57 protein-coding genes (2 of these 57 cut by a window edge) are annotated in these 55517 nt (G+C 63.1%); 24 read left to right on the top strand and 33 right to left on the bottom strand.

Features of this window, described 5'->3' with window-relative positions; translation table 11 throughout:
- Positions 1-1161 carry the 5' portion of a murein L,D-transpeptidase gene (locus tag J2X35_RS04680; RefSeq protein WP_310181861.1) on the bottom strand. Its footprint begins 744 nt before the window's first position, so 1161 of the gene's 1905 nt are visible here — the first part of the coding sequence; it begins with the start codon at positions 1159-1161; its stop codon lies beyond the left edge, outside the window.
- 286 nt (positions 1162-1447) lie between these two features.
- On the bottom strand, positions 1448-2350 hold the full coding sequence (locus tag J2X35_RS04675) for an alpha/beta hydrolase (protein WP_310181858.1): 903 nt from the start codon (positions 2348-2350) through the stop codon (positions 1448-1450).
- A 50-nt stretch (positions 2351-2400) separates the two neighbouring features.
- Between J2X35_RS04675 and J2X35_RS04670 the strand changes: the two genes are divergently transcribed.
- On the top strand, positions 2401-2853 hold the full coding sequence (locus tag J2X35_RS04670) for a MarR family transcriptional regulator (protein ID WP_310181857.1): 453 nt from the start codon (positions 2401-2403) through the stop codon (positions 2851-2853).
- Between the two features lie 12 nt (positions 2854-2865).
- Here the strand turns inward: J2X35_RS04670 and J2X35_RS04665 are convergent, their stop codons facing one another.
- Positions 2866-3477 (bottom strand): pyridoxamine 5'-phosphate oxidase family protein, encoded by a 612-nt coding sequence (locus tag J2X35_RS04665; RefSeq protein ID WP_310183733.1) that lies wholly within the window; start codon positions 3475-3477, stop codon positions 2866-2868.
- Positions 3478-3520: 43 nt separating this feature from the next.
- A complete protein-coding gene (locus J2X35_RS04660) occupies positions 3521-3874 on the bottom strand; it encodes a gamma-butyrobetaine hydroxylase-like domain-containing protein (protein WP_056109274.1) in 354 nt (117 codons plus the stop codon).
- Positions 3875-4003: 129 nt separating this feature from the next.
- On the opposite strand from J2X35_RS04660, the gene J2X35_RS04655 reads away from it, so the two are divergent.
- Positions 4004-4417 carry a lysozyme inhibitor LprI family protein gene (locus J2X35_RS04655; RefSeq protein ID WP_056109272.1) on the top strand — a complete coding sequence of 138 codons (414 nt, stop codon included), beginning with the start codon at positions 4004-4006 and terminating at the stop codon, positions 4415-4417.
- A gap of 17 nt (positions 4418-4434) precedes the next feature.
- Here the strand turns inward: J2X35_RS04655 and J2X35_RS04650 are convergent, their stop codons facing one another.
- Complete coding sequence (locus tag J2X35_RS04650; protein WP_056115428.1) at positions 4435-5163, bottom strand: bifunctional 2-polyprenyl-6-hydroxyphenol methylase/3-demethylubiquinol 3-O-methyltransferase UbiG; 729 nt, start codon at positions 5161-5163, stop codon at positions 4435-4437.
- Between the two features lie 164 nt (positions 5164-5327).
- On the opposite strand from J2X35_RS04650, the gene moaA reads away from it, so the two are divergent.
- From moaA to J2X35_RS04605, 9 genes are all read left to right on the top strand, one after another.
- Positions 5328-6323: a GTP 3',8-cyclase MoaA gene (gene moaA, locus J2X35_RS04645; RefSeq protein ID WP_310181853.1), complete on the top strand. Its 996-nt coding sequence runs from the start codon at positions 5328-5330 to the stop codon at positions 6321-6323.
- 53 nt (positions 6324-6376) lie between these two features.
- Positions 6377-6847: a hypothetical protein gene (locus tag J2X35_RS04640; RefSeq protein ID WP_310181852.1), complete on the top strand. Its 471-nt coding sequence runs from the start codon at positions 6377-6379 to the stop codon at positions 6845-6847.
- A 114-nt stretch (positions 6848-6961) separates the two neighbouring features.
- Positions 6962-7882: a DMT family transporter gene (locus J2X35_RS04635; RefSeq protein ID WP_056109266.1), complete on the top strand. Its 921-nt coding sequence runs from the start codon at positions 6962-6964 to the stop codon at positions 7880-7882.
- Between the two features lie 23 nt (positions 7883-7905).
- Positions 7906-8538: a molybdenum cofactor guanylyltransferase MobA gene (gene mobA, locus J2X35_RS04630; RefSeq protein ID WP_310181848.1), complete on the top strand. Its 633-nt coding sequence runs from the start codon at positions 7906-7908 to the stop codon at positions 8536-8538.
- Complete coding sequence (mobB, locus tag J2X35_RS04625) at positions 8535-9056, top strand: molybdopterin-guanine dinucleotide biosynthesis protein B (protein ID WP_310181845.1); 522 nt, start codon at positions 8535-8537, stop codon at positions 9054-9056. The genes mobA and mobB overlap by 4 nt, the downstream gene beginning before the upstream one ends.
- Before the next feature lie 191 nt (positions 9057-9247).
- Positions 9248-10036, top strand: coding sequence for an ABC transporter substrate-binding protein (locus J2X35_RS04620; RefSeq protein ID WP_310181843.1), 789 nt, complete (start codon positions 9248-9250; stop codon positions 10034-10036).
- A gap of 107 nt (positions 10037-10143) precedes the next feature.
- Positions 10144-10857 carry an ABC transporter permease gene (locus tag J2X35_RS04615; RefSeq protein ID WP_310181840.1) on the top strand — a complete coding sequence of 238 codons (714 nt, stop codon included), beginning with the start codon at positions 10144-10146 and terminating at the stop codon, positions 10855-10857.
- A complete protein-coding gene (locus tag J2X35_RS04610; protein WP_310181838.1) occupies positions 10854-11672 on the top strand; it encodes an ABC transporter permease in 819 nt (272 codons plus the stop codon). Before J2X35_RS04615 ends, J2X35_RS04610 begins: the two co-directional genes overlap by 4 nt.
- 90 nt (positions 11673-11762) lie before the next feature.
- Positions 11763-12638, top strand: a complete 876-nt coding sequence (locus J2X35_RS04605) for an NAD(P)-dependent oxidoreductase (RefSeq protein WP_310181837.1) — start codon at positions 11763-11765, stop codon at positions 12636-12638.
- Positions 12639-12677: 39 nt separating this feature from the next.
- Here J2X35_RS04605 and J2X35_RS04600 read toward each other — a convergent pair whose 3' ends face one another.
- The 4 genes from J2X35_RS04600 to J2X35_RS04585 form a co-directional block, all read right to left on the bottom strand.
- Positions 12678-13169: an Lrp/AsnC family transcriptional regulator gene (locus J2X35_RS04600; RefSeq protein ID WP_310181834.1), complete on the bottom strand. Its 492-nt coding sequence runs from the start codon at positions 13167-13169 to the stop codon at positions 12678-12680.
- Positions 13170-13279: 110 nt separating this feature from the next.
- Positions 13280-13897 carry a uracil-DNA glycosylase family protein gene (locus J2X35_RS04595; RefSeq protein ID WP_310181832.1) on the bottom strand — a complete coding sequence of 206 codons (618 nt, stop codon included), beginning with the start codon at positions 13895-13897 and terminating at the stop codon, positions 13280-13282.
- A gap of 2 nt (positions 13898-13899) precedes the next feature.
- Positions 13900-14511 (bottom strand): glutathione S-transferase, encoded by a 612-nt coding sequence (locus J2X35_RS04590; protein ID WP_310181831.1) that lies wholly within the window; start codon positions 14509-14511, stop codon positions 13900-13902.
- A 49-nt stretch (positions 14512-14560) separates the two neighbouring features.
- The gene (locus tag J2X35_RS04585; RefSeq protein ID WP_310181830.1) at positions 14561-15181 is read right to left on the bottom strand and encodes a thermonuclease family protein; all 621 of its coding nucleotides are present in this window, start codon (positions 15179-15181) and stop codon (positions 14561-14563) included.
- An 87-nt stretch (positions 15182-15268) separates the two neighbouring features.
- Here J2X35_RS04585 and J2X35_RS04580 point away from each other — a divergent pair, with 87 nt between their 5' ends.
- Entirely contained in the window at positions 15269-16792 is a 1524-nt protein-coding gene (locus tag J2X35_RS04580) for a HAMP domain-containing sensor histidine kinase (RefSeq protein ID WP_056109250.1), read from the top strand.
- A gap of 8 nt (positions 16793-16800) precedes the next feature.
- Here the strand turns inward: J2X35_RS04580 and J2X35_RS04575 are convergent, their stop codons facing one another.
- Entirely contained in the window at positions 16801-17808 is a 1008-nt protein-coding gene (locus J2X35_RS04575; protein ID WP_310181829.1) for a nicotinate-nucleotide--dimethylbenzimidazole phosphoribosyltransferase, read from the bottom strand.
- 157 nt (positions 17809-17965) lie between these two features.
- On the opposite strand from J2X35_RS04575, the gene J2X35_RS04570 reads away from it, so the two are divergent.
- Together J2X35_RS04570 and J2X35_RS04565 are read left to right on the top strand one after the other, a co-directional pair.
- Positions 17966-18199 carry a DUF1289 domain-containing protein gene (locus J2X35_RS04570; RefSeq protein WP_310181828.1) on the top strand — a complete coding sequence of 78 codons (234 nt, stop codon included), beginning with the start codon at positions 17966-17968 and terminating at the stop codon, positions 18197-18199.
- A gap of 6 nt (positions 18200-18205) precedes the next feature.
- Complete coding sequence (locus tag J2X35_RS04565) at positions 18206-18910, top strand: TIGR02281 family clan AA aspartic protease (RefSeq protein WP_310181827.1); 705 nt, start codon at positions 18206-18208, stop codon at positions 18908-18910.
- 13 nt (positions 18911-18923) lie between these two features.
- On the opposite strand, the gene dusA is transcribed toward J2X35_RS04565, so the two are convergent.
- From dusA to J2X35_RS04540, 5 genes are all read right to left on the bottom strand, one after another.
- Positions 18924-19922, bottom strand: coding sequence for a tRNA dihydrouridine(20/20a) synthase DusA (gene dusA, locus J2X35_RS04560; protein ID WP_310181825.1), 999 nt, complete (start codon positions 19920-19922; stop codon positions 18924-18926).
- 215 nt (positions 19923-20137) lie between these two features.
- Positions 20138-22822 (bottom strand): sensor histidine kinase, encoded by a 2685-nt coding sequence (locus J2X35_RS04555; protein WP_310181823.1) that lies wholly within the window; start codon positions 22820-22822, stop codon positions 20138-20140.
- Positions 22822-23094 carry a hypothetical protein gene (locus J2X35_RS04550; RefSeq protein WP_310181820.1) on the bottom strand — a complete coding sequence of 91 codons (273 nt, stop codon included), beginning with the start codon at positions 23092-23094 and terminating at the stop codon, positions 22822-22824. Before J2X35_RS04550 ends, J2X35_RS04555 begins: the two co-directional genes overlap by 1 nt.
- The gene (locus tag J2X35_RS04545) at positions 23091-23471 is read right to left on the bottom strand and encodes a response regulator (protein WP_310181818.1); all 381 of its coding nucleotides are present in this window, start codon (positions 23469-23471) and stop codon (positions 23091-23093) included. The genes J2X35_RS04550 and J2X35_RS04545 overlap by 4 nt, the downstream gene beginning before the upstream one ends.
- A gap of 82 nt (positions 23472-23553) precedes the next feature.
- Positions 23554-25011, bottom strand: a complete 1458-nt coding sequence (locus J2X35_RS04540; RefSeq protein ID WP_310181815.1) for a short-chain fatty acyl-CoA regulator family protein — start codon at positions 25009-25011, stop codon at positions 23554-23556.
- Between the two features lie 190 nt (positions 25012-25201).
- Between J2X35_RS04540 and J2X35_RS04535 the strand changes: the two genes are divergently transcribed.
- The 5 genes from J2X35_RS04535 (at position 25202) to J2X35_RS04515 (ending at position 30328) form a co-directional block, all read left to right on the top strand.
- Positions 25202-26548 carry a substrate-binding protein gene (locus J2X35_RS04535; RefSeq protein ID WP_056109226.1) on the top strand — a complete coding sequence of 449 codons (1347 nt, stop codon included), beginning with the start codon at positions 25202-25204 and terminating at the stop codon, positions 26546-26548.
- An 80-nt stretch (positions 26549-26628) separates the two neighbouring features.
- Positions 26629-27654: a branched-chain amino acid ABC transporter permease gene (locus J2X35_RS04530; RefSeq protein WP_310181812.1), complete on the top strand. Its 1026-nt coding sequence runs from the start codon at positions 26629-26631 to the stop codon at positions 27652-27654.
- A gap of 4 nt (positions 27655-27658) precedes the next feature.
- The gene (locus J2X35_RS04525) at positions 27659-28810 is read left to right on the top strand and encodes a branched-chain amino acid ABC transporter permease (RefSeq protein WP_310181810.1); all 1152 of its coding nucleotides are present in this window, start codon (positions 27659-27661) and stop codon (positions 28808-28810) included.
- 4 nt (positions 28811-28814) lie between these two features.
- Entirely contained in the window at positions 28815-29579 is a 765-nt protein-coding gene (locus J2X35_RS04520; protein ID WP_056109219.1) for an ABC transporter ATP-binding protein, read from the top strand.
- The gene (locus J2X35_RS04515) at positions 29579-30328 is read left to right on the top strand and encodes an ABC transporter ATP-binding protein (protein ID WP_056109215.1); all 750 of its coding nucleotides are present in this window, start codon (positions 29579-29581) and stop codon (positions 30326-30328) included. Before J2X35_RS04520 ends, J2X35_RS04515 begins: the two co-directional genes overlap by 1 nt.
- A gap of 49 nt (positions 30329-30377) precedes the next feature.
- On the opposite strand, the gene J2X35_RS04510 is transcribed toward J2X35_RS04515, so the two are convergent.
- From J2X35_RS04510 to J2X35_RS04495, 4 genes are all read right to left on the bottom strand, one after another.
- The gene (locus tag J2X35_RS04510) at positions 30378-31835 is read right to left on the bottom strand and encodes a hypothetical protein (protein ID WP_310181808.1); all 1458 of its coding nucleotides are present in this window, start codon (positions 31833-31835) and stop codon (positions 30378-30380) included.
- Positions 31832-33436: an AMP-binding protein gene (locus J2X35_RS04505; protein ID WP_310181804.1), complete on the bottom strand. Its 1605-nt coding sequence runs from the start codon at positions 33434-33436 to the stop codon at positions 31832-31834. The genes J2X35_RS04510 and J2X35_RS04505 overlap by 4 nt, the downstream gene beginning before the upstream one ends.
- Positions 33437-33445: 9 nt before the next feature.
- Positions 33446-34414: an amidohydrolase family protein gene (locus J2X35_RS04500; RefSeq protein ID WP_310181801.1), complete on the bottom strand. Its 969-nt coding sequence runs from the start codon at positions 34412-34414 to the stop codon at positions 33446-33448.
- A 144-nt stretch (positions 34415-34558) separates the two neighbouring features.
- A complete protein-coding gene (locus J2X35_RS04495) occupies positions 34559-35494 on the bottom strand; it encodes a LysR substrate-binding domain-containing protein (RefSeq protein WP_310181799.1) in 936 nt (311 codons plus the stop codon).
- Positions 35495-35645: 151 nt separating this feature from the next.
- Between J2X35_RS04495 and J2X35_RS04490 the strand changes: the two genes are divergently transcribed.
- Together J2X35_RS04490 and J2X35_RS04485 are read left to right on the top strand one after the other, a co-directional pair.
- Entirely contained in the window at positions 35646-36827 is a 1182-nt protein-coding gene (locus J2X35_RS04490) for an acyl-CoA dehydrogenase family protein (RefSeq protein WP_056109202.1), read from the top strand.
- A 38-nt stretch (positions 36828-36865) separates the two neighbouring features.
- The gene (locus J2X35_RS04485) at positions 36866-37855 is read left to right on the top strand and encodes an Ldh family oxidoreductase (protein WP_310181793.1); all 990 of its coding nucleotides are present in this window, start codon (positions 36866-36868) and stop codon (positions 37853-37855) included.
- Between the two features lie 137 nt (positions 37856-37992).
- Here J2X35_RS04485 and J2X35_RS04480 read toward each other — a convergent pair whose 3' ends face one another.
- Genes J2X35_RS04480 through J2X35_RS04465 form a run of 4 tightly spaced genes read right to left on the bottom strand, consistent with a single transcriptional unit; the run spans position 37993 to position 42692 of the window.
- Entirely contained in the window at positions 37993-39207 is a 1215-nt protein-coding gene (locus J2X35_RS04480) for an ABC transporter substrate-binding protein (RefSeq protein ID WP_310181790.1), read from the bottom strand.
- Between the two features lie 56 nt (positions 39208-39263).
- On the bottom strand, positions 39264-39971 hold the full coding sequence (locus J2X35_RS04475; RefSeq protein WP_056109193.1) for an ABC transporter ATP-binding protein: 708 nt from the start codon (positions 39969-39971) through the stop codon (positions 39264-39266).
- Complete coding sequence (locus J2X35_RS04470) at positions 39964-41730, bottom strand: ABC transporter permease subunit (protein WP_056109190.1); 1767 nt, start codon at positions 41728-41730, stop codon at positions 39964-39966. The genes J2X35_RS04475 and J2X35_RS04470 overlap by 8 nt, the downstream gene beginning before the upstream one ends.
- Positions 41730-42692: a branched-chain amino acid ABC transporter permease gene (locus J2X35_RS04465; RefSeq protein WP_056109187.1), complete on the bottom strand. Its 963-nt coding sequence runs from the start codon at positions 42690-42692 to the stop codon at positions 41730-41732. The genes J2X35_RS04470 and J2X35_RS04465 overlap by 1 nt, the downstream gene beginning before the upstream one ends.
- A gap of 268 nt (positions 42693-42960) precedes the next feature.
- Here J2X35_RS04465 and J2X35_RS04460 point away from each other — a divergent pair, with 268 nt between their 5' ends.
- Positions 42961-43845, top strand: a complete 885-nt coding sequence (locus tag J2X35_RS04460; protein ID WP_310181787.1) for an SMP-30/gluconolactonase/LRE family protein — start codon at positions 42961-42963, stop codon at positions 43843-43845.
- Between the two features lie 63 nt (positions 43846-43908).
- Here J2X35_RS04460 and J2X35_RS04455 read toward each other — a convergent pair whose 3' ends face one another.
- From J2X35_RS04455 to J2X35_RS04435, 5 genes are read right to left on the bottom strand one after another with little or no spacing between them, the layout of a single operon-like run.
- The gene (locus J2X35_RS04455; RefSeq protein WP_056109183.1) at positions 43909-44328 is read right to left on the bottom strand and encodes a Zn-ribbon domain-containing OB-fold protein; all 420 of its coding nucleotides are present in this window, start codon (positions 44326-44328) and stop codon (positions 43909-43911) included.
- A 12-nt stretch (positions 44329-44340) separates the two neighbouring features.
- Entirely contained in the window at positions 44341-45507 is a 1167-nt protein-coding gene (locus J2X35_RS04450) for a thiolase C-terminal domain-containing protein (protein WP_310181784.1), read from the bottom strand.
- Between the two features lie 10 nt (positions 45508-45517).
- Positions 45518-46561: an alcohol dehydrogenase catalytic domain-containing protein gene (locus tag J2X35_RS04445; protein WP_056109182.1), complete on the bottom strand. Its 1044-nt coding sequence runs from the start codon at positions 46559-46561 to the stop codon at positions 45518-45520.
- Complete coding sequence (locus J2X35_RS04440) at positions 46558-46995, bottom strand: Zn-ribbon domain-containing OB-fold protein (protein ID WP_056109175.1); 438 nt, start codon at positions 46993-46995, stop codon at positions 46558-46560. Before J2X35_RS04440 ends, J2X35_RS04445 begins: the two co-directional genes overlap by 4 nt.
- Positions 46992-48125, bottom strand: a complete 1134-nt coding sequence (locus J2X35_RS04435; protein WP_310181779.1) for a thiolase family protein — start codon at positions 48123-48125, stop codon at positions 46992-46994. Before J2X35_RS04435 ends, J2X35_RS04440 begins: the two co-directional genes overlap by 4 nt.
- 269 nt (positions 48126-48394) lie before the next feature.
- On the opposite strand from J2X35_RS04435, the gene J2X35_RS04430 reads away from it, so the two are divergent.
- On the top strand, positions 48395-49240 hold the full coding sequence (locus J2X35_RS04430; protein ID WP_310181776.1) for a MaoC family dehydratase N-terminal domain-containing protein: 846 nt from the start codon (positions 48395-48397) through the stop codon (positions 49238-49240).
- 9 nt (positions 49241-49249) lie between these two features.
- Here J2X35_RS04430 and J2X35_RS04425 read toward each other — a convergent pair whose 3' ends face one another.
- From J2X35_RS04425 to J2X35_RS04405, 5 genes are read right to left on the bottom strand one after another with little or no spacing between them, the layout of a single operon-like run.
- Entirely contained in the window at positions 49250-50467 is a 1218-nt protein-coding gene (locus J2X35_RS04425; protein WP_310181774.1) for a CaiB/BaiF CoA-transferase family protein, read from the bottom strand.
- Positions 50464-51843 carry an MmgE/PrpD family protein gene (locus J2X35_RS04420; RefSeq protein WP_310181773.1) on the bottom strand — a complete coding sequence of 460 codons (1380 nt, stop codon included), beginning with the start codon at positions 51841-51843 and terminating at the stop codon, positions 50464-50466. The genes J2X35_RS04425 and J2X35_RS04420 overlap by 4 nt, the downstream gene beginning before the upstream one ends.
- A complete protein-coding gene (locus tag J2X35_RS04415; RefSeq protein ID WP_310181770.1) occupies positions 51819-53111 on the bottom strand; it encodes a TRAP transporter large permease subunit in 1293 nt (430 codons plus the stop codon). Before J2X35_RS04415 ends, J2X35_RS04420 begins: the two co-directional genes overlap by 25 nt.
- Positions 53108-53623, bottom strand: a complete 516-nt coding sequence (locus J2X35_RS04410) for a TRAP transporter small permease (protein ID WP_310181768.1) — start codon at positions 53621-53623, stop codon at positions 53108-53110. The genes J2X35_RS04415 and J2X35_RS04410 overlap by 4 nt, the downstream gene beginning before the upstream one ends.
- 59 nt (positions 53624-53682) lie before the next feature.
- Positions 53683-54765, bottom strand: a complete 1083-nt coding sequence (locus J2X35_RS04405; protein ID WP_310181766.1) for a TRAP transporter substrate-binding protein DctP — start codon at positions 54763-54765, stop codon at positions 53683-53685.
- Between the two features lie 266 nt (positions 54766-55031).
- Between J2X35_RS04405 and J2X35_RS04400 the strand changes: the two genes are divergently transcribed.
- Positions 55032-55517, top strand: partial view of a CoA transferase gene (locus J2X35_RS04400; RefSeq protein ID WP_310181764.1) — the start only. 750 nt of this gene lie beyond the right edge of the window; only the first 486 of its 1236 coding nucleotides appear in the window; the start codon lies at positions 55032-55034; the stop codon falls past the right edge of the window.

Genomic DNA, 55517 nt, shown 5'->3' with positions numbered 1-55517 from the left:
GGCATACTGGACTTTGTCGAGTCGGTCGGCCTTGGACGTGCCAGCAAGCGCGGCAACGGTGCGCGGGCCGACGACGCCGTCGCCCTTCTCGCCGGCTTTCTTCTGCGCCGCCTCGATCACCGGGACCAGTTCGGGCACGTATGTCTCGCTGGAGGCCAGCCGCACAAGCGTTTCGCCATATTCGCCGCCCATCTCGTCATCGAGATCGCGGGCGATCAGCGCCAGCAGCTTCGGCAGTTCCGGGCTGGTCTGGCCAGGCTTGAGCATAAGCTTCGGATCGACGACAATTTCGTTTTCGGTCGTCGCCTCGAGTGCCTCCAGTTCGGCGCGCAGGGCCTTGTACTCGGCGTTCTGCGGATGCCAGGATTCGAGATAGGCTTGCGGCGCCGGCGTATGGGCCAGCGTATCGAGCACACTGACCATATCGAGCGGCTTGGCCGGGAAGTCGTAATAGCCCGAAATCCGGTTGGGATCGATGCGGCCGCTGCGGGCGTCGTGAACGTAGCGCAGAACGCGCGCCGACAGAGCCATCTCGAAACGGATCAATTCCTGGAGGCGCGCTCCGGCATCCTCCGCAGGATTTCCTGCCGCTGGAATCTGCACCGCATAGTCGGCCGGAACCAGCCCATGGCTTGCGGCCTCGCTTAGTACCCGGACGGCCTCCCTGGCGCGCTCGTTGGCGCTGGAGCCTGACACCCAGATGAATTCGGGATTGGCGGAATAGTAAGCAAGCAGCGCCTTGCCGATGTCGCGCTCGGCCAACAGATCATAGCCGTTCAGGCCGGACAACGCTTCGCGGAATGCCACGTCGGCGGTCGAGGGATCAAACGCGGCTTTCTGAACCGTTGCCCCGGTGGTTACGGGTTCGCCGCCGATCAGCGACGAGAAGTCGACTCGCGCCAGCGAATCCGCCTTGTAGGTGTAATAGCTGGGGCTGCTGATCCTGGCGGCCCCGCCGCCGCTTGTGGAGGTTCTGGCGGCAGTATTCTTTCTCGGTTTGGGTGCTGGCGGAAATTCTCCGGCCGGCTGGCGCGAATGCCGCACGCCACCGCCGAAAAGTGACTCGAAGAACCCCTGCGCTCCGGCTTGTGGCGCACCGAAAACCAATGTCGCGGCGACCGCCAAAGGCAGCACGACTGTTCTTCTGTCCAAGCATTTCATGGATCACCCGCTTCCGGCCAGTGCCGGATCCCTCTTCCGCAATGCCCGAGCCTCGCCGGCGGCGTGGCGGATGTATGACACGACTATACCGATTCATACCGATTTCGTTAAGCTTCCATAAATTTCCGCAGGGTTGTTGCAGAAGCGTTTCACAAAACGGTGAGCCGCCGGGCGCCAAGCAGAGCCGGCCGGCCGGCCGGCCATGCAGCAAACCCTTGCACGCCATGACACCGGCCCGACAGAGAAGCCCGTTCGGAAGATATTTTGTCGAAGAAGGCCCTCGGCCTCAGTGAACGACCAGATGACGTTTGCGGACGAAATCGACGGCGCGCGTGACGACGGCGCGGTCGGCCAGGATCCGGCGGTGGCCGAGACCGTCGGCCCAGTGAAGCCGGACATGGGGACCGGCATCGGCATAGCGCTGCGCGTGCCAGGCCGGCACTTCCTTGTCGTCAGGAGCGTGGACAACCAGCGTTGGCACGGGAGTTTCGGCAAGCTGCCTTTCACCCATAAATTCGTCGAGCGGACGGCCGGAAATGCGTTTCACCCTGCCCGCCATGGCCTTCTGTGACCGGGGGCCGACATTGAGCATCCGGCTGAAGTCGGCGAACACCGCCGGCATCGAGCTGGGCGCGGCGACCAAAACAAGGCATTCGGTGGCAAGCGGCGGAATTCCCGGGACCGATCCCGCGGCGGCATTTGCGGCCACGGCGCCGCCAAAGGAGTGGCCGACGACGGCCGCGAAAGGACCAAACCATTGGCCCACCTGCGCCGCCGCCTCCACCGCGCTGACAAGGTTGAGCCGGCGTCCCGGCGATTGGCCATGGCCGGGCAGATCCAGCGATACGACCTTGTAACCGGCGTTGCGGTAGCCTTCGATCAGGCTGCGCATATATTCGGTGCGCGACCGCCAACCATGCATGACGAGGACAGTGCCCGCGGCCGCCCTGCCCTGCGGCCGGAACTCATGCGCGACGATGCAGCCGCTTCTGGTTTTCAGCCGATGGTGGCGCGCCTCGCTCATGAATGACGACGCCCGCGTCACAGCACGGCGCTCGCCCTCGGTCATCTTCTTCGGGCTTGGCGTGCGGCAGAAAAGCTCGAAGGCGGCCCTGCCCGTGAGTGCGGGAGCGACACGCTCGCCGAAGCCGAACGCACCGCGGATGACCTTCAAACCAAATGGTGCCATATTCCGAATCCAAAAGCCGATCGTTCAACCATGAACATGTTAGTTCAACCATGAACAATAAACAAGACCTGCCCTGGGACAATCCGCGCTTCCGCAACTGGGTTGCGGTCGCCCGCGCCTGCCATGTCCTGGAACGGACGCTGACGGCCAAGCTGGCGCCGCTGGACCTGAAACCGGCGCAACTCGACGTGCTGATGAACCTTTACCGCCACCCCGGCATGTCGCAGCACGACCTTGCGCGCAAGCTGCTGGTCGGACGATCCAACATCACCATGCTTCTGCCGCAGCTTGAAAAGCGCGGCCTGCTTCGCCGTGAAAGCGACGGCAAGGACAAACGCATCCTGCGCCTGGAACTGACCGAGGCTGGAATAACCCTTCTGATGAAAGCGCTGAAAGTGCATACGGCGCTGATCGAGACCGCCATGGGTCAATCGACGCTGGAACAATGCGACCTGATCGGCGAACAAATGCGCAAGATCACCGAGGCGCTCGATAGCGCCTGACAGCCCGGTCGCTCACCACATCGATTTTCGGGCACGCTCCGGCCATTCAATGTCGTAGGCATCGCCGTCGATCGCCTTGCGGCTGGCGACTTCCAGTATCTGGCCGGGCGTCGGCAGCGATTTCGGATCGACGTGCTTTTCGGGGTTCCACAAATCCGAGCGATGAATGGCGCGGGCGCATTGGAAATAGACCGAATCGATCTTGACGATTGTGACAGACCGCGCCGCTTTTCCTTCGACGGTGAAAGAGGAACACAGGTCCGGGTCCGCGGTGATGTGCGCGTTTCCGTTGACCCGCAGCGTGGTGCCGGAGCCCGGCACGAGGAACAGCAGGGCAACACGCGGATCGCGGATGATGTTGCGCAACGAGTCGGCGCGGTTGTTGCCGCGGCGATCGGGCATCATCAGCGTCTTCTCGTCATGAATGCGGATGAAGCCGGCAAGATCGCCACGCGGCGAGCAATCCAGTCCCTCCGGTCCGCTCGTCGCCAATGCGACGAAGGGCGACGCCTCGATGAGGGCGGCATATTCAGGAATGACGTGGTCCAGTTCCTTCACCAGCGACGTTTGACCGGGCACACCATAAAGGGTTTCGAGCTGCTCGATGGATTCTATCCTGGACATTGGCCTGGACATTGGGCACTCCGGAAAAGCGTCGCGCGTTGTTCTAGCGATCGCGGCTCAAGCCTTTTGCTTCAAGCTCGGCAAGATAGTCGTTCCACCGGGTTACATGCTCGTGACCGAGCGTGTGGAGATAGTCCCAGGTGAAAATACCGGTGTCGTGCATGTCGTCGAAGGTTATGCGCACGGCATAATTCCCGACCGGCTCGATCTTGAAAATAGCAACCTCGCGCTTGCCCGGCACCGTTACCCGCTGCTCCGGCGAATGTCCCTGCACTTCGGCGGACGGCGAAAGCACGCGCAGCAGTTCCGCCGGCAACTGGAACGGCTGATGGCCGGGGAAGCTCACGGTCAGCAGTCTGCGGTCCTTCGAGACCCTCAATTCGGTGGGCGCAGTCATGCACGTCTCTCCCTCCGCTTCCGGTTACGCCGGATTTGCTCCGAGTTAAAGCCGCAAACAATTGCATCGACTGCGCAAGCTGGTCATTGTGGGCTCAGGCTCCGATTCATGCCCTGTGAGGAAGATACGATGCGCACACTGCTTTTCGCTTTGCCCGCCCTGGCTCTCATGGCCCTCTCCTCGACAGCAGCCCGGGCTGAGGACTGCACGGAGGCGCCGGACCAGATGTCGGCGAACGAATGCGCCGACAAGGCCTATCAGGCATCGGACGCCGAACTGAACAAGCTCTACAAACAGATCGAAGGCCGGCTCAAGGACGATGCGGATACGCGCAAGCTGCTCGTCACGGCGCAAAAGGCGTGGATCGGGTTCCGCGACGCCGAATGCGACTTCTCGAGTTCCGGCGTGGCTGAGGGAAGCGCCTATCCGGCAACCGTATCGATGTGCCTCGACGGCATCACGCAGGGCCGCATCGATACGTTCCGGGGCTACCTCGATTGCGAGGAAGGCGACATGAGCTGTCCGGTGCCGGCGGCGAACTAGGCGTTTCGCTTCCGCGGTCACCGGAACGCGGAAAACAGCATGAAGGTTGGCCGCTGGCGTTCCTCAGCCAATGCGGGGTCCGCGGCGATCTGGCTGTCTGTCGGCCCCCATTCCTCGATGTGGGCCGGCGTGAAGCCAGCCTCACGGAGAAGCCTGAAATAGGTCGCGATGGTGCGATGCTGCTTGACCACGCCCGACGCCAGCCAGTCGGTCGTGCGCGGGCCTTCGACCAGATAATCGTCGACGGGCCAGACCTTGCGACCATCGCCATCGACCGTCCAGCCGGGGCGCGAGGGCGCGGTCAGCAACGGATGCTCGGCTGAAAACACCAGCCTGCCGCCCGGCTTCAGCGCGCGATGTACGGTGTTGAGCATGGTGTCCAGATCGACGATGTAGTGGAAGGCGAGCGAGCTGTAGACAAGATCGAACGACGCAGCCGGCAGCATCAACTGTTCGAGATCGGCGATTTCGTAGCGGATATTTGGGTCCTGCGTTTCATTCCGCGCCCGCTCCAGCATGTTACGCGAGACGTCGAGCCCCAGGACATCGAAGGCCCCCTGCTCGCGCGCCCAGCGGCAGAACCAGCCGAAGCCGCAGCCGAGATCGATGACCGATGCGCCGCTCAATGGCGGCAGCAACGCCCGCAGCGACGGCCATTCCGGTGCGCCCGCCAGTCCGTGGACCGAGCGCGGCAGGCCGCTATAACCTTTGAAGAAACGCGGATCGTCATAGATGTTCTGTGTCATGGCCTGTTTCATCAAGATCGGGCGCTGCCGTGGCAGGACGCGTCGCGTCGCAGACGCGATATAACCAAAGTCCGAGACATCCTATCTTGAACCTTGCGCCCGATCGTATCACATAGCGGTATATAACGGCGCGGGCAGCGCGCTGGCCAAGGGAACGGAAACGCATGGACATGATCGACCCATTCGGTCGTACCATCAACTACCTGCGGGTGTCGGTCACCGACCGCTGCGACTTCCGTTGCACCTACTGCATGGCGGAGAACATGACGTTCCTGCCCAAGAAAGACCTCCTGTCGCTGGAAGAGCTCGACCGGCTCTGCACCGTCTTCATCGAGAATGGCGTCAGGAGATTGCGCCTCACCGGCGGCGAGCCGCTGGTGCGCAAGAACATCATGCATCTGGTGCGCGAGCTTTCGCGCCATCTCGCCAGCGGTGCGCTGGAAGAACTGACGCTCACCACCAACGGCTCACAGCTTTCGCGCTTCGCAGCGGAGCTGGCCGATTGCGGCATCAAGCGCATCAACGTGTCGCTCGACACGCTGGATGCCGACAAGTTCCATCAGATCACCCGCTGGGGCCACATCGACAAGGTTCTGGCCGGTATCGACGCGGCACAGGCGGCGGGCATCAAGGTGAAGATCAACGCCGTGGCGCTGAAGGATTTCAACGACATTGAAATCCCGCACATGCTGCGCTGGGCCCATGGCCGCGGCATGGACATGACGGTGATCGAGACGATGCCGATGGGCGAGATCGACGCCGACCGCACCGACCAGTACCTGCCGCTTTCGCTGTTGCGCGCCCAGCTTGCGCAGCAATTCACGCTGGCCGACATCCCGTTCAAGACCGGCGGTCCGGCGCGCTATGTCGAGGTTGCCGAAACCGGCGGCAGGCTCGGTTTCATCACGCCGATGACGCATAATTTCTGCGAAAGCTGCAACAGGGTGCGGCTGACCTGCACCGGCACGCTCTATATGTGCCTTGGACAGGAAGACGCCGCCGATCTGCGCAAGCCGCTGCGGGCCTCGGAAGGCAACGAGCTGCTTTCCGCCGCCATCGACGAAGCGATCGGCCGCAAGCCGAAAGGCCATGACTTCATCATCGACCGCCGCACCAGCCGTCCCGCCGTTTCACGCCATATGAGTGTTACCGGCGGCTGATTTTCAAAGCGGAATGATGCAAGATGTTTCCAGGCAGATGTCCTGGAGGTTTCATGCAGCGCTTTGCGGTAATTTCGGCCCTTTTTGGCTTCACGCTGGTTGCATCGATCGCCTTGGCGGCGCCATTCACCTACGAGAACGACCGCTTCGGCACCTCAGCAACCTTCCCGTCCGATATATTCAGTCAGGAACAGGCGCCGCCGGAGAACGGCGACGGATTGCGCTGGCTCTCCGACGACGGCGCCAGCCTTGCCATCTTCGGCTCCTATAACGTCCTCGACGAAACGCCGAAGACCCGGGAAGCCGCTGCGAAGGCTGAGAAGGACAGGTCGGTGACGTATTCCCGAACGGGAAAAAACTGGGTGGTGCTTTCAGGCAACGACGGCGACCAGGTCTTCTACGAACGCTACGTATTCGGCCCGACCGACATCGTGCACGGCATCGTCATCGAGTATCCCGCGTCGCTCAAGGCAAAGTACGATCCGTTGGTCGGACGCATCGCCGGCAGCCTGCACGGACCCTGAACTATTCAGCCGATGATGACGCGCCCGGTGTCCTTGGCCTATCGCTTTGGCGTTGCTGGTTCGTCAGCGGATGCTAGGTCGTGAACTCATAGTCTGATCGAATGGGACCTGTCCGTGTCTCTGTCCCCCAATCTGCAAGGCGCCGTGTATATGACCGTGGCCATGGCCGGCTTCACGGTCAACGACGCCATTACGAAATTCGTGTCGGAAGAGATGAACCCGGCGCAGATCATGCTTGTGCGCGGCCTTTTCGCCTGCGTGTTTGTCGGGTTGCTGGCCTGGCGGCGCGGTGCGCTTGCCGATCTGCGGCTGGCGCTTCAGCCAATGGTCGGCTTGCGGGTCGCGGCGGAGGTTTTCGCCACTGTTACCTTCCTGGCGGCGCTGGCTCACCTTCCCATCGCCAACGTATCCGCTGTCCTGCAGGCGCTGCCGCTGGCGGTGACGATGGGTGCGGCGCTGGTTTTCGGCGAGGGCGTCGGGTGGCGACGCTGGCTGGCAATCGCGGCCGGCTTTGCCGGCGTGCTGGTCATCGTGCGACCGGGCTTCGAGGGTTTCAGCCTCTATTCGCTCCTGGCGCTGGCCAGTGTTTTCTTCTGCGCGGTGCGGGATCTTGCCACCAAACGCATACCGCAGCACGTCCCCACGCTTCTCGTGTCGACCATGACGACGCTGGTGATCATGCTGACAGGCGGGCTTCTCCTGCAGCCCTTCGGCGGCTGGACGCCGATGTCGGGCCAGTCGTTCGGGCTTCTGGCCCTCGCCTCCGTTCTGCTGCTGATCGGCTACCAGGCCATCATCACGGCCATGCGCATGGGTGAAATCTCCTTCATAGCGCCGTTCCGTTACACGTCGCTTCTGTCGTCCATCATGCTCGGTCTCGTCATCTTCGGCGACGTTCCGGACCTGGCCATGATCGTCGGGGCGCTGGTGATCGTGATGTCCGGGCTTTACACGCTCTACAGGGAACGAGTGGTCGGCCCTCGCCGCCCGGCAGCGGAAAGCACTGGACCGGCCATGGAACCCGACGGCATATAGGTCGGGCATTCGGGCGGAGAACGATGACGATTGGGATTGCCGGCACCATTCTGGCGGGAGGGCTGTCGCAGCGCATGGGTGGCGGCGACAAGGGCCTGTTGATGATCGGCGACCAGACGGTCCTGCACCATGTTGCCCGGCGCATGGTGCCGCAGGTGGAGGCATTGGCGCTGAACGCCAATGGCGATGTTGCCCGCTTTGCACAACTCGGCCTCACGACCGTCGCCGACGGCCTTGCCGATTTCCCCGGTCCGCTGGCCGGCATCCTGGCCGCCATGGAGTGGGCCGCCGGCCTCGGCTTCAGTCAGGTGGCGACCATTGCAGGCGACACGCCGTTCCTGCCCACGGATTTCGTCGCAAGGCTCGCAGCGTCACTGTCCGATGCATCTGAGGACGCCATAGCGGTCGCATCGTCGGCCGGGCGGCGGCACCCGACCTCGGCTCTCTGGCCGGTCGGCCTGCGTCATGCGCTTCGGCACGCCATCACGGACGACGAAGAACGGCGGGTCACGGCGTTCATCAACCGGTATCCGAACATGGACGCCGAATTCCCGATCGCCAACACGGGCGGAATACAGGCAGATCCGTTCTTCAACATCAACACGCCGGCCGAGCTTGCGGAAGCGCGGCGCATCGCATCAAGCATGGACCCATGAAGAGCCACGTCCTCGGCATCACAGGGTGGAAGAATTCCGGCAAGACGACGCTGACGGAAAGGCTCGTCGCCGAGATGGTCCGGCGCGGCTGGCGCGTGTCGACCGTCAAGCATGCCCATCATGATTTCGACGTCGACAAGGACGGCACGGATTCTTTCCGGCACCGCAAGGCCGGTGCCACGGAAGTCGCCATCGTCTCCGACCGCCGCTGGGCTCTGATGCATGAATTGCGCGGCGAGCAGGAACCGGCGCTCGAAACGGTGCTGGCGCGGCTGGCCCCTGCCGATCTCGTTATCGTCGAAGGCTACAAGCGGGAATCACACCGCAAGATCGAAGTAAGACGCCTCGACGCCCGCGACCGCGCCCCGCTTTCCGACAGTGACCCCGGCATCATCGCCATTGCCTCAGATCACGCCGTTGAAGGCTCGAACCTGCCGGTGTTCGACCTCGACGACATCGGAGCAATCAGCGATTTCGTCGAAGCGACCATCGGGCTGCGTCCAAAATCGACAAAGTGACGTAACGTCAAGGAAAGATGACGTTTTCGGCGATCGAGCTAAACGAATGTCCTGCGTCGAATGGCTGCCTGGCCCGCGGTTTTGCAGTTGCTTTTTGCGCGAAAAGAGTGGGAGTATCTGATCAGTGGGTGCACGGGAACGCACCTGGAAAGCCGCGTCGAACCACGGCTAGATCATAAAGAGAGGACCTCATGCGTCTTTCACTGCGAATTGCGCTGGCGGCGGCTTCGACCGCCATGCTGATGCTGGGCGCCGCCCAGGCACAGGAAAAAGTTCTGAAAATCGGCTCCGAAGGCGCTTATCCGCCCTTCAACAATCTGACCGCCGACGGAAAGCTCGAAGGCTTCGACATCGACATCGCGCAGGCGCTCTGCGACGAGATGAAGGTGAAGTGCGAGTTCATCACCCAGGATTGGGACGGCATGATCCCGGCGCTGAAGGCCGGCAAGTTCGACGCCATCGTCGCGTCGATGTCGATCACGCCGGAACGCCTGGAGCAGGTCGATTTCAGCCATAAATACTACAATACGCCTTCCGCCATCGCAGTGCCGAAGGACAGCGCCATCAAGGGCGTCGCCAAGGAAGACCTGGCCGGCAAGACCATCGGCGTGCAGGGCTCCACAACCCACTTCAATTTCGCGTCGAAGAATTACCCGGATGCGACGGTCAAGCCTTATCCGACCGCCCAGGAATACCAGCTCGATATCGCCAACGGCCGCCTCGACGCCGTGGAAGACGATATTGTGGTGCTCACCCAATGGCTGGACTCGCCGGACGGCGCCTGCTGCAAGATCCTCGGCCAGCCTTCGCCGCAGCCGGTGGAAATCTTTGGTCCGGGCGCCGGCGTCGCCATCCGCAAGGGCGAGACCGATCTGGCGAACAAGCTGAACGCAGCCATCGACGCCATTCGCGCCAACGGAAAGTACAAGGAAATCAACGACAAGTACTTCAAGTTCGACGTTTACGGCAGCGAGTCCTGATCGATTCCAGGTTCATGGACGGCGCGAACCCGCGCCGTCCATGAACAGGTCGTGCGTGAGGGGATGCACGGCTCGACCTTTTGAACGGAAGGGAAACAGGCGGGCGGATGCAAAGCGCATGGACGCTGCTGAGCTGGGGACCTGAGGGCTGGCTGGATGACATCGCCTATGGTGTGTTCATCACCGTATCGCTGGCACTTGCCACGCTCCCCGTAGGGCTCGCCATCGGTTTTCTGGTCGCCCTGGCCAAACAGTCCGAAGAGGCTTCGCTGAGGCTCGCCGGCAATGTCTACACCACCATCTTCCGGGGCCTGCCTGAACTGCTGACGCTGTTCCTCGTCTTTTACGGCGCGCAGATCGGCATCCAGAAACTGCTGCAGTTTGTCAGTCCCGGGGCAACGGTCGAGGTCAACGCCTTCGTGTCCGGCATGATCGCGCTCGGCGTCGTCTTCTCCTCCTACTCCAGCGAAGTGTTTCTTTCGGCATTCCGCGCCATACCGCGCGGACAATATGAAGGCGGGTACTCGATCGGCCTGTCGAACGTGCAGACCATGCGGTTCGTCATCCTGCCGCAACTGATCCGCGTCGCCCTGCCCGGCCTGGCCAATCTCTGGCTGATCCTGCTCAAGGATACCGCGCTCGTTTCGGCAATCGGGCTGAGCGACATTCTGCGGCAGGTCGGCGTCGCCGCGCGCGTTACAAAGCATGCGTTCCTGTTCTTCGGCCTGGCGGGCCTGATCTACCTTGCGCTGGCCATCATCTCGTCCGTCGGCATCAACGCAATAGAGCGCGCGGTCAGCAAACAGGCGGTGCGCCGATGAGCGCGGTCGACATCATCGATCGTCCACCGCCGCCGCCGCGCGGCTGGCCCAGGCAGCGCGTGCTCGGATATGCGCTGCTGGCGCTGTGGGCGCTGCTGGCGCTGGCGCTGGTGTGGTTCCTGGTCACAGCATGGAAACCAGAGATTTTCGAGCGGTATGCCCCGTCTTATGTCGATGGCGTGAAAGTCACCCTGCTGCTCGTGGCCATCTCGGTCGCGATCGGCGCGGTGCTGTCGGTGCCGATCGCCTATGCGCGCATGTCGAACAACAAGGTGCTCGCGGCCATTTCCTACGCCTATGTCTACTTCTTCCGCGGCACGCCGTTGCTGGCCCAGACATTCCTCATCTATTACGGCCTCGGCTCGTTTCGCCCGGCGCTGGAATCTGTCGGGCTCTGGGTGTTCTTCCGCGAAGCCTGGTATTGCGCCATCTTCGCCTTTTCACTGAACACGGCTGCCTATCAGGCCGAGATCCTGCGCGGTGCGATCGACAGCGTTTCCCGAGGCCAGTGGGAGGGCGCGGCGGCGCTCGGGCTTCCGAGGTGGGTGACCCTGCGCAAGATCATCCTGCCGCAGGCGTTGATCGTCGCGCTGCGTCCCTATGGCAACGAGATCATCCTGATGATCAAGGGCTCGGCCATCGTCGCCATCATCACGGTCTATGACCTTATGGGCGTGACCCGCCTCGCCTATGCACGCACCTTCGATTTTCAGACCTATCTGTGGGCGGCGATCATCTACCTGGTGATCGTGGAGGTTTTGCGCCACGGCATCGAATGGATCGAGCGGCGCATCACCATACATCTCAAGCGCTAAAACCAATCCTGGCATCATCAAAGACGGTCGCTTCGCGTTGCCTCGATGCGATTGATTGCGTAAGCATGCCGCTGCAACGTGCTGAAAGGATTGAAGATGGCAAATGTGGCGTTTCTCGGCTTGGGCGTGATGGGTTATCCGATGGCAGCTCATCTCAAGCACAAGGGCGGCCACGACGTAACCGTCTACAACCGCACCACCGCAAAGGCGGAAAAATGGGCCGCCGAGCATGGCGGCGCCTTTGCCAGGACGCCTGCCGAGGCGGCGGCTGGCAAGGAATTCGTATTCTCCTGCGTCGGCAATGACGACGATCTGCGGCAGGTGACGGTCGGCGACGATGGCGCATTCCAGTCCATGCAGGCCGGCGCCGTCTTCATCGACAACACCACGGCCTCCGCGGAGGTCGCGCGCGAGCTTGCTGAAGCCGCGACTTCGCGCGGGTTTTCTTTCCTCGACGCCCCTGTCTCCGGCGGACAGGCCGGCGCCGAAAATGCGGCTTTGACCGTCATGGTGGGCGGCGAACAGGCGGCATTCGACCGTGCCCAACCGGTGATCGACGCCTATGCCAAGATGGTCGGCCTGATGGGTCCGACCGGCGCCGGCCAGCTGACCAAGATGATCAATCAGATCGCCATTGCCGGCATCGTCCAGGGCCTGGCGGAAGGCATCCATTTTGGCAAGAAGGCCGGGCTCGACATCGAGAAGGTAGTGGAGGTCATTTCCAAGGGCGCCGCCGGCTCCTGGCAGATGGAGAACCGCCACAAGACGATGAATGCCGGCAAGTACGATTTCGGTTTCGCCGTCGACTGGATGCGCAAGGATCTCGGCATCTGCCTCGCCGAGGCCGACCGCAATGGCGCGGCTCTGCCGCTGACGGCTCTTGTCGACCAGTTCTACAAGGATGTGCAGCAGATGGGCGGCCAGCGCTGGGATACGTCCTCACTACTGGCACGGCTGGAAAGATAGAGCGTTTCCAGCCTGTCAGAAAATCCGGGAGGGTTCCGATCAGGCGGCGCTGGAGCCCGACTCCCGGTCGAGCACCATGTAGTCCAGCGGCATTTCCGTGGTGTACTTGATCTGCTCCATCGCGAAGGACGACGAGACCTCGCGGATCTCGATCTTGGCGATCAGGCGTTTGTAGAAAGCATCGTAGGCGGCGATATCCGGAACGACGACACGTAGCAGGTAATCGACATCGCCGCTCATGCGGTAGAACTCGACCACTTCGGGAAATTCCTGGATGACCTCGGAAAACCGCCGCAGCCATTCATGGCTGTGCGAGTTGGTGCGGATCGACACGAAGACGTTGACCCGGACATTGATCTTCTCCGGGTTGAGAAGCGCGACGCGCCGCTTGATGACGCCTTCCTCCTCGAGCTTCTGGATGCGCCGCCAGCACGGCGTCGTGGAAAGGCCGACTTTCTTGGCCACATCGGCGACAGCGAGCGTCGCATCCTCCTGCAACAAGCGGAGGATTTTTCTATCGAGACGGTCCATAAAGCGACTCCTGGAGAAACCTATTCTACCATCTTCGGCTTTATGAGCGGGATCAACAAGAAAGAAATTCCGATCATATCGGATGAATCGAGTTGGTTTTTCTCTGCACCCTAGCCGATCCGACTACGGATTTCCTCTTTCAGAAAGGGCAGCAAATCCATTTCAAACCAGCGATTCCGCTTCAGCCATCCGGTGTTGCGCCATGAAGGATGCGGCAGCGGCAGAACCTTCGGCACCTCGGGGCTGGCCCAGATGTCGCGCCAGCTCGCGACCGTCTCGGTGAGCGACGGCAACCGCGCCGATCCCATATGCCAGCGCTGCGCATAGATGCCTATGGTCAGAACCAGGTCGATCTGCGGCATCAGCGCCATCAACGGTTCGCGCCAGGTCGGCGCGCATTCGGCCCGCGGCGGCAGGTCGCCACCCTTGGCGTCCTGGCCGGGAAAGCAAAACCCCATCGGGACGATGGCGAACTTGCTTGTGTCGTAGAATTCTTCGCTGGTCACGCCAAGCCAATTGCGCAGCCTGTCTCCCGATGCATCGGTGAACGGCATGCCGGTCTGGTGTACCTTGGTTCCCGGCGCCTGGCTTGCCAGCAGGATGCGGGCCGTGGACGACGGCAGGAGCACCGGGCGCGGCGCGTGCGGCAGCGGACGTCCCAGGGGCTCCTCTACGCATATGCGGCAAGCGCGAACCTTTGCCGTCAGCCGTTCGAGTTGTTCGCTCATTCTCAGGCAGTGGCGCTCGGCCGGCTGGATAAGGATTTGTACCAGCGCTGGACGTTGGCGCAGTCTTCCGGCAAGGCGATGCGCGCTGGTTTCATGAAATCGATCGCAATCATGCCGGTGATGTCGGCTATGGAATAAGCGTCGCCGGCGGCAAATTCGCGACCGGCCAGCTCGGTGTCGAAAATGCGCAGGAATTCGAGCGCCTTCGGCTTGTTGGCCTCGCCCCATTCGGGAACCTGCGGCACTTCCCATTCCTTCATGGCCGGATGGATATGGCGAAAAGCATACGCCACCGCGCCGAACAGATTGAACTCTATACGTCGCTGCCACATCTCCACGACGGCCTTGCCGAGCGCTCCGGTACCGAAAAGCGCCGGTTCGGGATGCAGTTCTTCAAAGTAACGGCAGATCGCGACCGACTCCGTCAGGATCGTGCCGTCATCCAGTTCCAGCACCGGCAGGCGCTGCAACGGGTTGCGTGTCGCAACCGCCTCCTTCTTGTGCTCCATGGCGCCCATATCGACGGGGACAAGCGGCACCTTGATGCCTTTCTCTGCCAAAAACACGCGAACCCGGCGCGGGTTGGGTGCGCGACCACCGTCGAACAGCTTCATAATTTCCTCCGAGGCCTATGATTTTGTTTCATAATATAGGCACAACCAATCAGAAGCGAAACATTTCCCGCAAGCCGTCGCCCAGACTTCCCATCGTGTCATGCTTGCGTTCGACGAACTCGCTGTGCGTTGCACGCCATTCCTGCGGGCTGACGAAATCGCCGGCCCAGATACCCAGCTTCGCAGCACGCGCCGTCCCTTCCAACCCCTCGAAATCACCGTAGGCCACGGCCCAGCCGGCCTCCACCTGCGCACGGTTCAGATCAACGCCGCCGGCGGTGCAGTCGCCAAGCGTGCGGCCATAGCGGTCGCGCTGCCATCCACTGCATGACACAGCCTTGCCGGCGACGAGCCTTGCCAGCGCCTGCCTGGCCTGACGGCCGCAAGGATAATCTGCCTCGTTCCGTTGACATGTCTGGTTGTATTCAGGTGCGTCGATGCCGCGCAGTCGGATGCGCTCGGTTCCAAGCGTCAGGGAGTCGCCGTCATTGATAATGGCCGTAGCGCTCTGGACCTTCCTCGTTTCCACGCGATCGAGCCGCGCGGCCAGAAGGATCAGCAAACCAAGCAGGACAAAGGTCAAAGCGTAGTCGAAAAGCCGGCGGACAAGGCCGCGCGGCCGTGCGGCCGCATATCGCCTTTGCGGCCTTCGCGACCAGGAACGGCTCATATGGCAAACAGTCTCTTAATCATTCGAACGTAGTTTGGGGCCGAGGATTACAGCCCGAACACCGCTGCACGCGTGAATTGAAGTTTGATGTCTCTGCAACGCTCGAACACAGCGGACAAGAACATTGTGGACCGCAGGAAGCGCCATCGCAACACCGATGTCGCGCGCGCGGTGAAGAAGACCCGTGACCGCCTTTCACAGCAGGGCGGCAATCCCGATTTCGACCGCGAACTGCTGAAGCTGCACGCCCGCGCCATGGTCGGCAGCGCCATTGCCCTGCCCTTGCTGGTGCTGACGGTTTCGGCCGCCGGCCTGTTTGCCAGCATGAGCAGCGAAATCCTCATCTGGGCGCTCATTACCGTCGGCTGCTACGCAGCGCTGGCGCTTCTGGCGCTGCGTATCGACCGCATGGCGGCCGCCGATATCAAGCCGGGGCAGACGACGCGGAATTTTCTGATCGCGCATGGCATCAGCGGCCTCGGCTGGGTGTATTTCGCCGCGCTGGGCTGCAATCCATGCGCCATCGACCAGTTCCAGGTCATCAAGGCAGTCATTTTGCTGTTGGCCATGGCCGCGACGGCGATCATGGCCTCTTCACTGAGCGGAGCGCTGCTGGCGACATTCGCCCTGCCTGTCGCGGCCTATATCTATACCACGTCGCAGCCCTGGGAGCCGGTCGAGGCGATCATGGTGGCGCTGCTGGTGGCGGCGCTGCCCTTCTTCGCCTATGTCGCGCAAAACCTCTACCGGTCGTCGCTGATGCTCTTGTCTTTCCGAACGGAAAAGGACGCGCTGATCGCCGAGCTCGAAACGGCCAAATCCATGTCGGATGAAGCGCGACGGCGCGCCGAGGAAGCGAACCTGGCAAAATCCCGCTTCCTGGCTTCGATGAGCCATGAACTGCGCACGCCGCTCAACGCCATCCTCGGCTTCTCCGAGGTGATGGCCGACGAGGTGCTCGGGCCGATGGGCAATCCGACCTATCGCGCTTACGCCAGTGACGTGCATGAATCCGGGCAGCACCTGCTCGACCTCATCAACGAGATCCTCGACCTTTCGCGCATCGAGGCCGGGCGCTACCAGCTCAACGAAGAGCCGGTGATGCTGCTGAACATCGTGGAGGATTGCTGCCACATGATGGAGTTGCGGGCGCGCAACAAGGATATCCGTATCGTCCAGGATTTCGAGAGCGTCCTGCCGCGCCTTTTCGCGGATGAACGGGCGGTGCGGCAGATCGCGCTCAACCTTTTGTCGAACGCCATCAAGTTCACCCCGACCGGCGGCGAAGTGCTGGTCCGTGTCGGCTGGACGGCCGGTGGCGGACAATACATTTCCATCCGGGACAATGGACCCGGCATTCCCGAAGACGAGATACCGGTGGTGCTTTCCGCCTTCGGTCAGGGTTCCATCGCCATCAAGAGCGCCGAACAGGGAACCGGTCTCGGCCTGCCGATCGTGCAGGGGCTGATCGCCATGCATGGCGGCGAATTCCAGCTCAACTCCAAGCTGCGCGAAGGCACCGAGGCGCTTGCCGTCTTCCCGCCGACGCGCGTGATGGAGGAACTGCCGGCATTGCCGACCCAGGCTGTCGCGGTCGGTCGCCGGCGATAGAAGCCGTCTCAGTTTTTCGCCGCCGCAGCGGCACCTGACGCCATCAGCGCCGCCGCCTTGACCACTCCAGCCGCCAGCGCGGCGGCGACGCCCTCGCCGCCTGTGCCAATTGTGAAATCGAGCAGAGGCTTCAGTCCCAGCATGCCGGCAGCCTTGGCGTGACCGGGTTCGGGCGACAAGCCCGCAAGCCGGCAGTGATCGATAGCCGTTGGTTCGGCGGCCCTCAGCGCAGCCGCCACCGCGAGCGCAGCGAACCCATCGAGGAGCACCGGAACTTTCTGCACGCGCGCTGCCAGGATTGCGCCTGCGATGGCCGCGAATTCACGGCCGCCGACCCGGCGCAACGCCTCGAACGGATACTTCAGGTTGCCGCCATGGAAAGCCAGCGCAGCATCGACCGCCTCGGCCTTGCGCGCCATCATGGCCGCATCCGCGCCGGAGCCGGGACCGACCCAATCCGCCCCGGTTCCGCCGAGCATCGCGGCCAACAATGCGGCGGCGACGGTCGAATTGCCGACGCCAAGATCGCCGAGGCAGAGCAGGTCAATGCCGCCGGCGACCGCTTCCATCCCGAACGCCATGGTCGCGGCACAACCGCGTTCGTCGAGGGCGGCTTCCTGGGTAATGTCGCCAGTGGGAATATTGAGCGCCAGGTCGAACACCCGCAGGCCAAGATCATGCGCCACGCAAACCTGGTTGACCGCGGCGCCGCCCGCCGCGCAGAACTCCACCGCATCGGCCGTTGCCGAAACCGGCCGCGGGGAGATGCCGTGGCGCGCGACACCATGGTTGCCTGCGAACAGCGCTACCTGCGCCTTGTTGACAGAGGGCGGCGCCCTGCCCGTCCAGGCTGACAGCCATTCGGCCATTTCGACAACACGGCCGAGTTGCGGCCCGTTCTGGCCCGGTTTGCCGGCAAGAAAAGACCGCGTCTGGGCTTCGGCGAAGCGGTCGGCCTCCGGCAGCCCTGAGATCAATTTGCGAAAATCGTCGAAAGGCAGCGCGCTGACGGTCATCTTCTGGTCCTTTTACAGCGCGGCATAGCTTTCCTGCCCGATATGCACAACCGCCCACCGTTTCCAAACGATTGAGAAACCGGGTTCACGCCAAATTGCCGGACTTGCATTGCCTTTTCCATTGCACCATGTGGAAGATGCACGCGCAGAGACACCCATGACGGCCATCGAATCGCCCTGCATTCTGGTCTGCTCGATAGACCTCAAGACCGGCTTCTGCTTCGGTTGCGGGCGCACGCGCGATGAAATCGCCGCGTGGATCGAGATGACACCGGAGGCGCGGCGGCATGTCATGGCCGCACTGCCCGCCCGTCTGGCAACCGTAGAGCGCCGCCCGCGCCGGGAAACCCGCCGCGCCCGCATGGCTCGCGAGCGCGGTGAGGCGGTCTGAACCAGCATGAGCCGAAGCCTGTGGATCATTCTGATCGTCATCGCCGCGGCCGTCGGGCTGCTGGTGCTGAACGATGGCGCCGGCAGCACCATGGGCATCGAGAATTACGATTTCAGCCGGCTGGTCTGGCTCGGCGTTCTGGTCGCCGTGGTCGGCGCAGGATTGTTCCGCTCCGGGCGGCCGGTCAGTGACATGGCTCGCAGCCTCGGCACATGGGCGGTCATTATTCTTGGGCTGATCGCCGGCTATCAATACCGCTATGAACTGCAGGATTTCGCCAGCCGGGTCAGCGCCGGCCTGATACCCGGGAGCCCGCTGACGCTCGGCGTCGCGGATGGACGGCCGACGGTGACGCTGGACAAAGGCGACAACGGCCATTTCGAGGCGCGCATCATGGTCAATGGCGCAACCATCCGCGCGGTCGTCGATACGGGGGCTACAAGCACTGTGTTGACCTCGCAAGACGCCATGGCCGCAGGCTTCAACCCGGCAACGCTCAGCTATACAGTGCCGGTTTCCACCGCCAACGGCATGACCAATGCAGCGGCGGTGCGTGCCGATCAATTGAAGCTGGGCGATATCGTGCGCAAGGACATCACGGTCCTGATCGCAGCGCCCGGCTCGCTGGGTCAAAGCCTGCTCGGCATGAATTTCATCGGCTCGCTGTCGGGCTTCGATGTGCGCGGCGACCGCATGATCCTACGCGGCTGAGCGACGAGCCCGTTCAAGCCGCCCGATCTTCGCTGGCCGCGGCACCGATAGCGGCAAAGGCAGCGTAGAGCACTTCTGGTCCCGCTCCGGGCTTTGCCGCATCCATCGACAGGATCTGCCGCCAGCGTCGGGCGCCCGGCTGCCCATGGAACAGCCCGACCATGTGTCGCGTGACGTGACCAAGGCGGCCTCCTTGCTCGACATGCCGGGCGGCGTAACCTGCCATGACGTCGATCAGGGCTGCGAAATCGAAGGCGCTTTTCTCCGCGCCGTAGAAGGCAGCGTCGGCATCGGCCAGTATTCCCGGCGTATGGTAGGCTGCGCGCCCGAGCATGACGCCATCGACATGGGCAAGATGCGTCCCGGCTTCCTGTAGATCGGGAACGCCGCCATTGATGCCGATGAAGCGGTCGGCGTTCTTCGCCTTGAGGCGGTAGACGCGATTGTAATCCAGGGGCGGAATGTCGCGGTTCTCCTTCGGCGACAGGCCTTCCAGCCATGCCTTGCGGGCATGGACCCAAACAGCATCCGCGCCGGCGGCGAACACGCCATCGCAAACCGCGTCGAGCGCAGCTTCCGGATCCTGGTCGTCAACGCCGAGCCGGCATTTGACGGTAACGGGGATGGACACGCTCGTCTTCATGGCGGCGACGCAATCCGCCACCAGCGACGGCGTCTTCATCAGGCAGGCGCCGAATGTACCGGATTGAACGCGATCGGACGGGCAGCCGACATTGAGGTTGATCTCGTCATAGCCGAAGGCCTCGCCAATACGCGCCGCTTCGGCGAGTTTTTCGGGGTCCGAACCGCCAAGCTGGAGCGCTGCGGGATGCTCCTGTGCATCAAAGCCCAGCAACCGCTCGCGCGCGCCGTGGATGACGGCATCGGCAACCACCATCTCGGTGTAGAGCAGGGCACGGCGCGTCAGCTGACGGTGAAAGAACCGGCAATGCCGGTCCGTCCAGTCCATCATCGGCGCAATGGCCAGTCTATGTGCTTGGTACTGCGTCATCTTCCTGAGCGATCTCGATCGTCGGAGTGGACATCCGAATACATGTCCTGACCGACCTCATATCACCGACAGGAGCAATGTGGGCAAGCCCCCCCTCTTCGCTTCAATGCCGTGGAATGCCTCCAGACTTCTGTTGAGCAATTTGCCCGCGACGATGCTGGGCCAGGAAAGAATGGTTTCAGGTTGCCAGCGTGCGCCTGCGAAGCCGACGCGCCTTAATCGAAACGCAGCGGCAGTCGGACGACGAACTCGGCGCCCTTTGTCTTGGCGCTTGTGCAGCTGAGGTCGCCGCCGAACCGTTCGACGATCTGCCGGCTGATCGGCAGTCCGAGGCCGACGCCTCCCTGCCGCGCCTTCTGGCCGCGGAAGAACTTGGTGAAGATGAGTTCGCGATCCTTCAGCGGAATGCCCGGACCGTTGTCGGTCACTCGCGCCTCGTAGAAGCCTTTCCTTCCGGCGGCGCCGGTTACGACGACCTCAGGATTGGCGCTCGTATTGTGCTTGATGGCATTCGAGACGAGGTTGATGAAGACCTGCGTCAGACGATCCCTGCTTCCAAGCACGCGGGCATTGCGCGACCGGCGGCCGCGCTTGATCCTGACGCCGGCAGCGCGGGCAAGCGGCTCGCAGGTCTCGACGGCCTGATCGATGGCGGTCTCCGGATCGAACACCGTCACCTCCCAGGTCTGTGTCCCCGGCTCCAGGAAATTCAGATCGAGAATTCCGTCGAGCAACCGTGTCAGGCGGAAACTTTCCGACTGGATGATGCCGAGGAAATGGAGCTTGCGCGATTCGTCGAGGTCGCGGTTCTTGAGCAATATCTCGCTGAACGAGCGGATCGACGTCATCGGGGTCCGGACCTCGTGGCTGACCTGGCTGAGGAACTCGTCCTTCTGCACGTCGATCTCACGCAGCCTGTCGTTCGCCTCTGCCAGTTCCGCCGCCGTCGCCTCGATCTGCCGGGACTTGCTTTCCAGTTCGGCTGAATAGGCGCGAATCTGTTCCGCCTCGCCGGCGAGGCGCTTCAGTTCGTCGACGCTGATCGTTTCGCTGGTGACGACGCGCGACACCAGCGAACGGGCGGACGCCGCGCCGACATTCGCCGCAAGGCGGGTTTCGACCAGGGTTATGAGCTCGTCGCTGGCGATGACGGCGGGTTCCACGTCGCCCTTGTCGAACAGGCTGACCGATTCGACCGGCCCGAGGATGCGGTCGGCGATCTGGCGCAATTCCGAGACCCTCGCCGTGCGGCGGATGACGCCGAGTTCGCTCTCCGTCTGCCGGCGGAAAATATCGATGAACAGCGTCGCTTGAAAGCGGGTCAGCGGCGTCGGTTCGCGCAGCAACGAGACAATTACCAGCAGCGCCGTATTGACGGTCATGCTCCAGAACAGCGCATGCACCAGCGGGTCGAACGCATCCAGACCGAACAGCGCGTGCGGGTTCAGCCAGTTCAGCCCGAAGGGTCCGTTGGCGATGACGTCCGCCGACATCAGAAACGCGCCTTTGAAGCTCGGCAGGAAAAGCGTGTAGGCCCAGATCAGGAAGCCGGCGGCGAGGCCGGCAATGGCGCCGCGGTGTGTGGCCCGGTGCCAGTACAGCCCCGCGATCAGACTGGGCAGAGGCTGGATCAGGCCGCAGAACGAGATCAACCCGATCGAAGCCAGCGCACCGGAGGTCCGGCTTATCCAGAAATAGGTGAAACCGAGGAAGATGGTGAAGACGATGCTCATGCGCCGGGCGACGAGGATGAAATTACGCGCGCTCTGTCCCCCGCCGGTCGGAACCAGGGAGAAGCGCAGGGCCAGGGGCATGACGATATGGTTGGAGATCATCGTCGACAGCGCGATCGAAGATACGATCACCATCGAAGTCGCCGATGAAAATCCGCCGAGAAACGCAAGCAGGCCGACTGTCTCGCCGCCATTCGTCATCGGCAGCGTCAATACGAAGAGATCGGGGTCGGAACCCGGCGGCAGGTTGTTGAGCCCGGCCATAGCAATCGGGATGACGAACAGATTGATGAGCAAGAGATAAAGCGGAAACATCCAGGAAGCCGTGCGGATCTGTTCCTCGCTGGAATTCTCGACGACCGTCACCTGAAACTGGCGCGGCAGGCAGATGACGGCCGCACCGGACAGGAAGCAGAGCGCGACCCAGCGCGCCGCGAAACCTTCTTCCGGGCTCATCAGGCTTGCCGGCGCGTTGCGGAACATCAAATCCGGCGTCCGCGAAAGGACGAAAAAAACCCATAGGCCGACGGCCATGAAGGCAACGAGCTTCACCAGCGCCTCGACCGCGATCGCCGCGATCACGCCGTGATGGCGCTCGTTCACGTCGATGTTGCGAACGCCGAAGACGATCGAGAACAGACACAGGCCCGCAGCCAGCCAGAAGGCGACGGCGAAGTCCGGCTCTAGCGGACGGGAAGCGGCCACCACCGCTCCCGCCGGATAAGTGATGACCTGGAAGCTGGCGGTCAGCGCCTTAAGCTGCAACGCGATATAGGGGGTGATGGCAACCAGGGCGAGGATAGTGATGAGCGCGCCGAGCACCGGACTTTTGCCAAATCGCGCTGAGATGAAATCGGCGATCGAGGTCGTGTGATGGACCCGCCCGACGGTGACGAGCTTCCGCAGAAACAGCCACCAACCGGCGAACACGATTGTCGGGCCAAGATAGATGGTGAGGAATTCCAGCCCGTTCTTCGCCGCCGAGCCGACGGAGCCGAAAAAGGTCCACGAGCTGCAATAGATGGAGATCGACAGTGTGTAGACGAGCGGCGAGGAGAGCAACCCTGCCGGGTTCTTGCGCGCCCTGCTATCGCCGGCGAAAGCGACGGCGAACAGGATGGCGACATAGGTTATGCAGACGAAGACGACGAAATTGGCCTGATGCATCAGTGCTGACCGGGTAGCCGCTGCCCTGCAGCGTCTGCCGCGTCGCTGGCGCCTTCCACAGTCCGCGCATGGCGGCGCGCCAGCAACCAGGCGCTGAACACGATCGCCGCCCATATGCCGAAGACATAAATCAGGACGAGCGGGATACCGGCGACGCGGGCGGGTGCAATGAAAACGAGCAGGAATGGCGGCAGAAACAGGAACGCGGCGGCGACGGGCAGAAGCGTCGCGGCATCGCGCGTGCCTTGCGCGTCCGCCTCCCAGCGCCTCATTTCGACACACCTTCAGCCAGTTGGCAGACCCGTTCGACGATCTCGGTGTTGGAAAACGGTTTGGTGATGAAGGCCGTCGCGCCGAAGGCCTCCGCTGCACTGCGATCAGCCGCCTGCCCTTTGGCGGTGAGCACGATAACCGGCAGACGGTCCAGCGCCCGGTCGGAGCGCACTGCGCGCAAAACGTCGAGGCCGCTGACCCCCGGCAGCATGATGTCGAGAATGAGAACCGAATAGATATGCCTGCTCAGACGCCGCAGAGCTTCAGTCCCGTCCAGCGCGGTATCGACTTCGAAATCGGCGCGCTGCAGGATAAAACTCAGGGATTCGACGATATGCGGCTCATCTTCGACGATGAGAACGCGGGTTTTTGACAAGTCCGGCTACCTCCCGTTCACCGAATTCTTTCCATCCTACACACATCGCGAGCCAGCCGGCATACATCTTTGTGACTACATGTCACAAGAAAAGCGGCGCCTCCTGCCGATGGCCGCACTGCTGGCGCGGACACATCCGGCAGGTGGTCCCAACCGGAACGGCGACCTGCGCATCCAGCCCGTCGGCATAGACGACACGACTGGCGTCCGCAGCCGGACAAACAAGCATGATAGAGAGAAGATGCCGAGGAAACGCAACCGTTTGCGGCCGCTTCTCTATGGCGCGGGCGAAGAAAAGGAAGCGATCGCCCGCCGGCAATGTGCCAAACGACCGCACCGTCGCGCCGGGGCTCTGGAAAGCGGCGTAGATCGCCCATAACGGACAGGCGTTGCTGTAGCGCGGCAAAGGCAGTGCCGGCAGCGGGAGACGCTTGGTTATATAGCCGGAAGGGTCGGAGCGCATGAACGCGAAGCGCACCCCTTCCGCGCCCGGGCGACGCAGCGTCGCAAGCCGGTGGGACGCCTGCTCGTAGGATACGGCGAATTGCCGCGACAGCGCATCGAGATCGTAGCGCCGCCGCTCGGTCGCTTCGAGAAACTGCTCATACGGCATCAGTATCGCCGCCGCGACATAGGCATGAAGCGCGGAAGCGGCATAGGAGCGGGCCTCCTCCGAGGCCAGCGCCGGGTGGGTCCCGACAAGTCGCATGACGGCCGGCTGCGCGAGCGGCGTGGACATTTGCATGATCGCACGGAAACGCCGGGATTCGACGCTGTCGAGCGGCGCGTTGAACTCCTCCGAGGCCGGGGCACCGGCTCCGGCGATTGCGCCGGCAAATTCCCGGCTTTTCCGGAAATCATCGGCGACTTGCTCGAGTTCGCCGAAATAATTGTCGGAGTCCAGCATGAGAGCATCGACCTGCTCCATCGCAGTGCCCGACTGGACGCGCATCTCCGGATTGTCGAAGAAGGTCGCCAATGCCCTCGCTGTCTCCGACAGGTTCTCGCTGTCGGCCGCCACGATCCGCAGGAAACGGCTTCGTTGCGCATCGCTGAGCCGGTCATCCGTCTCGAGAATCTCGGATGCTGAGCGGATCGCGGTCACGTTGGTCAGAATCCGGTGGACGCTTTCTCCGAGAAACGGGTCTCTATTGAGCCGATCGGCCAAGGCCAAAACGGACTGGTTGCGGTCGATGAAGGCCCGGTAAACCCGCAAGAGCAGATCGGCCCATTCCGGATGGCGGCTGACGAACTCCAGATCGGTGCTCGGCCCCTGCGGTCTTCCGGAAAAAGCCGGGTCCGACAGGAGTTCGTTCAGACCGTCGATGGTGCGCCGCTCCGCGGTGTCGTCCAGTTCGGAGCGTTCGACGCCCAGGCCCGCTGCGACGCGGTCGATCAACGCGCCGGCAACCGTGCGCTTGTTCATTTCGATAAGGTTCAGATAGGACGGCGAGATGCCCGTTCGCTGCGCCAGTTCACCCTGCGTAAGCCCGGCGTTCTTGCGCAGTGCCCGTATCTTCGAGCCAGCCAGACTACGCATCATGTTCCTCCGCCCAATTTCAGGTTTGTAAATTACTGACAAAACAAGCGTCATTCAACTACAAGGATTTACAAAAATTCTCTGTTAAACCAAAGGCTTATTGATAGAATGACAATTATCACCCACGATAGTGCGGGCGAAACGCTCATCCGCACCGCTTTCACCGGCGCGGTATCAATGGGAGGTATCAATGAAATTCGAGAACGTGAACCGCCGCTTCATTCTCAAAAGCGGTGCGGCCTTGGGCGTCGGCCTTGCCGCGCCGATGCATTTCATTCGCGGAGCCTATGCCGAGGACATGTCCTGCAACATGCCGAAGGGCGACACAGTGACCTTCGGCTGGAACGTGCCGCTGACCGGAGCTTACGCCGACGAAGGCGCCGACGAACTCAAGGCCTTCCAGCTCGCCGTCAAGCACCTCAACGGTGAAGGCGACGGCGGCATGATCGCAACGATGAAGCCGACCGCGCTCAAGGGCAACGGCATCCTCGGCAAGAAGGTCGCCTATGTGCAGAGCGACTCGCAGACCAAGTCCGATGCGGCCCGCGACGGCGCCAAGCGCATGGTAGAGCGCGACGGCGCGATCATGATCTCCGGCGGTTCGTCATCGGGCGTGGCGGTCGCCGTGCAGGGTCTGTGTCAGGAACTGGGCATCATCTTCATGTCGGGTCTCACGCATTCCAACGACACAACGGGCAAGGACAAGAAGCGCTACGGCTTCCGTCACTTCTTCAATGCCTATCAGTCGGGCGTGGCGCTCGGCCCCGTGCTTGGCCAGGAATACGGCAAGGAGCGCAGGGCCTATCATCTGACGGCCGACTACACCTGGGGCTGGACGCAGGAAGAATCGATGAAGGCGGCCACCGAGAAGCTCGGCTGGAAAACCGTCGCCGCGGTGCGCACGCCGCTCGGCGCAGCGGACTTTTCGCAGTACATCACGCCGGTCCTTAATTCGGGCGCCGACGTTCTGATCCTCAACCACTATGGCAAGGACATGGTCAACTCGCTGACCCAGTCGGTGCAGTTCGGCCTGCGCGACAAGCAGGTCAACGGCAAGAAATTTGAAATCGTCGTGCCGCTGTTCTCCGAGCTGATGGCGCAGGGCGCGGGCGACGCGGTCAAGGGCATCTACGGCACCGGCAACTGGGACTGGAAACTCGACGACGACGCGACCAAGGCCTTCACCAAATCCTTCGGCGCCGAATTCGGCTCGCCTCCGTCACAGGCCGCGCACACCTGCTACGTGCAGGCGCTGCTCTATGCCGACGCCTGCGAGCGCGCCGGCACCTTCTACGCACCCGCCGTCATCAAGGCGCTGGAAGGCTTCGAATTCGATGGCATGGGCAATGGCAAGACGCTCTACCGCGCCGAGGACCATCAGTGCATGAAGTCCTGCGTCGTGGTGAAGGGCAAGGAGAACCCGAAGGACAAATTCGACCTGATGGAAGTCGTGAAGGTCGTGCCGCGCGAAGAGCTCGACTACGATCCCGCCATCTTCGGTGGCGAGCTTGGTCCGTCCGATCCGAAGCAGTGCTGATCTGACGGTCCACGCCGGCCGCCAGATTGTCCTCCGGCGGTCGGCTCCTTTCACCTCGATAGCGAGACCGGCAAACGGCGATGGATGCACTTCTGCTTCAAGTATTGAACGGCCTCGACAAGGGCGGCGCCTACGCGCTGATCGCGCTCGGTCTCACCCTGGTTTTCGGAACGCTCGGCGTGGTGAATTTCGCGCATGGCGCACTGTTCATGCTGGGCGCCTTCTGCGCCGTCACATTCAACAGGCTGCTCAATCTCGAAAGCGTCGTCATCGATCCCGCACAGAAGACGCCCTGGGGCACACCGCTGGAGGTGCGGACGCCCTATGTCGAGGCGTGGCTCGGCGATTTCGGCGCTTTTCTCAACGATTATTCGGTTCCGGCATCGATCGTACTCGCTGTCCCCGTCATGCTCGTCATCGGCATCGTGATGGAGCGCGGCCTCATCCGCCATTTCTACAAGCGGCCCCATGCTGATCAGATACTCGTGACCTTCGGTCTGGCGATCATCATCCAGGAAATCATCAAGCACTTCTTCGGCGCCAATCCGATACCGCAACCGGCGCCCGAAGCCTTCGGCGGCACCGTCTATGTCGGAGAAATCCTCGGCATGGGGCAGACGCTCGCCTATCCGTGGTGGCGCATCGTCTATCTCTTCTTCTCGCTGGCGGTGATCGGCGCGGTGTTCGCGTTCCTGCAATTCACCACCTATGGCATGGTGGTGCGCGCCGGCATGCACGACCGGCAAACCGTCGGTTTCCTCGGCATCGACATCGAACGACGGTTCACCGTGGTGTTCGGCCTCGCTGCTGTGATCGCCGGTGTCGCCGGCGTCATGTACACGCCGATCGTGCCGCCCGATTACCACATGGGAATGGAATTCCTGGTGCTTTCCTTCGTCGTCGTGGTGGTCGGCGGCATGGGTTCGCTCGGCGGCGCGGTGGTCGCTGGTTTCCTGCTTGGGATCCTGCAGTCCTTCGCCTCGATGAACGAAGTCAAGGCGATCATCCCCGGCATCGACCACGTCATCATCTATCTGGTCGCCGTCGTCATTCTGCTGACCTTGCCGCGTGGCCTGCTCGGCCGCAAAGGCATGATGGAGGACTGAGCCAGTGTTCAACAATCCCGCCCGCAACGACTGGCTGCTGCTGGCCGGCTTCTCCGCCGTCGTCCTCTGCCTGCCGGTCCTTCTCGAGCCGATCGGCGCGGCCTATCCCGCGCTGATGCAGAAATTCTGCATCTTCGGCATTTTCGCGATCGGCTTCAACATCCTCTTCGGCCTGACGGGATATCTGTCGTTCGGCCATGCCGCGTTCCTGGGCGTCGGCTCCTACGCCGCCGTATGGTCATTCAAGCTGTTCACGATGAACGCCATTCCGGCGATCGTCATGGCCGTCGTCTTCGCCGCACTGTTCGCCGTGGTCATCGGCTATGTCAGCCTGAAGCGGTCAGGAATCTACTTCTCCATCCTGACGCTGGCCTTCGCCCAGATGTGCTACAATCTGGTCTATTCGGTGCTGACGCCGCTGACCAATGGCGAGACCGGCCTGCAGCTTTCGCTTCAGGATCCGCGCGTCATCGACGCGATGTTCATCGAGCCGGCGGCGGGACTGCCGCGCGTCAATCTCTTCGCCCTCAACATCAGCGGCGGCGGCTATGCCGGGTTTTATCTGTGTGCCGTAATGCTGATCATTTGCTTCTTCATTGCAATGTGCATCTTCCGCTCGCCCTTCGGCATGATGCTGCGGGCGATCAAGTCCAACCAGACCCGCATGCGCTACACCGGTTTCAACACCCGCCCTTATCTGCTCACGGCATTCGTCATTTCCGGCATGTATGCGGGGCTTGCCGGCGGGCTGATGGCCGTCACCGATCCGCTTGTCGGCGCCGAGCGGATGCAATGGACCGCGTCAGGCGAAGTGGTGCTTATGACGATTCTTGGCGGCGCCGGCACACTGGTCGGGCCGGTGCTCGGAGCAGCGGTCATCAAATATTGCGAGAACATCTTTTCGTCCTTCAGCCCGGGCACGCTGCACGGCGCATTCGGTTTTCTGCCGGATGCGATCGAGGACCCGATCGTCAGTTTCCTTTCGCTCTTCGTCGGCGACGGCTGGAATCTGACGCTCGGGGTGGTGTTCATGCTCATCGTGATCTTCCTGCCCGGCGGCATTATGGAAGGACTGCGGCGCATCCGCATGATGTTCAACCGGCGGCCCGGCAATGGCAGGAAGATTCCCGCCACGCAAACCCAACCGGCGGAGTAGCACCATGTCGACACGCAACGTCGTCCTCCACGTCGCCGACGTCCACAAGAGGTTCGCCGGGCTCCACGCCCTGGCCGACATCGATCTCCAGGTCGAGGAAGGCACCATCCATGCCATCATCGGACCGAACGGCGCCGGCAAATCGACCCTGCTCAATGTCTGTATCGGCCGCCTCGCCCCCGACAGCGGCGCGGTCGTCTTCGACGGCCAGGTCATCACCGGCAAGCAACCGCACGAGATTAACCAGATGGGTGTCGTGCGCGTCTTCCAGACGCCGGAGATATTTCCCGACCTGTCCCTGCTCCACAACGTCATGGTTCCGGCCTTCGCCAAGCGCGATGGGCCATTCCGGCTCAATGCCTTCCAACCGGTCTGGAGGCGGACGGATATCCGCGACGAGGCCATGCACTGGCTTGAGGATGTCGGCCTCGCCACACAGAGCCATGCCATCGCCGGCAGCCTGTCGCGCGGCGACAAGCGCCGGTTGGAACTCGCCATGGGCCTGGTGCAGAAACCGCGCCTGCTGCTGCTCGACGAGCCGACAGCCGGCATGTCGCGCCATGACACCAATTCGACCATCGACCTTCTTAAGAAATTCAAGGGCCGCGGCATGACCAAAGTCATCATCGAACACGACATGCATGTCGTGTTTTCGCTGGCCGACCGCATCACGGTGCTGGCACAGGGCAGGATCATCGCCGATGGCCCTCCCGACGAAGTCAGGGGCAACCCGAAGGTCCAGGAAGCCTATCTGGGAGGCGTGCACTGATGAATGCCATGACGATGTCGGACGTGAGTGCAGCCACGACGGCGCCCGCCTATTTCAGCGTGCGCGACATCCACGCCTATTACGGCGAGAGCTATATCGTGCAGGGCGTCAGCTTCGATGTCGCCGAGGGCGACGTCATTGCTCTTCTCGGCCGTAACGGCGCCGGCAAGACATCGACGCTGCGTACGCTGGCCCGAGCCCAGGACCCGGAATTGAAGGGCGGGGAGATCTGGCTGAACGGCCAACCCCTCCACAAGCTCAAGGATTTCCAGGCCGCTCAACTAGGCGTGCAGCTCGTCCAGGAAGATCGCCGCATCATCCCCGGCCTTACCGTGGAAGAGAACCTCATCCTTGCCCGTATCGCCGAGCCGAAGGGCTGGCCCCTAGAGCAGATCTACGAGCACTTCCCACGCCTTGCGGAGCGTCGCAAGCAGGAGGGCGTGACGCTTTCCGGCGGTGAGCAGCAGATGCTCGCCGTGGCCCGCGCTTTGGCCCGCGACATCAAACTGCTTCTGCTCGACGAACCCTATGAAGGGCTTGCGCCGGTCATCGTGCAAGAGATCGAACGCATTGTGCGGGAGATCAAGAAACTCGGCATCACCACCATCATCGTAGAACAGAATGCGGTGGCCGCGCTGGAGTTGGCAAACCGGGCCCTGATCCTCGATATGGGCCAGATCGTTTTCGACGGCACGGCGCAGGACGTGCTCGGCGATGTCGAGCTTCGCAACAAATATCTCGCGCTGTAGGCCCAACGGGTTACCGCATTCAGTTGCCCCGGCCGTTTGTAGCGCCGGTTCAGCTCACCGGGTTGAAGGCCGCCCAGAGCGAGACGGCGATCCCGGTGCAGAGCAGGAACAGCCCGTTCCAGCGCCAGCCGACCGTGTAGGCGCTGACCCGACCAAGCCGCGCCACCAGCGCCGTCACCGCGGTGAACGGCGACGTGGCGCCAGACAGGGCCCAGCCGCCGGTGATCGCGACGACGAGTTGGTCGGGCGTCAAACCATAGAGAGCGGGCTGCGGGAACAGACCGCCGACCAGCGATGCCGCCAATATTGGGTGCAGACCGACCTGCCCCGCCGCCGGCATCCACCAGACCACCAGGACGAGCACCAGCCAGCCGGGCATGGCCGGCAAGGCGACGGTCTGGATGACCGGACCCAGCAGTTCGACCGAAAGCAGACCGGTAAACGTGGCGGCGATGACCAGCATCGATTCCGACGAGAACAGCGGCAATTCCTCTCGCGCGAATTGGCCGATCCAGCTGCCCGCCGCCGCGACCCTGCGGCTGCCCGAACCGCCGGCGCGAACCAGCACGATCACCAGCGCCATGAACGGCACCATGATCAGCACGGCGACCGATGTCGACATGCCGGTCGTCAGGACGATGGCGGCAGCGCCGGCGAAAAGGGCGCCGAGAAGCAGAGCAAGCGGCAGCAGGTCCTTCGCGGCTCCCAGGACGGCCGTGGGACGCGTCGCGACCACCTGCGGCTTGAAAAGCGAATCCAGGAACCAGCCGATCCCCATGATGAGCACGCTGGTGCCAAGCGCGCCGGGTACCGAGCCGATCCAGTCCGATCCCGGCACCACGGCGGTCGAGATGATCATCGGAAAGGCCACCGGGGACCAGCACAGCGTCGCAACGAAACCCCGCTGGATGGCGAGCAGCATGCGGCGCTCGCGCGCCTGCCGCAGCCAGCCGTCGGGCTCGCGCGCCGTGATGTTGGTGACCAGCCCGCCCAGCAGCGTGACGGCGCCATATTGGAGTATATGGGAAAACAGTTGCGAGCCCAGCGTCAGCGCCGCATAGCGGCGGCCGGGCGGCTGACTGACCAGATAGAGGCCGGAACGGACGATGCCGGGAATGTCGTTGACCGCTGAACGCAGCGACAGCAGCGAGACGAACACGGCAACGACCCAGGCCGAGCGCACGGCGACCGACTCGATCAGCAGAACCATGTCGGAGCGGGTCGAAAAGCCGAAGACCAGGAAGGCAAGTCCGGCAGCGGCGAGGATGAGCACGGAAAAACTCAGCCGCCGCAATTGCAGCAGCGCAAACCCGGTAACCAGCATCGCAGCGATGTTACCGGCCTGCTGACGAAAACCAAATTCGCCGACGATGACGGCGCAGGTGGCGGCAACGAGGAGCGCGCCCGCGATGCCTTGCCAGTCGCCGGCAACAAGCCGCTTCGCCGGCGGCCCATCCGGTTCCAGCTCTGGTCCCGCGCCCTGCGCGGGCGGGGACTGGTCGTTCATGCGTCGGCCGGCACTTCGAGGAAAAGGTTCGCCAGTTCGTTCTTCTTGACCTTGCCGGTCGTCGTCAGCGGCAGGTCGATTTCGCGCACGAACCGGTAGGCGCGCGGCATCTTGTAGGCGGCCAGCTCCTTCTTGAGCGCTTCCGCCAGCTTCTTTTCCGCGCCGGGACCGGGGTCGCTTTCAGTGACCACCACGGCGCCGATGATCTCGTCGCGCACCGCATCCGGGACACCCACGACGAAGGCAAGTTGCACGCCTTCCTGCTGCATGAGGATTTCCTCGACCTCGGCCGGCGCGACGTTGATGCCGCCGGTCTTGATCATCTCCTTCATGCGGCCACGGAAGTGAAGGTATCCCTCATCGTCGAGCAGCCCCAGATCGCCGGTGCGGAAATACCCGTCCGGGGTGAAGGCATCGCGGTTCTTGTCCTCGTCCTTGTAGTAGCCCTTGGTGACGTAGCGCTTGACCTGGACCTCGCCTGTGGCGCCTGCCGGCAGGGGCTTGAACGTTTCCGGATCGACGACGCGCAGATCGACCCCGTCGAGCGGCCGTCCGACGGTGGCGAAACGCTTGCTGGCCGGGTCGAGCTTGCCGTCGGTGACGGTGCAATTGCCGTAGGTCTCGGTCAGCCCGTAGATGTGGCATATCTCCCTGGCGCCGAGATCGACGACGCGCTGGAGTTGGTCCGGCAGGCCGGTGGCGCCGCCAGAACGCAGGGTGCTCAGGTCGCGCTTGGGCCGATCGGAATGCTCCGCCATGGCCTGCGCCATGTTCGGCGTGCCGTAGTAGAGGGTGCAGCGCTCTTCCTCGATGAGGCGCAGGGCTTCGCCGGCCTCGAAATGCTCCTGCAACACAAGGCATCCGCCATGGGTGAAGATGTTGAAGAGCGCGTTCTCGCAGCCCAGCCCCCAATAGAGCGAAACGGCCAGCCACAGACGGTCCTCATGCGTGCAATGCATCCGCTCGCCGATGTTCCACATGTTCTCGATCAGGCCGTAATGCTGGAGCTGGACGCCCTTCGGCGTCGAGGTCGAGCCCGAGGTGTAGAGCAGATAGGTAACGTCGAGCGGATCGACGGCGGCGGCGGCATCGTCCAGAATCTTGTCGGAGACGTTCGCGCCCATGCCGTAGACATCGTTGAACGGCACACTTTCCTTGTAGCCTTCGGCGCCGACATGGATGAAGCGCTTCAGCTTCGGCATCGCCTCCGCATGCGGCTCAAGCTCTGTCAGCATGGCGGCGTAGTCGTATTTCAGGAAGCGACTGGTGTAGACCAGCGTGTCGGCGTCGGAGTGATTGAGGATGTAGGCAAGCTCGCGCGCCGTCACCCAGGTGTTGACCGAGACCATGATGCCGCCAAGGCTGCAGACGGCGAGATCGGCGATGATCCATTCCCATTTGTTGCCCATCAGGATGGCGACGCGGCTGCCCTTGCCGATACCCATGGCCGACAGGCCCTTGGCGAAGGCGCGCACTTCCGCCCGCAACTGGGCATAGGTAAAGCGCTTGTCGCGGGCAACGAGCGCCTCGCGGTCAGGCCAGGTATCCGCAAGCTCCTTCAGCAATGCCGGGATGGTTCGTGCATTCGGGATCGTCGGCATCGCTATACCTCAGGACAGGTTGTAGAAATTGAGGGCGTTGGCGCCCAGCATCTGCTCGGCTTCCGCTTCGGTGAACCGATAACCCCATCTGGCCGCATTGGCCGGAAGGTCGCGGAAGAAATCGACCCAATGCCGCAGTTCGGAACGCTCTCCAGTGAAGCGTTTGCCGGAGGCGTGATCCGAGGCGAAGAGGATGCGTTCGCTGCCGACCAGCGAGCGCCATGTGGCCAGCCGCGCGACGAGATCACCGGGATTTTCGGCGAGATGCTCGTTCCAGTTGGACACATCGAGAACGCAGTTGGGGAGATCGGCGACAGCTTCGGCCGCCACCTGCCACCACAGCGGAAAGCCGGCATGGCACAGGATGATCTTGAGATCGGGAAGCGCCTTGGCCAGCCGCGCGACGTGAACCGGATGGACCGGATTATTCTCGGAATAATCGGCGCCGGCGAAATCGGTCCACACCCCTGCCCGTGTGTGGATCTGCACCGGCACACCCAGATCCGCGGCAAGCCTGAACATCGGGCGAACATTCTCGCCATCGGCGGCGAAGCCGTCCGGCGTCAGTTCGCCGATGCCGACGAGGCCGTAGTCCCTCACGCCCCGCTTGATGGAGTCGAGATAGCCTGCGCGGCGGAAATCCACCGAGACATGGCAATGCAGCCGGTTTCTGTGGCGCTTCTGCAGTTCGCCATAGAATTCGATCTGGCGGTCGACATTGACGCGCGGCTCTTCGCCGAAGACCGGCTCGCCGACGTCGATCATCATGATCATCGAACGGTCGACGCCGGCGCGGTCCATGTTGGCGACGAAGTCGTCACCATCGGGGTCCTCGACGCCGGACAAGAGCCGCGGCAGGATCATGTCGGCGCTGCGATCGTCGGCCTTCGCCGCCCACTGTTCGGCGGCGCGGCGAAAGAACGCCGGCGGCAGGAAGCCTTCGCCCCAGATATGCGCGTGTGAATCGACGACCGTCACGTCCAGACCTCCCGGCGCGTCCGCGCCTCTGAACCCTCAATGTGTTCGCAGCATTTTCGGAAATCGGCGCCGCGCGGACAATCGCGGCGAATGGCATAGCAGGTATAGATAGGACTTTCGGACAAGGCCGGAGAGCGACCCAGCTTAGTGGTCGAGCTGCGCGCGCGGCATCCAGACACCGTCCTTAACCAGGTCGCGGACCAGCAGCGTCACCATCTTGGCCAGCGTGCGGGTGGCGTTGGTGACGGGACGCTGGGTGGAGGTAGCGAGAACGAGATGCCGCGTCATCCTCGGCTCGACGATCGAGGTGGCGGTCAGGTCGCCCGCCTCGACCTTGGCGCTGACGGCGGCGTAGGGCAGGATCGTATAACCGATGCCCTGTTCCACCATGTTGACGACGGCGCTGAGGCTGTCGATCTCGTATTCGACATTCGGATAGATGCGCTGCGGGCCGAGCAGCGACTCCACCAGAACGCGCAGCCCGTGCGGATGCGACGGCAGGATGAGCGGCATTTCGGCTAGACTGGCCCCGTTCACCGGGCCTTCCACCGCCATATCAGGCTTGCGGCCGGGACCGATCAGCAGCAGTTCCTCTTCGATCAAGGGCTGTGTCAGCAGCGTCGAGGTCTTGGGCGCGTTATAAAGGATGGCGACATCAATGCGGCCGGTCGAAAGCCATTCGAGGACGTGCCCGCTGTAGCCTTCCTGCACCTTCAGCTTGATGCGGGGATATTCCTCGTGGAAACGCTGGATCAGCGGCGCCGTCAGCACGGAACCCGCAGTCGGCGGCATGCCTATGGAAATCTTGCCGCTCGGGTCCGACCGCAAGGTGTCGATATCGGCGGAAATGGACCCGACGGAGCTGACGATCGCGCGCGCGTGCTCGACGACGATCTGGCCGGCATCGGAAACGACGATGCCGCGGCCGTTACGGTAGAGCAGCTCGACGCCAAGCTCTTCCTCAAGGCTGCGGATCTGGCGCGAAAGCACCGGCTGGGCGACCGAAAGCACGACCGCCGCCTTGGAAAAACTGCCCAATTCGGAGACGGACAGGAGGTATTTGAGCTGCTTCAACTCCATGGGGGCAATATGCCTTCTGGCGTCCGCGGAAGATACGACCAAGGGCCACCATTAACAATATATCTGATAGGATCAGTGGGCGTCTGACGATGACGGAGCGCGGCCACTAGTCTGTTGGTTCAGGCTTAAACCAGGCACGCGAGGACGCGCCATGCTCAACAAATCGACAGACAATCCCGCCTTGGGCGACGACAAGGCTGAAATCCGCGAAGCCGTCACGGCGCTGTGTGCGCGGTTTCCCGACAAATACTGGCGCGAGGTGGACCGCGAGCGGCGCTATCCCTCCGAATTCGTCAAGGCGATGACCGAGGCCGGCTATCTCGGCGCGCTGATCCCGGAAGAGTATGGCGGCTCCGGCCTCGGCCTCTCCGATGCCGTCGCCATTCTCGAAACCGTCCATGCCAATGGCGGCAATGGCAGCGCCTGCCATGCGCAGATGTATGTCATGGGCATCATCCTGCGCCATGGCAACGAGGAGCAGAAGCAGCGCTGGCTGCCCAAGATCGCGTCGGGTGAACTGCGCCTGCAGGCGTTCGGCGTGACCGAACCCACCGCCGGCACCGACACCACCTCGATCAAGACGACCGCCGTGCGCGAAGGCGACCACTATGTCGTGAACGGTCAGAAGATATGGACGTCGCGCGCCGAACATTCCGACCTGATGGTTCTGCTTGTCCGCACGACGCCAAAAGACAAGGTGACGAAACGTGCCGACGGGCTGTCGATCCTCGTCGTCGACATGCGCGAGGCCGTCGGCAACGGGCTGACCATCCGCCCCATCCGCACGATGATGAACCATGCGACCACCGAGGTGTTCTTCGACAATCTCAAGGTTCCGGCCGATCATCTGATCGGCGAGGAAGGCAAGGGCTTCCGCTACGTGCTCGACGGCATGAATGCCGAGCGGCTGCTGATCGCCTCGGAATGCATCGGCGACGCGAACTGGTTCATCAACAAGGCGGCGGCTTACTCTGGCGAGCGCGTCGTCTTCGGACGGCCCATCGGCCAGAACCAGGGTGTGCAGTTCCCCATCGCCCGCTCCTATGCGGAAATGTCGGCCGCGCGGCTGATGGTCTATCACGGCGCCAGCCTCTACGAGCAACACGCGCCCTGCGGCAAGGAAGCCAATATGGCGAAGCTTCTGGCTTCCGAAGCCGCATGGCACGCCGCCGAGGCTTGCCTGCAAACACATGGCGGGTTCGGTTTCGCCGAAGAGTACGATGTCGAGCGCAAGTTCCGCGAGACGCGGCTCTACCAGGTCGCTCCGATCTCGACGAACCTCATCCTCGCATTCATCGCCGAGCACGTTCTCGGCATGCCGCGCTCCTACTGAGCAGCGGCGACCGGATCATCACAAAGGAGGAGGAAACCATGCGACTTCCCGTCGCCGACGCCTACACGCTGGCCGAAAAGGTCATGACGAAACTGGGCTGCACCCCGGACGAGGCGCGAATCGCCGCCGGCCACCTGATGGACAGCGAGTTGCGCGGTCTCGACTATGCGGGCTTTGCCCGCATGATCTCGATCTCGGAGCGGCTTGAAAAGCAGGGCCGTTCGACCAGGCCGATCACGGTGCTCAGGGAAACGCCGGTGTCGGCGCGGCTCGATGGCGCCGACAAGCTCGGCTACATCGTGGCGCAGCGGGCGACCGAGATCGCCATCGAGAAGGCCAAGGCCGGCGGCATCGCCATCGTCGGCGCCAGCGACACCTGGTACACCGGCATGCTGTCCTACTACGCCGAGATGGCGGCCGAACACGACCTCGTCACCATGATCGCGTCGAACGCCTCACCCTGGGTGGCGCCGCATGGGGGCACGGAGGGGCGCTTCGGCACCAACCCCATCTGCTTCGGCTTTCCCAGCAAGGGCGAGCCGGTGATCTGGGACATCGGAACCTCGGCGATCATCCATGCGCAGGTCGTGCTGGCGCGGCGGCTAGGGCAGCAATTGTCGCCCGGCATGGCTTTCGGGCCTGACGGCAAGCCGACCAACGATCCGGACGCGGCCCTGCAAGGCGCCTTCGCGCCGTGGGGCGGCCATCGCGGCTCGGGTCTGGCCATGGTGGTGCAGATGCTCGGCATGCTGGCGGGATCGCCGATGATCCCCGGCGAACTGCGCGAATTCGGCTATCTCATCGTCGCCATCCGGCCCGACATCCTGACCGATACGGACGCCTTCAAGGCCGAGATTTCAAGCTATGCCGAAGCCGTTCGCTCGACCCGGCCGGTCGAGGGCGGCGAGCCAGTGCGGATGCCGTTCGACCGCTCCCGCGCCGACCGCGCCGCAGCCATCGAACGCGGCTACATCGAAATGCCGGACACAGTCCATGCCGGCATTCAGGCGATCCTCAACGCCGCCTGAACCAGGCTGCCGGAACTATCCAAAAGGCCGCCTGGGAGGGCGGCCTTTTCTATTGCCCGGCAACCACTCGTCTCTTCAAGAAAAAACCCGCGGCCATCGCTGGCCGCGGGCGGTTGTCCTGGGAGTCGGACGGCCTATCAGTTCGTCGGCCAGACCGGGTCGGCCAGCGCCGATTCCGGCGGATAGATCGGCTTCGGTTCGCCGCCCTGCCATTGCACGATAATCAGCTTGGCATTGACGTTGTGGCCGGCCTCGTCGAACTTGATGTGACCGCCGGGATAGTACTTGGCCGGACCTTCGGTCGTGTCCATCTTGCGCAGGGCCTCGCCCACCGCCTTCTTGTCGGCCTTGCCGGCGTCTTCCAGCGCCTGCTTGAACAGCCACATGTCGCCATAGGCGCTGATGGAATCCTGCGTCATCCAGGGTTCGCCGGTTTCGGTCTTGAAACGCTGGATGATTTCTTCCTGACCCTTGGCGCCCCAATTGCCGACGACCGACATCACGCCCTCGAGCAGGTCGGGACCGATATTCTTCAGAAGCTCCGGTGCGCCGATGTGAGCGCCGCTCGAGATGATCGGCATCCGTCCGCCGCCGAGATTGAACTCGTTGACCTTCTCCAGCATCAGCTTGTCGTCCGGCACCGAGGTGCCCAGCATGATGAGAAACTCAGGCCGCTTCGAACGCGCCTGCTGGATCAGCGCGGTGGCGTCGGCCAGAGGCGGCGTGAAGGTTTCGTCGAACAAAAGGTCGATGCCCATTGCCTTCAATCCGCCCTCGCGCATTGGCTTGGCGAAGCTGACCGAGGAAGCCGTGTTGTCGGAAACGATGCCGGTCTTGGTCGGCTTCTTGCCGGTCGCCTTCTGCGCCACTTCCATCAGCGCCGGCAGTGCGTCTTCCGCCTGCTTCACACCCGTCGGCGGCATCTGGAAGATGTATTTGAAGCCGCGCGAGGTGATCTGGTCGGAATAGGACAGCGTCACCATCGGCAGTTCGGCGCGCTCGGTCACTTCCGAGACCGACAGCGTGAAGGACGACAGCCATGCGCCTGAGACACCGACCAGATCCGGCTCCTGCGAGACCATGCGCTGGGCGGCGTTCTTTGCCTTTTCCGTCGTGTCGCCGGCATCGAAGATCATCAGCTTCATCTTGGCGCCGCCGAGCTTTTCGACGCCTCCGGCTGCGTTGATGTCCTTGATGGCCAGTTCGGCGCCCTTCTTCATCAATTCGCCCTGGCGCGCCCAGGGGCCGGACATCGGTGCGATCAGCGCCACCTTGACCTCGGCCGGGTTCGCCTGGGCGAAGACCGACCCATAGGAAACAGCCGACATTGCGAGCGCCGTGACGCCGGTCATGAGAACTCTTCTGCGTGTAACCATTCTATATTCCTCCCGAATGTTTCGTGGTCGTCTTAGATGCCGAGATAGGCCTTGCGGACCCTGTCGTCGGAAAGCAATTCAGTCTGGGCGCCTTCCAGCACCACCCGACCGGTTTCAATGACGTAACCGCGGTCGCAGCTTTCGAGCGCCTCGACGGCGCGCTGCTCGACCAGCAGGACCGTCAGGTTGCGCGCCTTGCGGATTTCGACGATCGCCTCGAAGATCGAATCGGCGACCGCCGGAGCCAGACCCATCGACGGTTCGTCAAGCATCAGAAGCTTCGGCGACGAGGCCAGTCCGCGCGCAATGGCGACCATCTGCTGCTGGCCGCCGGAAAGCGTGCCCGCCTGCTGCAGACGCCTTTCGCCCAGGATCGGAAACAGCTTGAGGACATAGTCGAGATTGTCCTTCCAGTGCTTCTGGCCGGCCTCGGTGTAGGCGCCCATCTCGAGGTTTTCCTCGACCGTCAGATTTGGAAAAACCTGCCGCCCTTCCGGAACGTGGGCGATGCCCAGATGCGGACGTTCATGCGCCGGAACGGCGTTGAGGTCGCGGCCTTCGAAAGTGATCGCACCGGACCGCACCGGCACCGAGCCGGATATGGATTTGAACAGCGTCGTCTTGCCGGCGCCGTTGGGGCCGACGATGGAAACGAAGTCGCCGCTGTTGACGGTCAGCGATATGCCGTTGAGCGCCGATACGCCGCCGTAGGCAACATGGAGGTCCCTGATCTCAAGCACGTTCGCGCCACCTTTTGCCGAGATAAGCTTCGATGACCTTGGGATCGCGCATCATGTCGCGCGGCTTGCCCTCGCCGAGCAGGGCCCCGTGGTCGAGGACGATGAAGTGGTCGGCCAGCCGCAGCATGGCCTGCATCGTGTGCTCGATAATCAATATGGTGATGCCGGACTCGGTCAGCTTGCGAAGCACGACGATGACGTCGTTGATTTCGCTCGAGCCCAACCCGGCGAGGATTTCGTCGAGGAACAGGATCTTCGGCTTGCCGGCCAGCGCGCGCGCCAGCTCCATCAGCCGCTGCTCCTTGCTCGGCAGCCCGCCAGCCGGGCGATCCGCGTCGGCTTCCATGCCAACCAGAGCCAGGGCCTCGCGGGCGTGCCGGAAAGCCGTCTCGTCGTCGTCTGCCCGCACATAGGCGCCGACAAGGACGTTATCGAGCACGGACAGCCGGGCGAACGGGCGGGCGACCTGGAACGTGCGCCCTACCCCCAGCTTGCAGACGCCGCTTGGCTGGAGACCGATCAGGTTCTGGCCTTCGAGCGTCACCTCGCCGGTGCTTGGCGTGACAAAGCCATTGAGAAGGTTGAACAGGGTGGTCTTGCCAGCGCCGTTCGGTCCGATAATTCCGACGACCGCGCCTTCCGGCACCTTGAACGACACGTTCTGCAGTGCCTTGAGACCACCGAAATTCTTCGACAGGTCGCGGACTTCGAGGATAGTCCTGCCGGACATGATCTCCGGACGCTCGATCAGTTCTCCGGGATCGGAGAAAACAGTCTCCACATCGCCGGGCTTTTGGTCCTTGTCATCGCGCCCGAGAAGATCGCGGACTTTCCAGAAGATGCCTTCCGGCGCCAGCAGGATGACCAGCACGATGGCGACGCCGAACACCACGCCCTGGATGCCAGGCAGCACATTGCCGAGTTCGGCATGGAGCGTCTCGGACAAGGGGATGAGGATCGCCGCGCCGATGACGGGACCCCAGACGGTGCCGATGCCGCCGAACAGCGCCATGATGAGCGCCTGCGCCGATGTCAGCATGGAGAACACGCTGGCCGGCGTCACCACGATGAGGATCACCGCATAGAAGCCGCCTATGGCGCCGGCGATCGCGCCGGATATGGCGATGGCCTTGAGCTTCCACTTGCGGGTCTCGATGCCCGCCGCTTCGGCCGCCAGTTCGTTCTGCTTGATGGCAAGCAGCGCCATGCCGAAGCGGGTGGTCTCGATCCAGCGCGAGATGAGGATCGCGACGATCAGCAGCACCAGCGCGATCACCGAATAGATGCGGCCATCGGAAAACTGCATGAAGGCGGCGGGATTCTCGCGATGCATCGGCAGCGCGACTTCCTGATAGCCCAGCCATTCGAAGACGTAGAGCAGCGCCAGCGGATAGGCGAGCATGGCGAGCGCGAAATAATGACCGCGCAGCCGGAAGGTCGGCAGGCCGACAAGGACGCCGGCTATCGCGCCGACGACGCCCGCCAGCGGTATGCCGATCCACGGCGTCAGGCCGAAATGCAGCAAGGAGAGCGCCACCGTGTAAGCGCCGAGGCCGAAGAAGGCCGCGTGGCCGAACGACACCAGGCCGGAATAACCGGACAGCACGTTCCACGAGATGCCCATGACCGCCCAGATGGCGACCAGGGTCAGCATCAACTGGTAATACTGGTCCGGAACGATGAAGACGAGCAGCAGGTAGACCGCGGAAAGGGCGGCCAGTATGCCGGCGGAACGTTTGAAGCTGGTACCGCGGCCCATCACACGCGCTCCACGCTATTGCCGAACAGGCCTTGGGGCCGGAAGAAAATGACGAGGAGGAAGACGACGAAGATCGCCGTGTTCTGCAGCTGGATCGGCAGGATCAGCGTCGAAAGCTGCTGCACCAGGCCGATGGTCATGCCGCCCCAGAATGCGCCGGTGATGGAGCCCAGTCCGCCCAGCACCACACCGGCATACATGACGATGACGAACTCGATGCCGACATAGGGCTGGAACGGATAGTACATGGCGACCAGTCCGCCGGCGACAGCGGTGATCGCGGTGCCGATGCCGAAGGCGATGCGGTGCGCCCGGTCGACGTTGATACCCATGTACTGCGCCGCCACGACGTTGTCGGCGGAAGCGCGCAGCGCCTTGCCGAGCCGTGTGCGGGTGACGAAGGCATAGAGGCCCAAGGCCACCAGGATCGACACCACGGCGCCGACCAGACGCGCCTTGTTGAGGAAGACACTGACCCATTCGCCAACGAGCGGCCCGACTTCCCAGGCGCTCGAGGACATGGGTGTGCGGATCGAATTCGGCTCCGATCCGAACAGGATCAGGCCGCCGTTCTGCAGGATGAGCGCGATGCCGAGCGTCAGGATGAGCTGCGCGTAGTGGCCCTGGTTGTCGCTCGACGCGACGCTGACGCCTGTCACCCGCGAAACCAGAAACTGATGCATGAAATAGCCGACGACGTAGAGGATGGGCCCAGCCAGCATCGCGGCAATGACAGGGCCGGCGTACGGACCGAGGAAGGCGAGAACGCCGAAGCCGGTGAACAGGTACCAGGCGGCGTACATGCCCAGCATCATCAGATCGCCCTGCGCGAAGTTGATGACGCGCATGATGCCGAAGATCATGCCGAGGCCCGTGCACATCAATCCATACAGGCAGCCGACCATCAGGCCGGCGGCGAGCGCCTGCAGGAAATTCTCAAGCAGGATGAGATTGTCGCTCATGCTACGTCCATGACATGGCTGGCACGACGCGATGCGCGCTGAACAAGCCGGTGGCGAAGAGACATCGGCGATCCTCCCTGATCCTGCCGCAGCGTCCGGCCTGCCCGAAAGGCGACCGGATAAGTTGCCCTAGTAGGTAGCCCCGCCCCTCGCGCGTCAATTCAGGCCATACGCATAGCTGCTATAGTGGTACCTGCTTCCGCCAAGCGAATAAGGATTCCGTCAAATCGCTGCTACGGCCCTGCGAAGGCCGCCAAGGGAGAAGCCCATGCCGATCAAGACCGGGGACATAAAGCTGGTCGCACAGACCGAGGATGTCTTGGGCGAAGTGCCGTTGTGGCATCCCGAGCGCAAGGTGCTGACGTGGATCGACGTGCTCAAGCCCGCCTTTCATGCCTACGATCCCGCAACCGGGACGACAGAGAGCTGGACGCCGCCGGAAAAGCTCGGCTCCTACGCAATCACCGATTCACAAGAGGTTTTGATTTCGGGCCGCAACGGCATGGCGCTGTGGAGCCCGACCGACGGTGCCCTGCACCGTCTCTCGCATCCTGAAAGCGACAGGCCGGACAACATTTTGAACGACGGGCGGACCGATCCGCGCGGACGCTTTCTCGTCGCCAGCATGGACAAGATGCTGTCGGGCGCCAAAGGCCGGCTTTGGCAGGTCAGCGGTGCCAAAGGCACGCAGCTTGTGCAGGACAAGGACATCTTCCTGCCGAACTCGATCTGCTGGAGCCCGGATGGCGCGACATTCTACCTCGGCGACAGCCACACCAATCTGATCTTCGCCCATGACTACGATGTCGACACTGGCGCGATTTCCAATCGCCGTCTGTTTGCCGACACCAAGGGTTTGCCGGGCGATGTGGACGGCTCCAGCGTCGATGCCGAGGGTTATCTGTGGAATGCGCGTTACGATGGCGGTTGCCTGATCCGCTTCACGCCCGACGGCAAGGTCGACCAGACACTCGAACTCGGCGTGACCAAGCCGACGCATGTCACCTTTGGCGGGCCGGACCTGAAGACCATGTACGTCACCACCGCCCGATTCCGCCTTCCGGCCGAGAAACTCGCGTCCGAACCGTTCTCCGGCGGGCTGCTGGCGATGGACTCGGATGTGGCCGGACTGCCCGAAGCGCTCTATTCCTGACGCAAAAAGGGCGCGGTCAGACTCGCTGCCGCGCCCTTTTTCTTCCTTGGAAAACGGCCGCCTCTAGGCCGGCTTGAACCTGAGCAGCGTCAAATCCTCATCGACCGGCTCGAAGACCGCGACCACCTTCTGGCCGACGTCCAGCTTCTGATCGCCTGCGCCGACGAGGCTGGCAGTGATGCGCGGCCCCTCCTCCAACTCGACCTGCACGACATTGTAGGGAATGTCCTCGGCAAAGGCCGGGAACCAGGCCTTGTGGACGACGACCCATGTCGTGACGACGCCACGTCCCGAGACCTCGCGCCAGTCGAGCCGGTCGGAAAAGCAATGCGGGCAGACAGGTCCGGGAGGCAGATGCGGCTTGCCGCAATCCTCGCAGAAGGGCAGCATCATCTTGTGCTGCTTGAAGCCGTCCCAGAGCGGCTGATGGTCGGGCGTGATGCGTGGCCGCGGCTTGGCGGTGATGCCTTGATGGAAACTCATTGTCGGTCCTCCTCAAGCCGCCGTCAGGATTACGGAATCGCCCCAGACGGTGCCCCATTGCAGGACGTCGGCGTTCGGGATCTGCCGGGGACCCGCGGTGCCGCGAATCTGCCGCGTCATTTCTCGGATATGGTTCCAGCCGGCGACATGCGCCTCCGACAGCAACCCGCCATTCGTGTTTACCGGCAGCCTGCCGCCCGGCCCGATGCCATTGTTCTGGACGAAATCGAGCGCCTCGCCCTCGCCGCAATAGCCGTAACGCTCGAGCACGAACAGGACGAGCGGCGAGAAGGCATCGTAGGTGTAGACGCCCTTGACGTCCTTCTGCGTAACCCCGGCCTTGTCGAACACTTCGGTATCGATGGGGCGCGAGCGCACATGCGTCACCGGCTGCTGGCCGATGCCAAGACCGGGTGGCGCGAAGATGAATTCGTCGCGGCTGGAGCGAATGCCCTGCATGCCGGCGACGACCACCGGCTTCTGCTTCAGGTCCCTGGCGCGCTCCTTCGTCGTCACCAGCGTGACGATGGCGCCATCCGTCATCAGGCAGCAGTCGAACAGATGCAGCGGATCGACCACCATGCGTGAAGACTGGTGCTTCTCCAACGTCAGCTCTTCCTTCATGACCGAATCCGGATTGAGCAGCGCGTGCTGGCGAATCTGGATCGGCACGGCGGCGAGCTTCTCGCTGGTGCCGCCATAGAGCTTCATGTAGCGCTGCATGGACAGGGCCGCGCCGCCCGACGGAGAGGTCAGCCCGTAAGTCGGGGACTCGCCATGGGTGCCGCCGCCCTCGCGATAGCCTTCCATGTCGCCCGGACCGCCGAGAATATCGCGCTCGCGGGTGAAGCTGATGGCGGTGACGCAGGCGACCACATTGGCGAGGCCGGCCGACACGGCAAGCGCCGCATGCTGAAGCGTGTTGGTGACGAAGCGGCCATGCGTCCAGGCCTGGTTCACGTAGCGGATGTTGAGCCCGAGGCCGTCGGCCACCTGGTCGTAGTCGAGGCCGAGCGGCCAGCCCATATGCATGGAAAGGCCGTCAATGTCCTCGCGCTCGAGGCCGGAATCGTCCAGCGCCTGTTTCAGCGCCTTGGCCGCCAGCCTGAGCTGCGTATCCGGCAGGAAACGCCCGAATTCAGACGCACCGACGCCGACAATGGCTGCGTTTATGTTCACCCTGTTCTCCTCACGCTCCGGGCTGCAGGACGATGCGCCCCGCCGCCGCGCCAGCCTCGACCAGTTCATGCGCCCGGCGCGCCTCGGACAGAGGCAGCAATTGATCGACCACCGGCTTGATGCCGCCGCGCGAGACGATCTCCAGGCATTGTTCGAGCTGCCTCCGCGTCGTCGAGGTCGCCGACAGCATCGAAATGTTCTTCAGGAAAAGCTGCGCCGGATTGAACGGCACGAAATCGCCGTTGAGCTGGCCGATCAGGATCCAGCGTCCGCGCACGGCGAGCGATTTGCGGATCGGCTGGAACAGCAGCGAGCCGACATTGTCGACCACCACATCGACGCCGCGCCCGCCGGTCAGCTTGCGCACCTCGCCGGAGAAATCGGCTCCGCGCTCGTGCACGACCACTTCGTGCGCACCGAGTTCACGCAGCCGTTCGGCCTTCTTCGGCGAGGTTGTCTGCGCGATGACGCGCGCGCCCTGCAGCCTGGCGAACTGGATCGAATGCATGCCAAGTCCGCCGCCGGAGCCGGTAACCAGCACGGTCTCGCCGGCAGACACGCGGCCGACCTCGCGCATGGCGTTGACGATGGTGCCGATGGTGCAGGCGACGATCGCCGCCTCGTGCAACGGCACGTTGTCCGGCACATGGGCGACATTGTCGTCCTCGACGCCGACGAACTCGGCATAGCCGCCGACCAGTCCATAATCGCCGAGGAACTTGCGATCCTCACACAGTGGCTCGTAGCCCGTGCGGCAATGCTGGCAGGAACCGCAGATATGGTAGCGCTGCGTCGTCGTCACGCGGTCTCCGGGCCGGAACTTGCCGACGCGGCTGCCGACATCGACCACCGTTCCCGCGATCTCATGGCCGAGGATCAGCGGCATCTTCACGCCGGCCTTGAGCGTGCCGTTGCGGGTGACGATGTCGTGGAAACAGACGCCGCAGCTATCCACCTTGATGATAACGTCCTGCGGCTGCGCCACGGGATCGGGCACGATCTGCGGCGTCAGAACCTCGACGCCGCCGGGCTGTTCGACAACCATGGCTTTCATGATCTTGCCTCCGCGCTACGAAATTTGAGAAGCGTGAGATCGTTGTCCACCGGCTCGAACACGGCACGCACCCGTGTGCCCACCGCCAGTGCATCCTTGGCCTCGCCTTCGGCCGGGTTGGAGAAGAAGCGCACGCCGCTGTCGAGCTTCACCTGGAGCACGGTATAGGGCATTTCGGGCACGAAGCCGGGGAAGTAGGCCTTGTGGAAGACGCAGAAGCTTTCCACCTCGCCTTCGCCCGCTACCGCTTCCCATTGGAATTCAGGGCTGTGGCAATGCGGGCAGTAACGGCTCGCCGGGAAACGGTGCCTCCCGCAATTCTCGCAACGCTGGACGCGGATTTCCCCCTCGCGCAGCCCGTCCCAGAACGGTTTTTCCGGGCCGTCCAGCTTCGGACGCGGCTTTTCGGGCACTGTTGTATCGATCGGCGTCATGACGCATCCCTCGAATAGACGATGGAGGAGCAGACGGGTGCGGCGGCGCTATAATGGACGTTGGCCGCATCATGCACCTGGCGATCTCCGCACTCGCCACGAAGCTGGCACACTGCCTCGACGTTGAGCGCCCAGCCCTGCATGTAGCTTTCCGACAAATGCCCGCCGGAGGTGTTGGTGGGATATTTCGCGCCAAGCGCCAGATGGCCTTCGGCGACGAAGGGACCGCTCTCGCCCTCGCCGCAATAGCCGCAGCCTTCCAGCGAGAACATCACCGTAGGGGTGAAATTGTCGTAGATCATCAGCGCCGACATGTCCTCGCGCGACAGCCCGGCCTCGCCGAAGCTGCGGTCGGCGACCTTTTTCATCGCGCCGCGCCAGAAATCGTCGGGCGGGAACATCGAGTCGGCGAACACCGTCTGCAGCGCCGCGCCGCGCAGATAGACAGGCGGCTTGGCGTGGTCATTGGCGCGCTCCGCCGAGGTGATGATGAGCGCCACGCCGCCATCGTTGATCAGGCAATAATCCAGCAGCCGCAGCGGATCGCAGATCATGCGCGCGTTGAGATAAGTGTCGAGATCGAAGGGCTGGCGCATCACCGCCTGCGGGTTGAGCGCGGCGTGATTGCGGAATGTCATCGATATCTGGGCGATCTGCTCTGGCGTGGTGCCATAGAGGCCCATATGCCGCCGCATCATCAGCGCGTGGAAGGCGCCGGGCGACGTCATGCCATAGGGGAACCACAGCCCGTTGGCGCCCGATCCATAACTGTCCTCCGGGCCACCATAGGCTGCGCCGGCGGAGCGTCCATTGTTGCCATAGACCAGCGCCACGGTCTTGCAGCGACCGCTGGCGACCAGATTGATCGCGGTTTCAATGCAGATGGCGGCAAAGCGCCCGTGGCCAGGCGTGATGGTGACGAACTGCGGATCGATGCCGGCAATCTCGCAGAAGCGCTGATAGTCGGGAATGCGGTTGATGACGATGCCGTCGATGTCGCCGAAACCGAGACCGGCATCCGCCAGTGCATCCGACAGAGCCCACATGCCGAGATCATAGGCGTCATATTCGGGAAGCCGGCCATAGGCCGTGGTCCCGACGCCGACAACCGCCGCCTGCGCTTTAGCCATGTGTTTGTTTCCTCACCTGAAGTCGTTGTCTTTTCAGACCGGGCAAGAGTGGGGGATTTCGTCACCGCCGCATAGACCCGCCAAGGGCTGGACGAAGGTGCAATGCTAGCAGGAACTTCTGCCAAAATATTGATTTCAATCAGTTATCCCTGAATAACAGAACTACCCAGCCCACAGGAATAGCTGTTATTCGAAGCACTTTCCGTCGCGTGTCTCGACCGCGCGCGAAGAGGTGTCCAATAGTAGTCTGCGAATAGCGGAGGACTTCGATGCCGAATTACGCCGACTGGATCGGAAAAAGCGAGACGGTGGACGATGTCGCAACCGAACTGGTCGCAGCGCGCATGGCCGGGCTGCTCGACCGTCCCCGTCCCGCCGCCGGCGATGCGTGGCCGCCAGCATGGATATGGGCGTTGTTCTGGCCGGCCATGCGTCATGACGAAGCCGGACCGGATGGACACTCGGCACGCGGGAAATTTCTGCCGCCGATCCACCTGCCGCGCCGCATGTGGGCTGGCTCCACGGTTACTATCGACATGCCGCTGACTGTCGGCGAAGCCGCCCGGCGCACGTCCACCATCGCCGACATCGCCGAAAAGACTGGACGCAGCGGAGAGCTGGTTTTTCTGACCGTCGATCACCTGATCGAGGGCGCCAATGGTGGACGGATGCGCGAGAGCCAGCGCATTGCCTACCGGGAAGCCGCCTCGGCGACGCCCCCCCAAGCCGCGCCGGAACGGCGCGCCACCGCCGACATCGGCTTCGAGCCGCAATGGCGGCGCACAATCACGCCGGACCCGGTGCTGCTGTTCCAGTATTCCGCCGTGACCTACAACACCCACCGCATCCACTACGACCATCCCTATGCGACGGGCGTCGAGGGGTATCCGGGGTTGATCGTGCACGGCCCGCTGACGGCGACGCTTCTGATGGATCTGCTCGCAGCCAGCCTGCCCGGCCGGCAGGTTGCGGAGTTCAAGGTGACCGCGATGCGGCCGCTCTACGCGGTGGCGCCGTTCGAAATCGTTGGCGGAGCGGAAGGCAACGCCTTCCAGCTCGCGGCCATCGATCACGCCAACGAAATCGCGATGCGGATCGAGGGGATACTGGTCTAGGCAAGCCGCCTAGACCGCTTTTTCAGCCTTAAGCGCCTCAATCGCCTCGTCGTCATAACCGAGCGATTTCAACACTTCGTCGGTGTGCTCGCCGAGAACCGGCGGATGGCGGGTGATCTGGCCCGGCGTTTCGGAAAACTTCACCGGAAAACCGATCTGCGGCACCCTGCCCTCGACCGGATGGTCGACATGCAGCAGCATTTCGCGCGCCACCATCTGCGGGTCGCTGAAGGCTTCGGCGAAGGAATTGATCGGGCCGGCCGGCAGGTCGTGCTCCCACAGGAATTTGACCCATTCGTCGCGCGGCTTGCCGGCGAAGATGTCGCCGAGCACGGCCTTGGCCTTTTCCATTTCCGCGCGGGCGGGAAACGGATCTTCCGGCAGGTCGTCGCGGCCCAGCGCCTTGCGCAGCCGCTGCCAGAAATGGTCCTCGATGATGCCGAGCGTCAGGTACTTGCCGTCGGCGCAACGATAGATGTTGTAGGGCATGGAACCCCCGGCGATGCGGTGCTCGCCGCCCGTCGGCTCCTCGCCGGCCAGCAGATAGTTCGAGGCGTGCGAATGCATGAAATGCATCGAGCCATCCGTCATCGAGACATCGACGAACTGCCCGACGCCGCTCTTCTGCCGCGCCATCAGAGCCGCGAGTATGCCGAACACCGCCATCATCGAGCCGCCGCCTATATCGGCGATGAGCGGGCCGGGAACCTGCGGCCCGATGCCCGGACGCGATGTGAGCTGCAGCATGCCGGTGATGCCGAGGTAATTCATGTCATGGCCGGGCACGTCGCGGTACGGTCCGTCCTGGCCATATCCCGATATAGAGCAGTAGATAAGGCCTGGGTTGAGCGCTTTCAGCGCCTCGTAGCCGAGGCCGAGTCGGTCGGCGACGCCGGGTCGGAAGCCTTCGACCACTACGTCGCTTTCGGCGACGAGCTTGCGCACGATTTGCTTGCCGGCCTCGCTCTTGAGATCGACGGTGATCGAGCGCTTGTTGCGGTTGCCGACGAGGAAGAAGCCGGAATCCTGCTTGCCCATCGGCGGAAAGGCGCGCGTATAGTCGCCCACCACCGGCTGCTCGACCTTGATGACATCCGCACCAAGGTCGCCCAGCATCTGCGTCGCCAGCCCGCCGGGCAAAAGCCGGCTGAGCTCGATAATGCGGATGCCGCCGAGTGCGGTCTTGTCCTGCCCGGCCGTTTTCCCCGTAGCGCCTTTGCCGTTCATGCCCTACCCGCCAGTCTGGTGATTTCGCTCGCAGCTCCGTCTGCGGAGAGCGCATCGACAGCGGCCAGAATTTCAGCCGCACTTTCCTTGTCGAAAGCCTGCGTCGCGGTTTCGAGGAAGCGGGTGCGAACGCCTTGACGATCGACCGGGCGGATATCGTCCCGCCTTTCGCCGATCTGCGAGCCATCCTTGAGCACGACCGTCACCTCCGCACCCTGCTTTGCCGGGAACACTCGCTCGAATTGCGGATCGATGGAGAGTTTCGTTGCCTTGGCGAGGCGCAGCACCTCCGCTGAATCGACTTTCGCATAATTGGATTCCGCCACCACGCCATTCACCAGCGTCGCCGCAACGGAATACTGGATGCTCATCTTGGCTTCAAGAATCCCGTCGAAGGGCCCTTCCTGATCGCAACCCGGATAGCGGATCGCCGAGGTGAAGCTGCCGACCCGCACTTCCGCTATATCCTGCGTCTTTACCCCGGATTTTGCCACCGCAAGGGCCGCCTGGCACGGCGTCTGCACATAGTTGCAGGCCGGCGCCGGCTTCCAGTAGACGGACATGATCTCATACTTTCCGTCGGCGAGAGGGACTATAGCATCCGCCTTGTCGCGCCGGTCGAAGGCGGCGAACAGCCCTGCCCGCCCGTCAATCGCCGTAGGGGATGCGAAGGCGCCGGCCTTGGCCAGCAGCACCGCCGTCACGGCATTGCGCGCGGCAAAGCCGGCATGGAAGAACACCTCGGTGCCGCCGACCCACGGCCATTCGTTGACGCCGCCGGCGCAGTTCGCGGCGAAACCGATTGCGGCAATCGTCTGCTCCCGGCTCAGGCCGAGCAGCCGCGCACCGGCCGCCGCCGCGCCAATCGCACCGACCGTGCCGGTCGGCCTGATTTTTGCCGCCAGATCGGCGTCGAACAAAGCGCGTCCGACCCGCGCGCCAACCTCATAGCCGACGACGCCAGCTGCGAGGAAATCCTCGCCCCGGGCAGCGCCGGTCAGATCAGCCAGCGCCAGCAGCGTCGGCCAGACAACGACGCCGAGATGGCAGCAGCTGGCGACATGCATGTCCTCGCGCACCAGGCCGTGGCCGAGCGTGCCGTTGGCGAAGGCGGCGTCCGGCGCGCCAACCCGAAGGCCGGCACCAATCACCGCTGCCGGGCCGGCGGGGCCGATGGCGGCGTATTCCGTCACCTGCTTGCCCCAGGGCAGCGACCGGGCTTCGAGCGCGCAGGCCAGGTAGTCGGTCAGGCAGCCTTGCGCCTTCTCGATCACCTCGCGCGGCAGTCGGGCCGCATCTGCTGCGACGGCGAAATCGGCCAACCGTTCCGCCGCGTTTGTCTGTGCGGCGCTCACTTTACGTTGCGTGGAAGCCATAGGACGATCTCCGGAAAGAGCCAAAGGATAAAGATGCCGAGCAGCAGCAGGAACACGAAGGGGAGCGACGCCCAACTGACCTCCGACAGCGTGGCGCCCGGCATCAGCCCCCGTATCGTGTAGAGGTTGAGGCCAACGGGCGGCGTAATAAGGCCGATCTCCAGCAGCAGCACCAGCACGATGCCGAACCAGACCGGGTCGTAGCCGACCGCCGTGATGATCGGGAACACGACGCCGAGGATCAACACCATCATCGAGATGGCGTCGATGAACATGCCAAGGAACAGGCACAGGATGACGATCGCCAGCAGCACGCCTGCGGGCGGGAGGCCGAGGTCACCGATGATGCCGACCACGGCGCGGGTCGACCCCCAGCCGAACAGGGCGAAGGCGAAGACATGCGCCGACAGGATGACAAAGGTCAGCATCGCGGTGAAGCGGACCGTCGAGATCAGCGATTCGCGGAAGATCGCCCAGGAGAACTGGCCGAACACCGCGGCGATTATGATGGCGCCGGCGACGCCCAGCGATGCGACTTCGGTCGGTGTCGCCCAGCCGCGATAGATACCGAGGATGATGACGGCGATCAAAACGCCGATCGGAAAGATATGGCCCAGCGAGCGTAGCCGCTCGCTCGCGGAAATCGCCTGGCGCGTTTCGCGCTGCTTGCTGCGCTGGTCGAACATCGAGGCAACGACGACGTAGAGGAAGAACAGCACCGTCATCATCACGCCGGGCAACACTCCGCCCATGAACAGCTGGCCGACCGAGGTTTCGGTGATCGCGCCATAGATGATCATCGGGATGGAGGGTGGGATCAGGATGCCGAGCGTGCCGCCGGCCGTCAGCGTTCCGGCGACGAGCGAACGCTTGTAGCCCAGCCGCAGCAGATCGGGGATTGCGGTGGTGGCGATGGTCGCAGCGGTAGCGACGCTCGATCCGGAGACGGCCGAGAATACGGCGGAAGCGCCGATGTTGGAATGCAGCAGGCCGCCGGGCAGCCAGCGTACCCACAGCGACATGGCGCGGTAGAACTTCACCGCCACCTGGCTGCGCTGGATGATCTCACCCATCAAAAGGAACATCGGCACGGCCACCAGCGTCACGCTGTTGGCGTTGTTCCAAACGGCATAGGCGGCGCCGCGCAGCAGCATCGGGTCCTTGGCGATGATCCAGATCAGGCCGGACAGGCCGAGCGACACCGCGATCGGCAGGCCGACGAACAGGAAAACGATGAGGGTGGCGAAAATCGCCGTCAGCACGATCATTGGATATGTTCCTTCGCCTCGTCGGAATGCGGGCGCGGCGGCTGCGGCGAAACCAGCTGAAGGACCAGCCGAAGCAGCATCATGGCGGTGCCGAAGACGAGGATTGCCTGCGGAATGAAGACTGGCGTCCGGGTCACGCCTTCCGAGCGGACGCCATCGACATAGGAGTCTCGGGTCAGCGCGTAGAGCAGGTAGATGAGGATGGCGGCATAGATCGCGGAAAACAGCGGCGCGATGAAATGCTCGATGAAGCGCCGCATCTTCGGGCCCATCATCAGCACGACGAAATCGGCGGTGATGTGCTCGTTGAGGCGCGTTACCTCAGGCAGCGCCAGGAACACCATGATGGCCATCAGGAAGCCGGTGACCTCGGACGAGAAGACGACGCTGCCGCCAAACAGGCGGGCAGTGATCTCGGCCAGCTGCAAGACGAGAATGGCCAGACCACAAAGGCAGGCGAGGAAGAAAAGGGCGCGGTCTATCGCGCGCAAGGCATCGGGTTTGCGATCCATGAAACTGCTCCTTCGACATGGAGGGAAGGACGCCCACTTTCAGGGCGTCCTCCATTCGATCAGAGCCGCTCGGGAGCGCCGAGCGCGGTGAGCACATCATTGATCAGCGGCTTGCCGACTTCGGGTCCAACCCGATTGACCCATGCCGGCCAGACGGCCTCCTGGGCAACCTTGCGCAGCGCCGTGTAATCCTCGGGCTTGGCGTAGGTGATGGTGAAGCCGTAGTCCTTCTTGAGCTGCTCGTGCAGCTTGGTCTCATTGTCGACCATGAAGGCGAGGATTTCGTCGGTCGCCTTGTTGACCTCCTCGGTGAGGATCTTCTGCACGTCCGGCGGCAGCTTGTCGTATTCCCGCTGCGAAACCAGGATCAGGCTGATCGTCAGCTTGAAGTTGGTGATGTAGCCGGCCTTGAGCACCTCGCCCCACTTGATGCCGGTCATCGAGGTCGACGCTGTGACGACGCCGTCCAGCGCACCACGCTGCAGGGCGGCGTAGACGTCCGGCGCGGTCATCGACACAGGCGTCGCGCCGATGGCGGTGGTGAAGTCGATACCCTCGGCGGAGTACTCGCGGATTTTCAGGCCCTTGAAGCCGGCCGGTCCGTCGATCGCCTTGTTTAGCCAATGGTTCTGCGGCGGCCAGTAGAAGCGGGACAGGCGTACGGCCTTGTGCCGGTCGAGAATGCCCTGCAACTCGGCGGCGACGCTTGGGCTCTGCCAAGCCTTGTCGAGCGCCGGAATCTGGTCCGCCGGCTTCATGGCGGCAGTGGGCAGGAACGGCAGTTCTGGCGCCGACAGCAGCGGATACGTGCTGGTGGAGTATCCGACCAGCCATTCAGTCATCTCGCCAAGACCGTCGCGCATCAGCTTCTCGGCCTCGGCGCCCTTGTAGGGCGTCTCGCCGAAATAGACGAGGTCGATCTTGAGCTTGTCGCCGGAGCGTTTCTGGATTTCCTTGAAATGCTTGTCGAGTATCTGGGAGTACGGATGACCCAGCGGCGACACCGAATAATAGCGCCACTCGAATTCGGCGGCCGAGGCGGACGCGGCGAACATTGTGAACCCGGTAGCGGCGAGGCCGCCGATGGCAAGGCCGCGAAACGCAGCCCAGGGTTCGCGCAGAATTGCCCTCAGATCTATCATTTTTTTGCTCCTCCAAGCTCCGGCAAGGCGCCGGATCGTCAAATGCGTCGATGCATTTTCAACGGGAGGGATCATTCGGGCCTTTGGACCTGGATGGGAGTCCATGCCTCGGCATAACAGGTTTCAGCTTCTTGAGCGTCGCCTTTAGTACAGCCCTAGGCAATGATCGAAGCAAGCCAATCGATCCCAAGAAGCGTGAAGACTGATGCCCATGCACCCTTTCCAATACTGCCGCGATGACTGCCGTTCATCGGTGACAGGCTGATATGTACAAGCTGCTTTCCGGGTTGCGTATCGTCGAGGGCGCGGCGTTCGTGGCCGCCCCTTCCTGCGCCCTCCATTGCGCGCAGATGGGCGCGGAAGTCATCCGCTTCGACATGATCGGCGGCGGACCGGATTATCACCGTTGGCCGCGATCACCCAACGGGCCGAGCTTCTATTGGGAAGGCCTCAACAAGGGCAAGAAGTCCATCGCCATCGACCTGTCGCGGTCCGAAGGCCGCGAGCTGGCCGTATCAATCGCGACGGCGCCGGGCGAAGGCGCTGGCCTTTTCGTCACCAACTATCCGGTCTCCGGTTTCCTGTCGCACGAGAACCTGGCCAAACATCGCTCAGACATCATCACGGTGCGGATTATGGGCTGGGCCGACGGCAGCTCGGCCGTCGATTATACCGTCAACAGCGCCATCGGCATTCCGTCGATGACGGGACCGGAATCGATGGGCGATGTGCCGGTAAACCATGTGCTGCCG

It is taken from the genome of Mesorhizobium sp. BE184 (assembly GCF_031457045.1).
In the GTDB taxonomy this organism is placed as follows: Bacteria; Pseudomonadota; Alphaproteobacteria; order Rhizobiales; family Rhizobiaceae; genus Mesorhizobium.
This window is presented reverse-complemented; position numbering and strand designations above follow the sequence as displayed.

Excerpts from the sequence above, each read along its gene's own strand:
- J2X35_RS04675 (WP_310181858.1), bottom strand. The coding sequence starts at position 2,350 with ATGGCACCATTTGGTTTGAAGGTCATCCGCGGTGCGTTCGGCTTCGGC.
- J2X35_RS04670 (WP_310181857.1), top strand. The coding sequence starts at position 2,401 with ATGAACAATAAACAAGACCTGCCCTGGGACAATCCGCGCTTCCGCAAC.
- J2X35_RS04665 (WP_310183733.1), bottom strand. The coding sequence starts at position 3,477 with ATGTCCAGGATAGAATCCATCGAGCAGCTCGAAACCCTTTATGGTGTG.
- J2X35_RS04660 (WP_056109274.1), bottom strand. The coding sequence starts at position 3,874 with ATGACTGCGCCCACCGAATTGAGGGTCTCGAAGGACCGCAGACTGCTG.
- J2X35_RS04655 (WP_056109272.1), top strand. The coding sequence starts at position 4,004 with ATGCGCACACTGCTTTTCGCTTTGCCCGCCCTGGCTCTCATGGCCCTC.
- J2X35_RS04650 (WP_056115428.1), bottom strand. The coding sequence starts at position 5,163 with ATGACACAGAACATCTATGACGATCCGCGTTTCTTCAAAGGTTATAGC.
- moaA (WP_310181853.1), top strand. The coding sequence starts at position 5,328 with ATGGACATGATCGACCCATTCGGTCGTACCATCAACTACCTGCGGGTG.
- J2X35_RS04640 (WP_310181852.1), top strand. The coding sequence starts at position 6,377 with ATGCAGCGCTTTGCGGTAATTTCGGCCCTTTTTGGCTTCACGCTGGTT.
- mobA (WP_310181848.1), top strand. The coding sequence starts at position 7,906 with ATGACGATTGGGATTGCCGGCACCATTCTGGCGGGAGGGCTGTCGCAG.
- mobB (WP_310181845.1), top strand. The coding sequence starts at position 8,535 with ATGAAGAGCCACGTCCTCGGCATCACAGGGTGGAAGAATTCCGGCAAG.
- J2X35_RS04620 (WP_310181843.1), top strand. The coding sequence starts at position 9,248 with ATGCGTCTTTCACTGCGAATTGCGCTGGCGGCGGCTTCGACCGCCATG.
- J2X35_RS04615 (WP_310181840.1), top strand. The coding sequence starts at position 10,144 with ATGCAAAGCGCATGGACGCTGCTGAGCTGGGGACCTGAGGGCTGGCTG.
- J2X35_RS04610 (WP_310181838.1), top strand. The coding sequence starts at position 10,854 with ATGAGCGCGGTCGACATCATCGATCGTCCACCGCCGCCGCCGCGCGGC.
- J2X35_RS04600 (WP_310181834.1), bottom strand. The coding sequence starts at position 13,169 with ATGGACCGTCTCGATAGAAAAATCCTCCGCTTGTTGCAGGAGGATGCG.
- J2X35_RS04595 (WP_310181832.1), bottom strand. The coding sequence starts at position 13,897 with ATGAGCGAACAACTCGAACGGCTGACGGCAAAGGTTCGCGCTTGCCGC.
- J2X35_RS04590 (WP_310181831.1), bottom strand. The coding sequence starts at position 14,511 with ATGAAGCTGTTCGACGGTGGTCGCGCACCCAACCCGCGCCGGGTTCGC.
- J2X35_RS04585 (WP_310181830.1), bottom strand. The coding sequence starts at position 15,181 with ATGAGCCGTTCCTGGTCGCGAAGGCCGCAAAGGCGATATGCGGCCGCA.
- J2X35_RS04580 (WP_056109250.1), top strand. The coding sequence starts at position 15,269 with ATGTCTCTGCAACGCTCGAACACAGCGGACAAGAACATTGTGGACCGC.
- J2X35_RS04575 (WP_310181829.1), bottom strand. The coding sequence starts at position 17,808 with ATGACCGTCAGCGCGCTGCCTTTCGACGATTTTCGCAAATTGATCTCA.
- J2X35_RS04570 (WP_310181828.1), top strand. The coding sequence starts at position 17,966 with ATGACGGCCATCGAATCGCCCTGCATTCTGGTCTGCTCGATAGACCTC.
- J2X35_RS04565 (WP_310181827.1), top strand. The coding sequence starts at position 18,206 with ATGAGCCGAAGCCTGTGGATCATTCTGATCGTCATCGCCGCGGCCGTC.
- dusA (WP_310181825.1), bottom strand. The coding sequence starts at position 19,922 with ATGACGCAGTACCAAGCACATAGACTGGCCATTGCGCCGATGATGGAC.
- J2X35_RS04555 (WP_310181823.1), bottom strand. The coding sequence starts at position 22,822 with ATGCATCAGGCCAATTTCGTCGTCTTCGTCTGCATAACCTATGTCGCC.
- J2X35_RS04550 (WP_310181820.1), bottom strand. The coding sequence starts at position 23,094 with ATGAGGCGCTGGGAGGCGGACGCGCAAGGCACGCGCGATGCCGCGACG.
- J2X35_RS04540 (WP_310181815.1), bottom strand. The coding sequence starts at position 25,011 with ATGCGTAGTCTGGCTGGCTCGAAGATACGGGCACTGCGCAAGAACGCC.
- J2X35_RS04535 (WP_056109226.1), top strand. The coding sequence starts at position 25,202 with ATGAAATTCGAGAACGTGAACCGCCGCTTCATTCTCAAAAGCGGTGCG.
- J2X35_RS04530 (WP_310181812.1), top strand. The coding sequence starts at position 26,629 with ATGGATGCACTTCTGCTTCAAGTATTGAACGGCCTCGACAAGGGCGGC.
- J2X35_RS04520 (WP_056109219.1), top strand. The coding sequence starts at position 28,815 with ATGTCGACACGCAACGTCGTCCTCCACGTCGCCGACGTCCACAAGAGG.
- J2X35_RS04515 (WP_056109215.1), top strand. The coding sequence starts at position 29,579 with ATGAATGCCATGACGATGTCGGACGTGAGTGCAGCCACGACGGCGCCC.
- J2X35_RS04510 (WP_310181808.1), bottom strand. The coding sequence starts at position 31,835 with ATGAACGACCAGTCCCCGCCCGCGCAGGGCGCGGGACCAGAGCTGGAA.
- J2X35_RS04505 (WP_310181804.1), bottom strand. The coding sequence starts at position 33,436 with ATGCCGACGATCCCGAATGCACGAACCATCCCGGCATTGCTGAAGGAG.
- J2X35_RS04495 (WP_310181799.1), bottom strand. The coding sequence starts at position 35,494 with ATGGAGTTGAAGCAGCTCAAATACCTCCTGTCCGTCTCCGAATTGGGC.
- J2X35_RS04490 (WP_056109202.1), top strand. The coding sequence starts at position 35,646 with ATGCTCAACAAATCGACAGACAATCCCGCCTTGGGCGACGACAAGGCT.
- J2X35_RS04485 (WP_310181793.1), top strand. The coding sequence starts at position 36,866 with ATGCGACTTCCCGTCGCCGACGCCTACACGCTGGCCGAAAAGGTCATG.
- J2X35_RS04480 (WP_310181790.1), bottom strand. The coding sequence starts at position 39,207 with ATGACCGGCGTCACGGCGCTCGCAATGTCGGCTGTTTCCTATGGGTCG.
- J2X35_RS04470 (WP_056109190.1), bottom strand. The coding sequence starts at position 41,730 with ATGGGCCGCGGTACCAGCTTCAAACGTTCCGCCGGCATACTGGCCGCC.
- J2X35_RS04465 (WP_056109187.1), bottom strand. The coding sequence starts at position 42,692 with ATGAGCGACAATCTCATCCTGCTTGAGAATTTCCTGCAGGCGCTCGCC.
- J2X35_RS04460 (WP_310181787.1), top strand. The coding sequence starts at position 42,961 with ATGCCGATCAAGACCGGGGACATAAAGCTGGTCGCACAGACCGAGGAT.
- J2X35_RS04455 (WP_056109183.1), bottom strand. The coding sequence starts at position 44,328 with ATGAGTTTCCATCAAGGCATCACCGCCAAGCCGCGGCCACGCATCACG.
- J2X35_RS04445 (WP_056109182.1), bottom strand. The coding sequence starts at position 46,561 with ATGAAAGCCATGGTTGTCGAACAGCCCGGCGGCGTCGAGGTTCTGACG.
- J2X35_RS04440 (WP_056109175.1), bottom strand. The coding sequence starts at position 46,995 with ATGACGCCGATCGATACAACAGTGCCCGAAAAGCCGCGTCCGAAGCTG.
- J2X35_RS04435 (WP_310181779.1), bottom strand. The coding sequence starts at position 48,125 with ATGGCTAAAGCGCAGGCGGCGGTTGTCGGCGTCGGGACCACGGCCTAT.
- J2X35_RS04430 (WP_310181776.1), top strand. The coding sequence starts at position 48,395 with ATGCCGAATTACGCCGACTGGATCGGAAAAAGCGAGACGGTGGACGAT.
- J2X35_RS04425 (WP_310181774.1), bottom strand. The coding sequence starts at position 50,467 with ATGAACGGCAAAGGCGCTACGGGGAAAACGGCCGGGCAGGACAAGACC.
- J2X35_RS04420 (WP_310181773.1), bottom strand. The coding sequence starts at position 51,843 with ATGGCTTCCACGCAACGTAAAGTGAGCGCCGCACAGACAAACGCGGCG.
- J2X35_RS04415 (WP_310181770.1), bottom strand. The coding sequence starts at position 53,111 with ATGATCGTGCTGACGGCGATTTTCGCCACCCTCATCGTTTTCCTGTTC.
- J2X35_RS04410 (WP_310181768.1), bottom strand. The coding sequence starts at position 53,623 with ATGGATCGCAAACCCGATGCCTTGCGCGCGATAGACCGCGCCCTTTTC.
- J2X35_RS04405 (WP_310181766.1), bottom strand. The coding sequence starts at position 54,765 with ATGATAGATCTGAGGGCAATTCTGCGCGAACCCTGGGCTGCGTTTCGC.